The sequence below is a fragment of the Acinetobacter sp. YH12045 genome, from assembly GCF_013419925.1.
GTDB lineage: Bacteria > Pseudomonadota > Gammaproteobacteria > Pseudomonadales > Moraxellaceae > Acinetobacter > Acinetobacter amyesii.
In genome coordinates, this window is the sequence record NZ_VOZE01000002.1 from 1 (window position 1) to 57,671 (window position 57,671).

Consider the following 57,671-nt stretch of genomic DNA (forward strand, 5'->3'; position numbering starts at 1 on the left):
ACTGTGTTTCAGAAAGCTTCTTTGAATCGATATATTTCATCCGCAGATTATGCATGAATATTTAAAATTCTTCGGTACAAATAATCAGCAAGAGACTGTTCGTTTTTTGATTTATGAAAGAGGCTTATTAATTACTAGAATATTTTTTGCAGGCGTAATTTTAACCTCTACAACTGCTTTTGCGAATTCAACGCAGTGTAAAGATGATTATGAAAAAATCATTGCCAAAGAAATTAAAGATATCGGCACAGCCTTAAATAAGGGTAATTATGCATTAATCACCGAAAAAACAGATTCATCTATTATCAATTATGCAGGTGGTAAAGATAAATATAATGCCATATTAGAACTTGCTGCAAACTCCTTTAAACAAAATAAAATATATGTCTCTCAAGTTGACACTCATCCTCCAAAACAAAGTTATATCATTGGTAGAAATGAGTTTTGTGCCGTACCTAAACAAGTCACGATTTCTATGAATGGTCGAAAAATGACAGGTGATCTTTCATTCATGCTTGCCGTACGTCCAATTGAAAGTAAGGAGTGGAAATACATTGATGGTGCGGGTCTTCAAAAGAATCCTGATATGATTTACACGCTATTCCCTGATTTTCCTCGTGATAACAAGACTCCCTTCATTGAATAAAGATTTTAATATTTAACATTACTGCTTTTTAAAGCAAGTATTTTAAAAAGCTGTAATGTTAAATCTATAACAATTCGGTCAGTACTGGACAAAAATATAATTTAACTAAATAATTAAACAATACACTTTTATTTAACAATTTTTCTTACTATAAACAAAAGAAAATAAAACTGTATCATTCATATCATATGTAATTGACTCTACAGAATAATCCCAACCAAATGTTTCCAATAAAGATTTGCAAATAACATTCTTTACAGAATCTGATTTTGCATACTCTTCTAACAAATATATTTTATCTTTTGGAAATGTATAATTATCCATCTGATATATTAATTTAATAGTTGCACCATCTCTGTATATATCTTTCCAAACTGTATATGCATTATTTTTCTTTGGCAGCGTTTGTTTAACGTCGAGAATTGCATCATCTACAAGCAACAAATTTTCATCAGCACCGCTTTTTGCCGTACAACTAACCATTAACATAACAAATATAAATAAACTTAGTATTTTCATCTAATTCTCAAAATATTTTTCAGTGTGAAGATATGTACAATAGATTTATCTTACAAGATTCCTCCACGTTCTTCTTACTTCAATATTGAAACGCATCTCAAGGAAATTAAGAAAAAAATCAATCATAGCCACCGCTCCCTAAATTTTGTAGAATAGCGTTTTTACCCCATGGTGCTTTTCTATGACCGCTTGGACTGCTCATGTCACTGTTGCTACAGTCGTTGAAAAAGACGGAAAATTCCTATTTGTTGAAGAACATACAGAAGGTGTGACCCATACTGTATTTAATCAACCTGCAGGTCATGTTGAAGCTGGCGAAACCATTATTGAAGCCGCCATTCGAGAAACCATGGAAGAAACAGGTCATGATGTAGAAATCACGAACCTCCTAGGCATGTATACTTATACTCCTCCGATGTTCCCTGATCGTACTTATTTCCGTTTCTGTTTCTTAGCTAAGGACATTCAGTACCATTCCGATGCACAGTTAGACACAGGTATTGTCGGTGCAGTATGGATGACGCTTGATGAACTCATTGAGTCTGCCCGTGCGCGCAGTCCATTAGTCATCAAAGCTGTACAAGATGCTCTTTCAGGTCAAAAATTTCCTTTATCGCTCATTTACGAGCACCAAAATTCTCCCTTAATTTCAAATTTGGATGCTTAATCCTATGCAACAACGTGTCATCGTCGGTATGTCTGGTGGTGTAGATTCTTCTGTATCTGCAGCACTTTTACTTCAACAAGGTTATCAAGTTGAAGGTCTTTTCATGAAAAACTGGGAAGAAGATGACGGCACGGAATACTGTACGGCAATGGAAGATCTTGCCGATGCTCAAGCTGTTTGTGACAAAATTGGTATCAAACTTCATACCGCAAACTTTGCGATGGAATATTGGGACCGTGTCTTTGAGCATTTTTTAGAAGAATATGCCGCTGGTCGTACACCAAATCCAGATATTCTCTGCAATAAAGAAATTAAATTCCGTGCATTTCTTGACCATGCTGTGAACTTAGGTGCTGACTTTATTGCGACAGGCCATTATTGCCGTCGTGGTGAAACGCTAAAAAATTCACGTGGTGAAGAGTATGCACCTCTACTGCGTGGCCTAGACAACAATAAAGACCAAACCTATTTCCTACATGCAGTGCATGGTCGTGAAATTAACAAAACTTTGTTCCCTGTAGGTGAAATTGAAAAACCACAAGTGCGTAAAATCGCTGAAGAATTAGGTCTAATCACCGCGAAGAAAAAAGACTCTACTGGCATCTGCTTTATTGGCGAACGTCGATTTAATGACTTCTTAAAGCAATATTTACCTGCTCAACCCGGAAAAATCGTCTTAGACACGGGTAAAGAGGTTGGTGAACATCACGGCTTAATGTACTATACGCTCGGCCAACGTGGTGGCATCGGTCTTGGTGGTCTAAAAGGTGCTGAAGAAGGCGCTTGGTTTGTACTTCACAAAGACATTGAGGGTAACCGCCTAGTCGTTGGTCAAGGTCATGAACATCCACTCATGCAAAGCACCATTTTATGGTCTGAAGCGATTGATTGGGTGGCTGGTGAACAAGAGATTCCTGAATCAGGTTTCCGCTGCACAGCGAAAACTCGTTATCGTCAGCCTGACCAAGACTGTACATTATTTAAAGACTCTACAGCGCCAAATGGTGTGCGTGTCGAATTCGATGAGCCACAACGTGCTGTTACACCGGGTCAAAGTGTGGTGTTCTACACCGGTGAAGTTTGTTTAGGTGGCGGTGTGATTCATCATACCAATGCGCCTAAACCGGATTTTATTGTATAAGGATTGTTTCGGATGACAGAGTTACCGTTTCAACAGCCTCAGACTCTGAATACTCGCCAAAATCGTGCATTGGCGTTAGCTGCTGTTTTTCAAGCGACGCAGCTAACCCATATGACCGCATTGACGGGTACGCAAAGTATTGGTGAAAGCGGTAATTTTTATTTTGAACATCTCATCAAAGCCAGTTTAAATATCCGTCCCAAGTCGAATCAGTCTAGTCAGACGCTCGATTTTTTTAGTGGTTTGGCGGATATTTCACTGGGTTTAAAGACCTTAGAAAGTAGCATTACTCAACCCTTCAATACATCTCCCAAATCTAGACTTCCTAAACTTGCTAATACCAAGCTACCCATGACGTATGCGATGGCGTTATTACAGTTAGAAAAGAAAGTCTACAGCAATCCCAAATTTGTCGAAACCATTGAACAATCCCAACAAAAAATCCTAAGACAGCTTTCTTTTTTCGATAATAATTATTTACATCCAAGTATCATTGCCAATTTAGCGCAAACCTATATTGAAACTGCTGGCCAAATTAATCCACGTATTATGGTTCGTGGTAATGCCGAAGCATTTAAAGACACCTCTCATACCAATCGCATTCGCGCCACCTTATTTACCGGCTTACAAATGGCACATTTATGGCGTCAGCTCGGTGGTAGCTCATGGGGTATGATTTTCAGTAAGCGCAAGCTACTACAAGATATTCAAGATCTTGCCCGTTTACAGTATCAGGTGGTTTAACTGATGCAGTACGGGCTTTTTGTTTTACGTTTAATTCCAAAATTTAAGGAATCGCTATGAACGCTTTAACCGCACTTTCTCCATTAGATGGACGTTACGCAAGCAAATGTGATGCTCTACGTCCCTTCCTCTCTGAGTTTGGTTTAATCCATGCTCGTGTGACTGTTGAAGTGCGTTGGTTACAAGCGCTTGCAAACCGTCCTGAAATCACTGAAGTTCCAGCGTTCAGTGCTGAAACGAATGCTGCGCTTGATGCAATTGTTGCGAACTTCTCTGAAGACAATGCAAACCGCATTAAAGAAATTGAACGTACAACAAACCATGACGTAAAAGCAGTTGAGTACTTCTTAAAAGAGCAAATCGCACATATCGATGAGCTTAAAAATGCAGGCGAATTTATTCACTTTGCATGTACATCAGAAGACATCAACAACTTGTCACACGCTTTAATGCTTAAAAATGGCCGTGAAGTTTTAGTTGCAGCAATGCAGCAAATCATCGATTCAATCGTTGCTTTGGCTGAAAAACATGCTGAACAACCAATGTTGTCTCGTACACACGGTCAAACTGCTAGCCCAACAACTTTGGGTAAAGAAATGGCGAACGTAGCTTACCGCCTTGCACGTCAAATCAAACAATTCAAACAAGTTGAACTTCTAGGTAAAATTAACGGTGCTGTAGGTAACTACAACGCTCATTACTCTGCTTACCCTGAAATTAACTGGCCTGCTCATTCTCAAGCTTTTGTAGAGTCTTTAGGTTTAACCTTCAACCCGTACACGACTCAGATTGAACCGCATGACTACATGGCGGAACTTTTTGATGCGCTACGTCGTTTCAACACAATCTTAATCGACTTTAACCGTGACGTTTGGGGATACATCTCACTTGGTTTCTTCAAACAACGTTTGAAAGAAGGCGAAGTTGGTTCTTCAACAATGCCACATAAAGTTAATCCAATTGACTTCGAAAACTCTGAAGGTAACTTGGGTATTGCGAATGCGGTATTGGCTCACCTTGGTGAAAAACTTCCTGTATCTCGTTGGCAGCGTGACTTAACTGACTCAACTGTGCTTCGTAACATGGGTGTTGGTTTTGCACAAAGCTTGATTGCATTTGAAGCTTGCTCTAAAGGTATTGGCAAACTTGAGTTGAATGCTCAACGTATTCTAGAAGACCTAGACCATGCTCAAGAAGTTCTTGCTGAACCAATTCAAACTGTAATGCGTCGTTATGCAGTTGAAAAACCTTACGAAAAACTTAAAGCCCTAACTCGTGGTCAAGCAATGACTCGCGAAATGATGGTTGATTTCGTAAATGGTAACGAGTTAGAAGCTGTTCCAGCTGCTGACCGTGCACGTCTTGCTGAAATGACACCTGCAACATATACAGGTAATGCATCAACTCAAGCAAAACAAATTGCTGAATTAATTTCAAAGATCTGATTTCTAAAATCTAATTTTAAATAGATCAAAAAAACGAGGCTTCATGCCTCGTTTTTTATTTCCACCTATATACTCCTTCTCTCTTTGAGATGAGGAGCATGCTCCGCAAGAGGATGAGAATTTCCACCTCCAAACCCTCTTATACAAGGAGAGAGAAAATTTAGAAGTAATTTTATTCTGCAGGGCAATATTTCGCCCAATCATCTTTCATCCGTTGTAATTCACAGCCTGTTAAAACATCTGAATAATAAATATAATATGTGGCATTGGGATACTGAATTTCATGGCGAAACATCATGCCGCGCAAAGACACAGAGAGCTCTTCTGGAAAATCATCTGTTAAATTAAGTTCTTCAAACTCATAGTTAAAATAACAATTTTGAGTCGCAATAAATGCCTCAACAACGGCCATAGTTACTTCCAAATACATAAACTTCGATATACATCTGAGTTTAATACAATCTTTTTGAAAATACTTATCCCTAGTTGCTAGCTGATGACATTTGAAAAAATAATGCACAAATTCTAACGCCGTCGAACTAACACCTTTCATCGCATTATGGCTATACTTGCCGCGAATTATAAACATTGCACACCGATAAAAAATTTGAGCTTTGCCTTTTCATGATTGATTTCAAATTAAAACTTAAGCACATCTTAGCTTTTGCGTTATTAACGCTTGCCATTGTGATCGCCAGTATCCAACCTTTAGAAATGGAAGCATATATCCTCCATCAAATCGGCACAGCGTTTATGCTGATCGTGTTACTCGTTTTCCTCTATAAAATAGGGCTAACTTTCACAACAGTTTGCCTGTATCTTGGCTTTTTACTGATTCATGTCATTGGTGCCCATTATTTATATTCTTATGTGCCTTATTCTGAATGGACACAAGCTCTCCTCGGTTTCAATCTTGACCAAAGCATGGGATGGAGTCGGAATATGTATGATCGGCTTGTACATCTTGCCTATGGTTTGCTGCTCTACCCGTTCTTTTATCGCATATTTCAAATCTGGCTACCGCAGTTAAAAGCCGGAACACTCTTTTTATTGGTCGTACAATTCGTCATGGCGACCAGTTTATTTTATGAATGGATCGAATGGCTGATTGCCATTGGCTTATCACCAGAGGACGCTGAAAATTACAATGGGCAACAAGGTGATATTTGGGATGCGCATAAAGATATGCTGCTTGCAACATTTGGTGCGATGATCACTGGCGGCCTTTTATATTTCAATCTGAAAAAATCTTAAATAAAAAAAGCACTCATCAGAGTGCTTTTTTATCGCTATATTCATGAATGGATGTATTAATAATTAATAGAGTGGTAGCACATTTAAGGATTGATCTAACGGATCTAATGTGCCCCATGCTGTTTGGAACGCTGCATTCGAAACTGCTGTCCCACCCGATACAGGATTGATGGACGCATTTAAATAAGATGAATCATCTGATATTACATCAAGAGCATTGTTTGGCTCTTGATTGCTCAATAAGCTGTTCAAATCGATTTGATCATCAGAAATAAAAGAGCTTATTTCGTTTAAGCCAAAGCCCGACACACTGTGCTGCGCAAGTACATCAAATACATTATTATCATCTATTAACTGCGATGCTTGATCATGTAATTCATTCGAAGCCTGTTCTTCTGAGATCAAGAATAAACTCGCTTTAGCAACTGTCATCGCTTCAACTGTAAAATCAAATGCTGAGCTTTTGGCACTGGTATTTCCAGCTAGATCCGTTTGGGTAAAACTATAGCTATACTTACCTGCCGCTAAGTCAGATTCTGGTGTATACAACCATTTTCCACTGGTATCTGCTTTGACCGTTGCCACTGCGACGCCATTTTTATAAATGGTAATCGTGGCATTGGCCTCACCTTTACCTTCAAAACTTGGGGTGGAATCTTGCGTGCTCTCCCCCTGTTTAATGGTGAGCTTTGTAGTCTCGCGATCATCATACACAGTCGTTAATGTCGGCGCGGATGGTGCAATAGTGTCTTTTGTCCCAATCACTTGCGTGCTCTTTGAGCTATTGCCAGCGGCATCTGTCGCAGTCACTTGGACAACATTATTATCTGTTATTGCGCTGCTTAATTTCACCGTATAGCGACCATCATCACCTACAGTTGCGGTACCAAGCGTATTTCCTGCACTGTTTTTAATAGTAATTTTGGCACCAATTTCAGCGCTTCCCGACACTTCTGTACCATCTGTATTGAGTGTTGCTGTTGGTGCAACGGGTGCCGTATTATCCGTTCCAGCAGTGACATTTAACGGTATCGATTGATTGCCTGCCGCATCAACCACAATAATGGTTGTCTTATTACTATCCGACAGTGCTGGGGACAATGTCAGTTTAAATTGACCTTTGGTATCTACCGTAGTGGTGGCGATGACTTGTGAATTTGCATCTAATATTTGAATGGTGCTATTGGCTTCAGCCGTACCAACCAGTTCAGTTCCGGATTTATTCACTTCAATTTTAGGTTGATCGGGTCGAAGCGTATCTTTGCCCATCTCAACCGACTGCGCTTCAGATTTGTTGCCAGCTTTATCTTCTACAATGACTTTAGCCGTCTCACCTGCTTGTAAAGTATTACTTAATGCAATGGAGAAATTGCCATCACTTGCCGCAGTCACAGGCCCACCTAAAAGCGTTGTGCCATCTGCAGCATAAACATAAACTTTTGAACCCGCTTCGGCAAAACCAGAGACAAACTTACCGCTTTCATCCACTTGTGCATTTGCAGCGTCTGGGGCGATCGTATCTTTACTACCCGTTAAAATCGTCGATTGTGAACTATTTCCCGCCTTGTCTTTCGCATACAAAATCACGCGATTGCCGTCTGTAATCGCGTCATCTAAAGTAATTTTATAGTTGCCATCGGCATCTGCTTTAGATTGACCAATCGTATTGCCTTTCGCATCTACGATATAAACCGTTGCACCCACTTCCGCCTTACCGGACACGACTTTTCCGTCACTATCAAAACTTCCAGTTGGCGTACTTGGCGCTGTTTTGTCATTGCTAGAGGATTTATCATCTTCTTTGTCAAATGCCAGCAAATATACCGCTTCTGCACCTAAGATCGCCAATCCCGCCTTAAGTAGCGATGGTGAACCATCATCTTCACTTGCAACTTCTGTAGCTTGAGCTGGTGTTGTCGCCTGATTTAATTGAGTCGATGCAGCTAAAGGTTGCATAAATTCATTCACAGAACGATAGCTAATTGTTTTGCCATCGACATCCATTTCAACCAATTCAAATTGCTCTGGCCCACTATGCACGAGCAAAGAATTATCAGAGCCAAAGTCATCTGTATAAAAATCATCAATCACAATTTTTTGACCATTTTTCAGGGTAATCACACATTGATTACCTACCCTATGGATCGACTGAATATCGGCTGGCTTGAGTTCTAACTGAATAACGGACGGTTGAGATATTTGTATTTTTGTGGCCTGAGTTTCTTTTAAAATCGTTTGATCTTTCTTTGATATCACGACAATTTTTGTCATTTCGCCCTCAGTGTTATTATGTAATAAACATCTAATAAATAATTAGTTAAGTACCTTATCAAATTGGTGCTGAACAGACAAACCATTCTGGATGTAAATTCATCAGAATTATATTTATTTAATTTTTCACCTTAAATTCTACGCCAATAACAGCGGTTTCTATGGTTCTATCCATTTTAATATTTTAGATTCAGCCAAGTTTGGATAATCAAAATTATCAAAGTATTTATAAATGATTGCTGTTTATTAGCCGCGCTTGCTGCAATTTTCAAAGTAGCGTCATTTAGAATAAAAAAAGCTCACCGAAGTGAGCTTTAAAGACATCATAACAAAAACGATTTTAGAGTTTAGGATCACGCAACTGCACGAGACTCGAATTGGCTTTGCTCAATGACTCCATCACTTTAGACATGACTGCAGGAACCAATGAATCCGCAATTTGTGCTGCTTGTAAGCCCAACTTCTCACCAAGTGTTGGCTTTTTGCGGGTTTCAATCATATATACATCATGTTGTGGCATGAGACTTAATAGATATTCATCTGACGTTTGGAGCTTATCGACTAGATTAAGATCAAGAGCATCTTGCCCATACCAATGCTCACCTGTTGCGACTTTATCGACATTGAGCTGAGGACGGTATTTTTCAACAAAGTGTTTAAACAAGTTATGGGTTTGCTGCAACTCTTCTTCAAATTTGGCTTTACCTTCAGCAGTATTTTCACCAAACATCGTTACGGTACGTTTGAACTGACCCGCAGTATACAACTCAAAATCGATATGCTTTTCTTTCAATAAACGGTTAAAGTTCGGCACTTGTGCAACCACACCAATCGAACCTACTACGGCAAATGGTGCTGAAACAATTTCATTTGCAATGCAGGCCATCATATAGCCACCGCTTGCAGCAACTTTGTCCACACAAATGGTTAAGTTAAATCCAGCATCACGTAAACGTACCAATTGTGCTGCAGCCAGACCATAGCCATGCACCATCCCGCCTGGACTTTCTAAACGTAAAACTACGCGGTCGCGCCCAGCTTTTGCTGTCGCTAAGATTAGGGTAATTTCTTCACGAAGGCTTGTCACCGCCGATGCAGCGGTATCACCATTAAAATCGATCACATAAATTTTTTGGTTATTCTTTTTACGTGCGCGCGCTTCTTTTGATAATTGTTGGCTTAGTTGCAGCAGCTCAAGTTTAGATGCAGTGGTTTGCGCAATTTTTTTTCGTTGTTCATTAATACGTGCATTTAAGTGACTTACACGAATTTCCGCAGGCAACTTGGGATTATGAAATAGCATAAAATTGAAACTCATTTAATTCATATTTATGTTGTATAACATGTGGGTTGCATCACAAAAATTCAATCTATTTTTTGAAAATAATTCTCATTGAGCCAAATTGAGCATTTTATTTTTATCAAGACTTTTTGACCTAATTATTGACTTCATAAAAAAAGAGCCTTTCGGCTCTTTTTTAGACAGACTAGATTAGCCAAAACGCCCGGTAATATACGCTTCAGTCAATTGATGATCCGGTTGAGTAAAGACTTTTTCAGTGGAATTCACTTCAATCAAATCACCCAAATGGAAATATGCGGTACGGTCAGATACACGTGCTGCTTGTTGCATCGAGTGCGTCACAATCGCAATGGTATATTGCGCTGAAAGTTCAGTGATGAGTTCTTCTACTTTTGCAGTTGCAATCGGATCCAGTGCTGAACAGGGTTCATCCATCAAAATCACTTCAGGACTGACTGCAATGGTTCGCGCAATACAAAGACGTTGCTGCTGACCACCTGAAAGCCCCGTACCCGGTTGGCTCAAACGGTCTTTCACTTCATCCCAAAGACCTGCTTTACGCAGACTATTTTCAACAATTTCTTCCATGTCGTATTTGTCACGCGCCAATCCATGCAGTTTTGGACCATAAGCGACATTATCAAAGATTGACTTTGGAAATGGGTTCGGCTTTTGGAAAACCATACCTACTTGGGCACGCAGTAATACCACATCAAGATTTGGATCATAGATGTCTTGATTATCCATGAGCACTTGTCCTGTCACACGACAAGAATCAATCGTGTCATTCATACGGTTGAGCGTACGCAGGAAAGTTGACTTACCACAACCAGACGGTCCAATAAACGCGATCACTTCATTTTCATAAATGTTCAGATCAATGCCTTTGATCGCTTCAGATTCGCCATAGTACACATGCACATCATTGGTACTGATTTTCACATTGGTCGATTTCGCATCTTTTTTCGCACTAGATTGCGTATCGAACTGTGACACAAACGCAGTATTGGTTTGTTTTTGGCTGCCCTGAGCAGAGGTAAATTGTGTTTGTTCTGGATTCACGGACTTATCCTGATCTAAGGAATTCTTTTCTGTTGTAACGACGCTATTCATATAATGCCCTCAATTACCAGCGTACTTCAAATTTCTTACGTAACCAGATGGCTAAACTGTTTAAGCCGATCATGAGAGCAAGAAGTACAATGATTGCTGCTGCGGTACGCCCTTCAAAGAAGTTACGTAGCTCATTACCTTGCCAAAGGAAAATTTGTACAGGTAATGCAGTGGATTGATCTAAAGGAGTGGCTGGTACACTTGCCACAAAGGCACTCATACCAATCAATAATAATGGAGCAGTTTCTCCTAGGGCTTGCGCAACACCAATAATGGCACCGGTTAAGATACCTGGTAATGCCAGTGGCAAGACGTGGTGAAATACAGTTTGTAAACGTGATGCACCCAAACCTAAAGCGGCTTGACGGATCGATGGAGGAACAGCTTTTAGTGAAGCACGTGTGGTAATAATGACCGTTGGCAAAGTCATCAAACTTAAGACTAAACCACCAACCACAGGAGCCGAAAGCGGCATATGCATCCAACCAATAAAGATCGCTGCACCAAGCAAACCAAAGACAATCGAAGGAACCGCTGCTAGATTGTTAATATTGACTTCGACAACATCGGTAATCCAGTTTTTAGGTGCAAACTCTTCTAAGTAAATTGCAGATGCTACACCAATTGGAATCGAAATAATGATCACGATCAGCATCATAAATAACGACCCCATAAACGCCCCAGCTAAACCTGAAGTTGCAGGTGAGCTACGAGAGTCTGGATTCTTAAATATTTCAGTATTAAATGAGTTAGTAATAACACCATCAGCTTTAAGTTTATCTGCAAGTTGGCGTACTTCTAGGCTCAATTGTTGCTGTTCATCAGGCAAGCTGCGGTCAATATTACCAGCCAACCAGACATCGACATTAGCATCTGCAAGGATTTTAAAATCTTGTTTTTGACCAATCAATGACGGATCTGCCATTACCATGTCACGTAAGCGATAAGCTTCTGAACTTGTATATAAACTGTTGAGATCATCACGTTGTGAGGCAATCGCTGGATCTTTTGCTATGATGCCATTTACGATGAGCGCATCCCAATCCACCATGCCCATTTCAGTTTGCCAAGCAATGTAACGCTCTTGGAACTGTGCAGGTGATTCACCTTCTTTTTGAATTGGTTTCGCACCAACTTTGACAATGTTTGGATCAAAAAACACAGGTACCGTCATTGAGCTTTGCCAAAATGCAGGTAAACCTTTGGCTAAAATACTACCAAACAATAGCACGACGAAAAATAAACCAGTCACTACTGCACTAAAGCCCAAGACACGGAAGGTCTTTTCTTTACGATGTCTTTTCGCCAAAGAGTTTTCAATGATTTTCTTACGTTTTTCACGAAGCTCAGCGGCTGCATGTGAATCAAATTTTTGATCCATGTTTGATGTATTCGTCGTACTCATTCGTATTGCTCACGGTATTTACGCACAATGTACAGTGCAACAATATTCAGCCCTAAGGTAATCACAAACAGTGTTAAACCGAGTGCAAAAGCAACTAATGCTTGAGGACTCGCAAAATCTGTATCACCTGTTAATTGGTTTACGATGGTAATAGTGACGGTAGACACCGCTTCGAGTGGGTTGATATGCAGTAAAGGACTGTTCCCTGCTGCAAGCACCACAATCATGGTTTCACCAATCGCACGAGATGCTGCCAATAAGAATGCACCGATGATGCCCGGCAATGCAGCTGGAATCACTACTTGGCGAATGGTTTCTGATTTTGTAGCACCCAAACCGAGTGAACCGTCACGAAGCGCGCGAGGGACTTGGGTAATGATGTCATCAGATAATGATGAAACGAATGGGATAATCATAATCCCCATCACAAAGCCTGCTGTTAAAGCACTGGTTGCATTAATATCGAGTCCGATATATGCGCCAAGTTGTTTTGCAAAGGGTCCAATAATCATTAAGGCAAATACACCATAAACAATCGTTGGAATACCTGCGAGAACTTCAATGGCCGGTTTTGCCCAAGCACGGAAACTTGGCTTTGCATATTCAGCCAAGTAAATAGCAATCATCAAACCAACAGGAACAGCAACCAATAGCGCAATACCACTGACCATGAGTGTGCCCCAAAGAAGTGGCAGCAAACCATAACTACCTTCGGCATTCCCTGATGTACTAAAACCGGGGTTCCATTCAGTGCCTAAGAAGAAATCGAGTGGACTGACAAAACTAAAGAAACGCATGGCTTCACTAAACATCGACATCACAATGCCAACTGTTGTCAGGATTGCGACACCGGAACATAATGCCAATGCGATATTAATGACTTTTTCGACTTGGTTACGTGCACGATATTTTTCTGCGATGCGGCGTTTAGCCATGACTAAACCAATCAATGCCGCACAAATCACAACGGCCAATTTTGCATATGAGCCGATGCTTTCAATTTTCTTTAACTGTTCTGCTGCTGCAAGTTCATATGCAGCTGGCGTATCACTTACTCCAAAACCAGAAGCAATCGCTTGAACGCGGTCAACCATTACGCTCGTGCTTGCAGGATCTAAACTTAAACGAATATTTTCAGGGACATTATTTAAAATAACGTGTTGAAAAATACTCGGTTCAACCAAGTTCCAAACAATCAAGATTAGAAAAGCGGGAATCCCACACCATAAAGCGACCAAAACACCATAATAGCCCGGTCGTGAATGCAACATTGCTGAGTTATTGCCTTTACCTGCAAGTTTGCGACTTTTGGTCAGTCCAACTTGATAAGCGATTGCAATAATTGCGAGCAACACACCAATAAGTAGCAGATTCATGTAATCTCCACTGTTTTTTCAAAAGCCCTTCTTGAAAAAACTGTTTCTTTGCAAAAAGCCAATGGCAGGTCAATCCTGCCATTGGCTGTTTCAATCCAATTATTTAACTGCTTTACCAGCTTTAAAGTTTGCAAGAACTGCAGCGCGCTCTTTATCAGACATTGAAATTAAGCCTGCTTTTTCAAGCTTAGAACCTTTACCAGATACTTTTTTGCTTACAAAGAATTCTGTAAATTCTTTCAAGCCTTTGATTGATTTAAGATGCTCACCTTTCACGTAGAAGAACAATGGACGTGATACAGGGTAAGAACCATTCAGAATTGTTTTCTCAGATGGCGCAACATTGTTTACTGTCGCTACACGTAATTTGTCACGGTTTTGATCATAGAAACCTAAACCGAATACACCTACAGCGTTAGGTGAAGTTTTTAAGCGTGCCAATGTCTCTGTATAGTCACCAGCAATTTCAATTACACGGCCATCTTTACGGAATGTAGAACATGCCTTTTTCTTTACATCTTTATCTAGCTTCGCAAATGCTTGGTAAGTTTCACAGCCAGCATCTACCATTTTCTCTTGGAATACTTCACGAGTACCGTGATTTGATGCAGGAATAACTAAAGTGATTGCTTCGTTTGGTAAAGTTGGGTCGATTTGATTCCAACGTGTGTATGGGTTTGGAACCAATTTACCTTTTGAAGGTAATTCAGCAGCAAGTGCAGCAAATACGTGCTGTGGGCGAAGTTTGAATGCGGCTTTTTTAGCGTTTGATGCAAACACGATACCGTCATAACCTACTTTAATCTCAAGAACTTGGTTTACACCTGCTTTTTTACAAGCAGCAAGCTCAGTGTCTTTAATTTTACGAGATGCATTAGCAATATCGATAGTGTTATCACCAACGCCATTACAGAATTGTTTCAAACCACCAGAAGTACCACCAGAACCTACAACAGGTGCTTTAAATTGTGGGAATGTATTACCAAACTCTTCTGCAACAATACTTGCGTAAGGCAAAACTGTAGAAGAACCAGCAATTTGGATCGTGTCACGAGCTGCATTTGCAGTTGTTGCAACAGCTGCCCCTGAAAGTGCCAACGCAATTGCGATATGATTGAAGCGCATTCTCATCTCTCTTTATTGATGCATTTATTGGAGTACGCCACTTTCTAATAAAGTCTTGTACTTTTTCGATATACGCATTTTGATTTTAGAGTATGACAGTTAGGTTACATCTTTATGACGCTTTTATGATAATTGATGATTGCTCATTGATTTAAATATAATTCTTTATTTTTCAATACGTAATAAAATTTATCAAAGTATTGGTCTTATATATTTCTACTTTGATATCCGTAAGAATTCATATCACTGTCATATTTTGTCTTATTTTCTTTTTTCAAATTCTCCTCTTTTTCTGAATGATACACATTTGCATGTTCGATTTTTTATTCCATGTTATTCCAATAATTGAAATTTCATTACATTTTTAGTTAGCTCAATATGCAAGTTTACATAAAAACAGAGCCTAAAATAACCAGTAAAGCCATTGCGACATTTAATCCAGGCTTGCCTGTGCATATGACTTTTGAAGAACATGACTGGCACTTACTTGCGAAATATTGGTATCCGATTGCACTCGCTCGAGACATTACAAAACAGCCTTATGGCACCATGCTTTTAGATATGCCGCTCGTTATTTATAAAATGGGAGATGAACTGATTGTAGCTAAAAATGCCTGCCCATACCGCGACGTACCTCTAAGTTTAGGCAAGAATGATGGTCAAGGCGTGGTCTGCCGATATCGTGGCTTACGCTTTGATGAACATGGTCATTGCAACCGTATTCCTGCACATCCAGAATACAAAATTTCACCTCGCTTTAATTTACGCACCTATGCAGCGGTAGAGCGCTATGGTTTGATCTGGTGCAATCTGACGGCTCATTCTGAAGCTGAACCCAATATACCTAGCATGCCGAATTGGGAGAATACCGAATATCAACAATTGGTTTGTCCTACTATAGATTTTCAATGTTTTGCAGGCCGGCAGCTTGAAGGTTTTATTGATGTTGCGCATTTTGCATGGGTACATCCCGATACGTTTGGCGACCCTGCAAATGTAGAAGTACCTGACTACACGACCATCGAAACAGAAACTGGCTTTAATGCAGACTATTGGAGCAGTGTTGGGCGCTATCCAATTGGTTTAGAACAGCGCGGACAAGAGGGTTTCCAATGGCTGCGCCATTTTGAAATTCATCTGCCGTTTACTGCAACGCTGACGATTCATTTTCCAAATAACAGCAAGCAAGTGATTATGAATGCGGCTTCACCGATGACTGCTCGTTCTACCCGTCTATTTGCTCCCATTTGCCGCAATTATGACAAAGACTTACCTGTCGAAGATGCTTATGACTTTAACCTGAAAATATTTGAGGAGGACCGTTTGGTCTCTGAATCGCAAAAGCCTGAATATTTACCCTTAGATTTAAGCATCGAAGCGCATTTTCCATGCGGACCGCAGTTCCAGCATGTACCGCAAATTATTGCGTAAAAAAGGTTTTAGTCCATTATTTGCGGCATAACATCAATATCGTATTGCATTCACCTCACCCTAACCCTCTCCTACAAGGAGAGGGAAACTCCTTTACAAGCCTTATATTGGTTATAAATATTGTGGTATCTCATTCATCAAATGATAAACATCAATGAATATCGCGACTAGCGACAGGGATGTCACTATAAGGTAATGGTCACATGGATGTACCTTTTACCTGAGAAGGATTTTAGTTACTTTGATCCCTCAAAGTAACAATCTGCCTACGCAGTAAACTATCATTACTCAATGAAAAATTGCGGCCATGCAATAAATTAAGCGCCTTTTTATTTTTTAAAAAAAAGGAGCTCTTACGAGCCCCTTCTTCTACAATTACAAAATGACAATTAGTCAATTGCAGGTGTATATGTACCATCCGCGATTGGACCTTTAATACGATCAGCTTCTGCAAGTACAAGTGCAAGCAAGTTCTTCACGTTGTCTAAAGTTGCCACTGGGCTTAAAGTGGTCATTTTCAATGATTGAACTTGACCTACTTTAGTTACACCAATATTCGCTTCACCCCGAGCAAACAATTCGTCTGCCACGTTTTGGTTCAATGTATCTAACAATTCAGCTGGGTAACCTGCTGGTACTACACGGAACAATACCGATGCAAATTGAGGATCAACCAGCATTTCTAGACCGTCAGTGGCAGTAATATAGTCCGCAACATCACGTGTTAGACCTACACCATGATCAATCATCGAACCGTAAAGCTCTTCACCTAACGCTTCAACCGTCATCCACAATTTCAACGCGTCAAAACGGCGAGTTGTTTGTAGTGACTTAGATACTAAGTTAGGAACGCCATGCTCTTCATCATAAGCAGAGTTTAAATACTCAGCTTCATAATGCATGAAACGATAGTTCGCTTCATCTTTCAGCAAGAACGCACCACATGAAATCGTTTGGAAGTAATGCTTATGGAAATCAAGCGTTACCGAGTCAGACAGTTCAATACCGTCTAACATTGAACGATAGTCATTTGAAAGAATCAGTGCACCGCCCCAAGCCGCATCGATGTGCATCCACGCGCCATATTTATTGGTGATTGCACGTACTTCTTTCAATGGGTCAATTGCGCCTGCATCGGTTGTACCCGCAGTTGCAACTACACATGCGACGATTTTACCTTCAGCTTGAAGGTGAGCCATGGTTTTCTCAAGTGCGTCCATGTCCATGCGAGCATTCGCATCTACAGGAACAGTCACGACAGATTGGAAGCCCATGCCCATCATCGCCATGTTCTTTTGCACAGAGAAGTGCGCATTTTCAGAACAAATAACTTTGACGTTACGCATAGCATCAGATGGTACGCCATCACGCTGAACAGACCACGGATTGCCGTTTTCGTCTTTCCAGTTTTTCGCGATACACGCATCACGCGCAAGTAACACACCCATCAAGTTAGACTGTGTACCGCCAGAGGTGAATACACCTGCTTGACCTGCACCGTAGCCCACTTTTTGGCGAAGCCAATCAATCAATTGAACTTCCATCAATGAACCTGCAGGGCTTTGATCCCATGAGTCCATCGATTGGTTTGTTGCGTTAATCAGCACTTCCGCAATTTGGCTAGTGACCATTGTTGGGCAATGCAAATGCGCTAAAGAATGTGGGTGATGTACTTTTAAGCTTTTGTTTAAGAACAGCTCAACCATACGGTCTAGTGATTTTTGTACACCCATACCTTCTTTAGAAGGATTGAATGCAATTGCACTACGAAGCTCTTTAATACTACCGCCGGTGTACATTTTGTCATTTTGCAACCATGCAGAAACGGCTTTTACCGCTTCGCCCATTGCTGACTGGTAGTCAGCAATGGATTGTGCATCATTGCAGAATAACGCTTTACGATGTTCTGCAAAATCTACCATGTCTTACGCGCCTCGAGTTGCAACAAGTGCTTCAGCAAGTGCTTTCTTGAAGCGAACGATCACTTCTTCACATTCAGCTTGATTGATGATCAATGGGCAAAGTAAACGAATGACAGTACCGTTACGACCACCTTTTTCTAACAACAATTTGTTGTTGAAACATGCTGCTTGAATTGCTGCTGCCAATTGAGAATCACCTGGTAAAGAACCCATGTGATCTGCTTTTTGACGTTCATCAACAATTTCAACACCAATCATCAAACCACGGCCACGTACGTTGCCGATACATGGGAATTCTACCGCTAATTTTTTAATTTCAGCTTGTAAGAAGTCACCACGCTCTTGTGCATTTTGCGCAAGATTTTGCTCTTTGATGGTTTTGATTGTTGCAAGACCAGTACCCATAGCAAGTTGGTTACCACGGAATGTACCCGTGTGACCCGCTGGTTGCCATGCGTCAAACTTACGTTTAATACCTAATACTGCAAGTGGTAAGCTACCACCTACCGCTTTAGACATTACAATGACGTCTGGCTCAATACCTGCATGTTCAAAGGCAAACATTTTACCTGAACGTGCAAAGCCCGCTTGTACTTCATCAAGAATCAACACGATGTTGTGCTTTTCAGTCACTTCGCGGATTTTCTTTAACCATTTTACAGGTGCAGTCACTACACCGCCTTCGCCTTGGATTGCTTCCAAGATTACAGCTGCAGGTTTTGTTACACCGCTTTCTACGTCTTCAATGAAGTTTTCGAAATAATACGTTAATGCGTCTACACCCGCTTCACCACCTATGCCTAATGGGCAACGGTATTCATGCGGATACGGCATAAATTGTACGCCTGGCATTAAGCCATTTACCGCATTTTTCGCAGACAAGTTACCTGTCATTGCTAAAGAACCGTGAGTCATACCATGGTAGCCACCTGAGAAGCTGATTACTGAACTACGACCAGTGTAAGTTTTTGCTAATTTAATTGCTGCTTCTGTACCATCTGCACCAGACGGGCCACAGAACTGTAGACAATACTCTTCTTTACCACCAGGTAATTGCTCAAGTAGTGCTTCAGTAAAAGCATCTTTTAAAGGCGTTGTTAAATCCAAAGTATGCAATGGGAGGCCACTTGCAAGTGTGTCTTGGATACTTTGAATTACCGCAGGATGATTATGGCCTAATGCCAATGTTCCTGCCCCAGCTAAACAATCGAGGTACTCTGTACCTTCAACATCAGTAACCCAACAACCTAAAGCTTTTGCTATCGCAAGTGGAAGTTTACGCGGATAGCTACGAACATTGGATTCCATCTGGCTTTGGCGAGTCAAATAGTATTCGTTAGTAGAATTAGTGGCAGGGTTTACAGAAGAAACGCTCATATCGAATTACCATCTCTGATATGGGTTGAAAGAAATAAGTCGGGTGACTTGCGGTCCTTTGACTCGGTGCTTTATGAGTTTCTAGTTAGCTTTAAAAGCTCTTTGAGTATGGACTAACTAGGAGGCGGATGATACAGACTTTTTCAAGAAAATAAATCACTTTTATGATCAAATAAAAAGATAATTTAGAGAAAAAACAGATCTATTCCATGGATATCTTGAATTATCATCTTACAGTGTGACAAAACAAAGAAAACCTTTTTATTTTATGCTTTTTTACAACTTATGAATGATTATTGTAATCATCAATTATTTAAACAACTAAGTACTGATTATTTAAATAAATAATTCATCAAGCACTACATTTATTTTTCTTGAAAGATTTACAATCCCACCACAGATTTTCCTTTAATCCATCACAATCCCCTTTTAAGATAACAGCATAAGCTAAATTAATCATTCTGAAAGAAGAATAGGTCATAACAATGCGTAAAATTATCTTATCCACTGTTTTATTAGCATCCGGTCTAGGTTTGGCAGCAGCAACTCAAGCAGCTGACCCACTCAATTACAACATCGTGAATATTCAGGCGGATGCTACTCGCCAAGTGTCGAACGACCAAATGTATGCCGTTTTATATATTGAAAAATCAAATAAACAGCCGGCTGAACTTGCTACCCAAATCAACCAATTGATGACCCAAGCGGTGAACACAGCCCGTAAATACCCTGCGGTAAAAATCGAAACGGGATCTCAAAGCACCTACCCGATTTATGACAATGACAGTCGTAAATTGAAAGAATGGCGTGGTCGTGCCGAAGTACGTTTAGAAAGTACAGACTTTAAAGCAGCTAGCCAATTGGTGAGCGAGTTACAACAAAATTTCCAAACTCAATCCATCAGCTTTAGTGTGTCAGATGCACAGCGTAAAAAAGTTGAAAATGAACTGATGGTTGAAGCATCCAAAAACTTTCAACAACGTGCCCAAGCGCTCGCTCAGGCATGGAATAAATCAGGCTACAACTTAGTTAATATTAATTTAAATACCAGCAATTATGGTGGTCAGCCAGTTCCGCGTATGGCGATGATGAAAGCTGCAAGTGCCGATGCTATTCCTGAACAAGAAATGGCAGGTGGTGAATCTAAAATCACGGTCAGTGCAAATGGCTCTATCCAGTTCAAATAATTAAATTCATTTTAAAAAACCGTGCTTTAGCGCGGTTTTTTTGACTATAAATTACACCTATTCTTTATTTAAATTAAAAAGTCTATTAGCTTAATCATATTCATAGTCTTAAATGATAATCATCCTTATTTAAATTTATCGCACGCAAGATTATGATACACGCTCTCTCTCCATTGCTCACACTTTTATGTATAGTTCAAGCAAAAAATCTCTAAAGCTTCAAAATTTCCCGTTATTACCGCTGAGTATTGCTGTAGGTATAAGCATGGTTGCTACTATGGCTTCTGCTGCTGAAAATACAGAGACCGCGCAAGCAGATGTTTTACCGACCATCACCATTGAAACTCAAGGGAACTGGCTGGAAAATGCCAATGAAAAAAAGGTGCAAAAACATGCCGGTGCGCGGACCATTATTGACCGTAAACGCTTAAATGAAAGCGCAGCAACATCTCTAAAAGATGCATTACGCCAAGTTCCCGGTGTTCAGGTTCAAGAAAATAATGGTACTGGCGGTAGCGATGTTTCATTAAATATTGGCGTTCGTGGCTTAACCTCTCGTCTTTCTCCACGTTCAACTGTGTTGATCGATGGCATACCGATGTCTTTTGCACCGTATGGTCAACCACAGCTTTCGATGGCGCCTGTCTCTTTAGGAAATATAGAATCTGTTGATGTAGTCCGTGGTGCAGGTTCTGTTCGTTTTGGGCCGCAAAATGTCGGCGGTATTATCAACTTTGCCACACGTAGTATTCCTGAAGACTTTAAAGGTACAGTGGCATTAAACTCTGAATATGCAACTGGTACAGATCAGGTAAAATTAAGTCCTAGTCTGTTTGTTGGTGGAACATTAGATAATGGTTTAGGTCTTGCCTTGCTTTATTCAGGCACTAAAGGCAACGGTTATCGTGAAGCGAACAATAAAAATGACATTGATGATGTCATGTTAAAAACCGCTTATGACATAACAGATCAGGATAAAATTGCATTAAATTTCCATCACTACGATGGTACAGGTGAAATGCCTGAAGGTTTAAGCACTGCTGAATTCGAAGCAAATCCATATCAAACGTCGCATTATCGTGATTTTTTCACTGGCCGTCGTTCAGATGTATCCTTACGTTATACACATAAAGATGACACGAACAACTTTGAACTTTTAAGTTATTACATCGATTCATTCCGTACCAGCAATCTTGAATCCACCTTAACCAATGGCAATCATCGCTTAGATACTTCACCGCGTGATTATAAAGTCTTTGCCATTGAGCCACGTTATTCTCGTAGCTATAGCTTAGGTAGCACGCTGAATGAAGTGACTGTAGGCTACCGTTATATGGATGAAGAAAGCACCGAGTTCGCAGGCCGTACTGAATACGCTGCAGATGCTGAACCCGGTCAGTTTATAGCACGTACCCGCAGTGCGGGTGGCACCAAAGCACACGCAGCTTATATCGATAACCGTATAGAATTGGGTAAATGGAATATTACACCCGGCGTTCGTTTTGAATCGATTGATACGCAAAACAGTTTTAGTGCCTATAAAAATGGCGTATTACAAAATACTGTTCATCCCTCGATCCAATCAGACGAATTTTTACCAAGTTTAGCTGTCCTATATAAAGCAACAGACCATTGGAATTTCTTTGCCAATGCCGGTGTATCTTTTGGTCCACAGCAATATAACCAATTAGCAACAACGCAAGGTACTACAGCAGTCACAACCCTAGATGGCTTACATCCTGAAAAGTCTAATAACTATGAAATTGGTACCAAATATTTAGGCAATGGTTTGAGTGCTGAATTGACTGCGTTTTATCTTGATTTTGACAAAGAACTGATTTTAGAACGTGATGCTGCAAACAATGGCATTTGGACTGACCTCGGTGCTACAAGTCATAAAGGGATTGAAACCGGTTTTAGTTATGACTTTGGACATTTAGCTGACACCCTCGAAGGCTTAAAAGCCTATGGTAATTACACCTATACCAAAGCAGTTGCTGAAGCAGGTAACTTTAAGGGTAAAGATTTGCCCTTCTATTCACAAAATGTCGCAAACTTTGGCTTAGGCTATAAATACGATGCTTGGTCAATCAATGCCGACATGTATGCTCAATCTAAACAACGTGCCCCAGGTAACCAAGATTCAGGGATCTACCAAACTGAAGAAACGGCAAATGGTAAACTGGGCGATATTCCAGGCTATTCAACTTTTGCTGTGCGTACCGGCTATGACTTTGGCGGTTCGCTGCAAGGGGTTAAAGTTGCCGCTGGCATCAAGAATGTATTTGATAAACAGTATTTCACCCGTTCATCAGATGCAACAGGTGGTAAATATATAGGGCAACCACGTACCTTCTTCTTACAAACTTCATTCGACTTTTAAACTGGTCTAAATATAAAGATCCCACCAAGTGTGGGATTTTTATTGAATAATATATATGGACATCCATATATTCATATGTAAAGATATATGAAAATCCATATATACAGATAAACATGGAACAGACTGAATTTTTCAAATTACTTGCAGATGAGACTCGTCTGAACATCATCATGCTGTTGGCTTGTAAAGGTGAACTCTGCGTCTGCGAACTCACTGAGTCCCTTGAATTGAGCCAACCTAAAATTTCGCGTCATTTGGCATTACTGCGTTCATCAGGTGTGCTGAGTGATCAACGTAAAGGTCAATGGGTCTATTACTCCATTCACCCTGCACTGCCTACTTGGTGTACACAAATACTCGATGTCATGCGTCACCAAGAACGATTTAAAGACCTCGATTTAAACTCCCCGAAAGGCACTACCACATTGTGTGAAACGCTATGAATTTTTTATTTCTATGTACTGGCAATAGCTGCCGCAGCATTTTATCCGAAGTACTTTTTAACCAGCGTGCCCCTGAAGGTTTCCGTGCTTATAGCGCAGGCAGTAAACCTTCAGGACAAGTCCACCCATTTACCTTAAAAACCCTACATAACCTCAATCTACCGACTGAGGGCTTGTCGAGTAAAACCATCACAGCATGTGAACAATACCAACCCGATGTGGTAATTACTGTCTGTGGTTCTGCAGCTCAAGAAGCTTGCCCAATTTACTTAGGCTCTGCCATCAAAGCACACTGGGGTTTAGAAGACCCTTCCCATTTAGAGCTTGCAGATGACGTAAAACTTGCAGCTTTTCTTGATACCGTGGCGCATATTAACCGCCGTTTAGATGCTTTATTTGCACTCGATTTTAAGCAATTAAGTCGTGAAGAGCTTAACAAAGAAATCCAAAAAATTTCAGAGATTCAATAATGGCTGCTGCAAAACTGTCATTTCTAGACCGCAATCTAACGCTATGGATTTTTATCGCAATGGGGCTAGGCATTGCGATTGGCGTGTATATTCCAAGTGCTTCAAGGGCTTTAAATCAACTCAATATCGGTGATGTCAATATTGCGATTGCCATTGGTTTAATCCTGATGATGTATCCGCCTTTGGCTAAAGTGGATTACAAAGCCCTGCCTGAAGTGTTTAAAGATAAACGTACCTTATACCTTTCACTACTTCAAAACTGGTTAATCGCACCTTGCCTGATGTTTATTTTGGCGATCGTTTTTTTACAACACTACCCTGAATACATGACCGGTTTGATTCTGATTGGTTTAGCACGTTGTATTGCAATGGTTCTGGTTTGGAATGATCTCGCTTGTGGGGACAACCAATACGTTACGGCTTTAGTGGCATTTAACAGTATTTTCCAAATTGCATTTTTTAGTACCTACGCATGGTTCTTTTTGAGTTTTTTACCGCCATATTTTGGTATCGAAGCACAAGTGATCCAAGTCAGCTTTTGGACCATCACACATGCAGTATTGGTGTATCTAGGTATTCCCTTCCTGCTCGGTTTCCTGACGCGTGCCATATTGGTAAAACAAAAAGGTCTGGATTGGTATAAAAATCAATTCATACCCAAAATCAGCCCCATCAGTTTAATCGCATTACTCTTTACCATTGTGGTGATGTTTAGCCTCAAAGGTGCAGATGTCGTGAGCCTTCCGATGGATGTACTGCGTATTGCCATTCCCCTCACAATCTACTTTGTGGTGATGTTTTTCATTAGCTTTTTGATGAGCAAATGGATGGGCAATAACTACGCCAAAACCACTGCGATATCCTTTACCGCAGCAGGTAATAATTTTGAACTTGCCCTCGCTGTTGCCATCGCCACCTTTGGCATTGCATCTCCGATTGCATTTACCACGATTATTGGCCCATTGGTTGAAGTCCCTGTGCTGATTGCATTAGTGAGTGTATCGCTATGGTTAAAACGCAAATGGTATAAAGAGAACTAAAATGAAGCTCCCCAATATTCAACTAGATTTACTTGAAACACCGAGTTTTGAACATGTTCAAGCAAAAGCACTTGAACATCCGCCACGCATTCTGCTGCTATATGGCTCTAACCGTGAACGCTCATTTAGCCGTTTAACGGTATTGGAGGCGGGTCGAATCCTTGAACATTTTGGTGCAGAAGTCAAAATCTTTCATCCTAAAGGTCTTCCTCTGCCTGAAGATGCTGAAACATCCCATCCTAAAGTTCAGGAATTACATGAATTACTTGCATGGTCTGAAGGCATGGTTTGGTGTTCGCCAGAACGACATGGTGCGATGAGCTCTATATTGAAAGCACAAATTGATTGGATTCCTTTAGCTGCAGGTGCCATTCGTGCTACTCAAGGTAAAACGCTGGCGTTAATGCAAGTCAGTGGTGGTTCGCAATCTTTTAATGCTGTTAACCAAATGCGCATCCTTGGGCGTTGGATGCGGATGATCACGATTCCAAATCAATCTTCCGTTGCAAAAGCATTTTTAGAGTTTGATGAAAATGATCGCATGAAACCTTCCTCCTATTACACTCGCATTGTCGATGTGATGGAGGAATTATATAAATTTACCCTACTCACACGTGGTCAATCTGCCTACCTCACAGATCGCTATTCTGAACGAGTTGAAAGTGCGGAAGAACTCTCTAAACGAGTTAATCAAAAGAACCTTTAATGAAAAACTCCTGCATCTGTGCAGGAGTTTTGGTCTAAAATATCCATCCGTTTCCACTTAAACTAATAATTTATAAAATAATGTCGTTGAATCTATTGTACCTGTATGGCTCAATGCAAATTGCGGGATGATCCCAGCTTTTATAAAGTTAAATTTTTCATATAGCTTTTCAGAGACATCGCCTGTACGCGTATCAAGTACAAGTAATTTCAAGTTCAAGTGTTTTGCTTGATCTTCTGCAAGTGTGAATAGTTGACGAGCAATGCCTTGCTGACGTGCCTTTGGATGCACCATAAGTTTTTCAATCTCAGTACGATGCAGCGCATTGGCTTTGGTGGCACGAACCAATTGTACTGTGCCCACAACTTCACCGCTTTGCAGCGCCACCTACAAAAAGGTTTTATGCTTTTGAATATCCTTTGCCACAGCAGACCAATATTCATCATAGGGCAACTTAGATTCTTTAGTTAAAAAACCCAGTGATGCACCATCTTGCACACATTGGGCCAATAATTCACACAGTTGAGCCTGCTCATCTTTTAGATCTTGAAGGTTTAAATATTGAATTTCGCTCATCTTCTTTTCCTCTTATTTCTATTTTTATCGTTATATTCAAATGGCATGCCATAAAAAATCCCGCTCGGAAGCAGGATTTTGATTTTCAATTTAGTAAATCGCCATATGATTGCGATTAACTTGGAAAAACAAAGAATATAATTAACCAACATAAACCAATTAATCAATATAAAAATTAATAACTTATATCAAACAAAACTCGATTACACTATAATACACTAACCAAGTAAAACCCATTATCAAGTAGTTAAATAGGTAGTTAGATACTTAACTACCAATTATTAGGTGACGCTATGTCAAAAGAACTTACAGTCAAACAAATTAACTGCATCGAGCCAGTACCCAACAAAATCATTAAAACCTTTGATAGTGAGTTGCTCTATATTTTCACATCCCATACAGGTAGAAAAACTTGGAAAGTGATCTACACATTCAACGGCAACAAAAACACCACCACGCTAGGCGAATATCCAATTCTTCGCCCCAAAGAAGCTCGAACTAAACGTGATGAAATTAAACGCATGTTGATTGATGGTATTGACCCCAATAAAAAGAAGAAGAAAGACCAACTAGATAAAATGGCAACTATGTCATTCAGTGAGTTGCTAAAAAAATATATTGCGGAAGTAATTCCCACTCACAAAGGAGGTGTAAAAGAACAATCTAGGCTCGATAAACTTATCCGCGACTATCCTAAATTGATGCAAAAACCTGTTGATAAAATTGATCAATTAGACATGATTGAACTGCGTAATGATCGGCTAAAGTATGTTTCACCTTCCACAGTAGGACGTGATTTAGGTGTACTCGGTGGTGTATTTAAGTACGCTCGCCAAGAGTTGCGAATTATTGAAAATAGTCCCCTTTCCGACATTTCAAAACCACCTCAAGCTCCACATCGTGAGCGAAGAATCAGTGATGATGAAATTAAATTGATCATGAACGGCTTTAAATATGATGGAACATTTCAACCGATCAACAAGAAGCAACAAGTTGCTTGGGCATTTTTATTTGCCATAGAAACAGCGATGAGAGCGAGTGAAATCAACGGTATGTTATGGAGCAACGTATACGATAATTTTGTACTCCTGCCTGATACCAAAAATGGCACATCAAGAAAAGTTCCTCTTTCAAAACGCGCCACTGAATTACTCACACTAATGAAAGGACTTGATGCTGAACGTGTAATGACAACCTCGCAAATTTCAAACGTTATTGCTAGTGATTTTTGGAAGGTAGTTAGCAATAAATTAAATCTTGACGACTTAAACTTTCATGACACTCGCCATGAAGCAACGACTCGCCTCGCACAAAAACTTCCAATCCAAGACCTCGCCAAAGTTACGGGACATAAAGATTTAAAAATGCTCATGAGGTACTACAACCCGACAATAGATGAGCTTGCAAACAAAATTAACGCGCAAGATGAACCCAATGTCATTCCATTCAAAAAAGTAGCTGTGTAATTACACAGTTTACAGTGCCAAATAATGAATGGCTGTAATTTAGCCATTCATTACCTAAGTAATCCAAGAAACTACAACGCGGTCACTATACTAATGGCAAGTTTAATTCATTCTTGCAATTACCGAAGGTATAAGATGAACCTCCCCTTTTTTATACGCGCCAAAACGATTACTTCCGCACCTGCCACTCCTGAAAAAATTCATGTCTACAAGACTGGAAAAATGGCAGGTCAAATTCGAAGAACAAAAGAAAGACCTGCTCGAAGTGGCTTGTTACCAATCACAGAAAAGACACTGTGGTCTTGGGTTAAGCAAGGAAAATTCCCAACACCATACCGACTAAATGGTGCGACAGTTTGGAAAACTACTGAGGTTTTTGAGTGGCTTGAATCAAAACAATGATAAAACCATTCAAAAGTAGAAAGCCTGTAATTTAGCGGGCTTTGTTCTTTTTTAAAAATCCCAAAAGTGGTTTTTATTTCCTACTCACTACTATATAATAGCAAGCTGAAAGTAAAGCCACATCAAGGATTGAAAATGGCAAGACCAAAATTAATGACTCGTTCACAGGCGGCACAGCGTCTACATGAATTGGACGATTCAAAATCACCGATTCAATGGCGCACGTTCTTGAATGATAATGCCAAGCCGAACGTTAAACCTGAACGAAAAATTCCTTATGAGCTGACTTTGCACAACATTGCAATGTACAAATCTACCGATCTTGAGGCATTCATTGCTAAACGGGAAGCTAAGGCTCAAGAAAAGGCAGCTCAAGCCCAACAGTCACGGGCCGCAGAAATTACGGCGCATTTCGGCTTGGATAATCAGCAAAATCAGAATTCGTTTGGGCAAAACTTTGGTTACGTTTGGAAAGGCGCATCCGTGAACCTGATAGCCGACAATGCTGAACGCGGAAAGAAGAGCGCCGTTTCAATTCAATTGCAAATCAATCACCCATTGCGGGTATCGGCACTTACCACAGCAGACGCAGAAGCCTTTGCAAACGAGATACTCGAAGCTGTCTCGCATGCTAAACGCTTAGGGCTTTAAGGTAAATTACACATTGTTAAGAGGCTCAGTCGCCTCTTCACTCAATAATAGCAGACCGCCTCAATAGCGGTTATAGCAAGGATGCAACACAATGCAAATGTTCACGATGAACGAAGCAGCACAATTTTTGGCAAAGGAATTGCCAAATAAAACAAAACAGCAATGGTGGGGATACCTACATTGGAATCCGAAAAAATGGCGACAACAAGATGGTGTACGTGTTCATAGTCACCTAATTGACGGTGAATTAATGTATACCATTGGCGGATTGAAGGCATTTGCAAGCCTATTCAAACAACAAGGTTACTACCAAAACAAAGCTAAGGCGGTGGCATAAATGACTGAAGTGATAATGAAAGACGGCACTACGGTCAACGCCGTAGACGTGATGTCAGAGCTAATCAAATCAGCGGTACAGAACGCCATTGAAAACCCCGAAGATTTAGACCTGAACAGTAGCGACGGCATTGAGGATGTGGGGTGGAAGATCGTCGACTATCTTGAAGTTGTCACGAAGGAAAAAGTTGATGCACAGGCGGTCATAACTGAGTTGAAACAGCAACTGATCTAGGGCTTTTAGTAAGCCACAGACGCAAAAAGGGAGATGTTCAAGCATCTCCCTTTCCACATTACACAGTCGGCAAAACTGAGCAAGTGACCAACGAACTGACGGTTATTGTAGCAGTTTTTGCCAGCTAAAGCTGATAGATAAGAAATGGAAATTACACAATATTTAAGCCCACGCGAGCAACGTGAGACCGATGAGGCTACAGCGGATTTAGACAGCTTTGTTCTCGATTTTTTCAACGATGAATCCGAGTTTATGCCCTCAGTCACTTGGAGCGATATTGAACTTAAAGGCGAGAATGACAATAGCCAACCGAATAAGCTAAAGGTAACGCGAGTCAAAAAGCCAAAGGCTTTACCTCCAAAGCCAGTTAGGCCGACAACGGTCATGCTAAAAACACCCACGGCGGAAGTTCATGCGCTGTTAGACGCATTGCAAGCGCGTGTTGCTGACAACGTGAAAGATGCCGAACTTTATCGCCCGATCAATGTAGAGCCGTTTGCATCAGTGCAAAAGATCAAAGCCGTGATTGATTGGCTAGACTTGCGATTTACGGTAGACCCTATCGTATGTCAGTTCTACAAAGCACCTGATGCATGTAGCCGCATTAAAGAGTTCATCACTAAGCGCACAGGCACACGCCACTACATTGCGTCCGATGATAGTCACATCACCCAAGATGACGCGTCATTTACAATTCGATTGCATGACGTTGGAAACAAGAAAGACTTGAAGGTGATCACCGATTTACTATTCAAACAGTACGGCGCACAACGCGAAGAAATGACGATTGAAGCCATTGAACTTTCTCTCGACTTTTACGGTTGCAATGACGGTGCAGCAATGGTTATCAAGCTGCATAAAGCTATGCGATACCCCGCAGATGCGAGGCTGCTACGCATCTACAAAACAAAAGGAACGCGACAGGATATACCGACCTCACCACATGCTCTATATGAGCTTATTGAGGATGGGTATAACATCGGCATGGGCGATCATCGGAGTGATGCATTCTGTGTGAGGGTGTACTTCAAACGAACCGACAAGGGTGGTCAAGCTTTACCGAAAGACCAACACAGAGCGCGGATTGAAGTGACTTTGAGAAAGTCGGCTTTCAAGGATGAGGAGATCAGTCTTCAGCTAGACAACTTACCTAAGATCATCGCTTGTGGATTCAAGAAAATGCCGTTTACTCACTTGAGCAAACGAGCAACGCCTACCGAGAAAGACGAGTATTTTACCCAAGTAAAACCGTTTGGAAAAGAACAAGCAGCCACGCTGAGTATTAGTCGACACAAGAGAAGTTCGTCTGATGCAATCGAAACATTCGCTTGGCTGAATACAGTGAAACGGGATGCTGTAAAGACTTTGCGAAAAAGCTTTAATTCGCAAATTTAGGGGCAATTTTTTTTAGTCTCATTCCGCCCTAAACCATACAACAAGTGGCTTAGAGCGGTTTTTGGTACACAAGTCGGCCTAATAACAGTAATAACACATATACCTATTAATACATTGAGTAACGATTAATGAACGAGAGGAAGGAGCAAAGCGACTGACGAACGTAAAAGAAGAATTACAACAACAATAGACCTCCCACCGCTCAAATTGCCTCCGCTACCGCTCCGCCAATTTTCGTCCAAGTCCACATGCTCACAATCAAGATCGCACAGTATCTTTCGGTTTTGCAACGCTACCGCTATGCAAAACCTCAGCCATGCAGACAATCAGTAGATGAGTGAAGTCTTAGAAAATAAGCGAAATGCGGTATGCCTACTATTCATCAATCGGTAAACTTTTTGAAAAGTTCTTATATTTCATTCAAGTGAAAACTTAATATTTACTTCAACTTAACTTAACCTGATTTTGCACAATAAGCCTAACTACTTAAAATTATATGCCCTGTAACACGCTGAGAGCTGTTGTAAGCCCGATTATGTTTCAAGGTGGTACTTTTACTATCAGTAAATAAAACCAATTGAAAACGCGTATTCAAGCCCATCGGTGATGCCTGAATTAAAGTTTGGGGTTTATAGTTTTTTTGCCTAATATAGCGGGTAAATATCGGGGCAGTTTGGGCTTTGCAATGTCATCTTTTTTTGACCTAATAGACACATATAGAACAACAGCGAAAACGGAACGCGAAAAAGGCACTTATTTTGAGCTGCTATGTATTAAGTATTTTAAGAATGAGCCGTTTTATGCGGATTTATTTACGGAAGTTCAAACCTATACTGAGTGGGCTAAAGCTCAAGGATTATCGGGTAAGGACACAGGGATTGACCTTGTAGCGACCACCAAAGACGGTGAATTCCAGGCCATTCAATGCAAACTGTACGATGCAGACCGTAAGGTCACTAAAGCCGAAATTGACAGTTTCCTGTCAGCGGCATCAAAGACTTACTTTAAGCGCCGTATCATCGTCAGCACTACACACGAATGGTCGGACAATGCACTGGCAACGCTTGAAAACCAAGACCCGCCCGTTACTAAGATAGACCTTGATACTTTAGAACAAAGTGCAATTGATTGGTCACTGTTTGCGGAAAAGAAAGAAGTCATTTTTAAGAAGAAGAAAGAACTACGCGAGCACCAGCGTAATGCGCTTACCCAAGTTAAGATTGGCTTATACGAGCAAAAGCTTGAACGCGGTAAGCTCATCATGGCTTGCGGTACAGGCAAGACCTTTACAAGCCTTAAAATTGCAGAAGAATGCGCGGGTAAAGGCAAGCGTGTATTGTTCCTTGTTCCGAGCTTGTCATTGTTATCTCAAACGCTCACTGAGTGGACTCAAGAATCAACCACGCCTTTGCATAGCTATGCGGTATGTTCAGACAATGAGGTCGGCAAGAAGAAAAATGCCGCCGTGATTGATGCGGTAACTACCCTTGAACATGAACTGCAATATCCTGCGACGACAGATGCGAAAAAGTTAGCTGAAAACGTAGAAAAACACCACGACAAAGATCACATGACAGTCGTATTCTCGACTTACCATTCGATCAATACAGTCAGTGACGCTCAAAACGATCACCAAATGGCTGAGTTTGATTTGATCATCTGTGATGAAGCGCACCGTACAACTGGTTCAACACATGACAGTGAAGATGATTCAAACTTCGTCAAGATTCATGATGCTGGTTTTATTCTCGGTAAAAAACGCCTTTACATGACGGCGACTCCGCGTATTTTTTCGGATGATGTTAAGGATAAGGCGACAGACTTTACATTGTATTCAATGGACAATGTAAAGTTGTTCGGAGAAACGCTTTATACCATTAACTTTTCCGAAGCGGTGAAGCGCGGTTTATTGGTCGATTATAAGGTCATTGTACTTACTGTTGATTCCGATACGATCATTAACAAGATCGGCAGCACCATTACCGAGAACAGTGAAATCGTCGTCGACGATGCGGCGCGTATTGTCGGATGTTGGAAAGCGTTGTCTAAACAAGGCATTCATGCGGATGTCGAAGAAGACACCAACCCAATGCAACGTGCCTTAGCATTCTGTCAGGTGATTGATCAGTCCGAGAAGGCGCGTAAACACCAAGTCAGTTCGACGCGTATTGCGAATATTTTTCAAACGGTCGTAGAAGCCTATCAAGAAGCTGAAGCTAAAGAAGGCAATGAAATCTCACATCGCTTAATTTGCGAAGCACAGCATGTTGACGGCGGTATGGGCGCTGATAAAAAAGAACAAAAGCTAAATTGGTTAAAAGCTACGCCTGAACCGCAACAAGATGAAGGTGGTACAGAACGTCCGATTTGTCGTGTCTTGAGCAATGTACGCTGTTTATCGGAAGGTGTAGATGTGCCTGCGCTTGATGCGGTTTTATTCCTGACACCTCGTAATTCACAAGTAGACGTTGTGCAATCGGTTGGTCGCGTGATGCGTCTTGCTGAAGGTAAAAAGCGAGGCTATGTCATTTTACCTGTCGTGATTCCGCCTAACGTAGACGCGAACAAAGCCCTTGATGACAACATGACCTATAAAGTGGTCTGGCAAGTGCTGAATGCGCTACGTTCTCACGATGACCGCTTTGATGCCATGATCAACAAGATGGACTTAACAGGCATTGACCGTTCCAAGATGGAAGTTATCGCGATCACGGACAAAGTGGCGGCGAAAGCGAAAAAGAAAGCTGCAGGCAAAGGCGGTACAACCATCGGTACACCGACCAAGAAGAAAAAAGATGAAGCTGAAGATGTTCAACAGTCCTTCAGTTTTGAATCGGGTGAGATTGAGCGTGCGATTGTTGCTAAGGTGGTGCAGAAGGTCGGAAACCGCCACCATTGGGAAGATTGGGCAAATGACATTGCCAAGATTGCACAGACCCACATAAAGCTCATTACAGACATTCTTGCACGTCCTGAATGCGAAAAAGAGCGTGCGGTCTTTGAAGAGTTTGCACACGAGATTCGTGACGACTTAAATAATGCGGTATCGGATGCTGAAATCATTGAGATGTTGGCGCAGCATTTGATTACTAAGCCTGTCTTTGATGCCTTGTTTGATGAGTATAGCTTTGCCGCTAAAAACCCAATGGCTCAAGCCATGCAGAAGGTTTTAGATGTACTTAACCAACATCACCTAGACAGCGAAACCGAAGCCCTACAACGCTTCTATGACAGCGTGAAGCTACGTGCATCGGGTATTGATAGTGCGGAAGGTAAACAAAAGATCATTGTTGAGTTATACGACAAATTCTTCCGTAATGCTTTCCCTCGTATGACTGAACGCCTTGGTATTGTCTATACGCCTGTTGAGGTGGTGGACTTCATCTTGCACAGTGTGAATGATGTACTCAAGCAAGAGTTCGGGAAGAGCTTTGCGGATGAAGGTGTGCATGTGCTTGACCCATTTACGGGTACAGGGACGTTCATTTCTCGCCTATTACAAAGTGGTCTAATTCCATCGGACAAGTTGGTCTATAAGTACAAAAACGAGATTCATGCCAATGAGCTTGTATTACTCGCTTACTACATTGCAGCCATCAATATTGAAGCGGTTTACCATAGCCAAATCATTGATGAATACACGCCATTTGAAGGGATTTGTTTAACCGATACTTTCCAAATGTACGAGAAAGAGGACTTGGTAGATCAAGTTCTTGTAGATAATAGCGCACGCCGTAAACGTCAGAAGTCACTTGATATTCAAGTCATCATTGGTAACCCACCGTATTCGGTCGGACAGAATTCAGCAAATGATAATAATGGTAATGTCAGCTATCCTCTATTAGATCAACGCATTACGCAAACTTATGCGGCTTTATCGAAAGCTGTATTATCAAAAGGGCTTTACGATTCTTATATCCGTGCTATTCGATGGGCAAGCGATCGCATTTCCAAACAAGGCGTTATTGGTTTCGTTACAAATGCTGGGTTCATTGATACAAATACTGCTGATGGTTTGCGTAAAAGTTTAGTGAAAGAATTTAGTAATCTTTATATTTTCCACTTACGTGGTAATCAAAGAACCTCTGGTGAAAGATCACGCCAAGAAGGCGGGAAAATCTTTGGAAGTGGTAGTCGAGCGCCAATTGCAATTTCAATCTTAGTGAAGAATCCTAATGCCGAGCAACAGGGGCAAATCTATTTCCATGATATTGGCGATTACTTAAGTCGTGAAGCAAAGCTAGCAAAGATTGCCAACTTTAAAAGCTTGCAAGGTATCAGTGATACTAATGGTTGGTCAGTGATTACCCCTGATGAACATGGGGATTGGTTAAGACAGCGAGATAACAGTTTTAACGAATTTATAGCTTTAGGTGATAAGAAAAAAACCGATGAAAGTAAATTATTTAATAATTTCTCACTAGGGGTCGCTACAAATCGGGATGCGTGGGCTTACAACTCGAGTAAATCAAAATTAAGTAACAATATGAATGAGATGATAAGTTTCTATAACTCTGAATTAGATCGCTTCAACAAAGCCTATCCAACGCTTGATTCAAAATCTCGTCAAGAATTTGTTAATAATTTTGTTGATAATAATCCAAAGCATATAAGTTGGACTGTCAATTTAAAAAAAGAGCTTGCTAGAGAAAAATACCATCACTTCGATCTAAAAAGTTTAACTACAAGTCTATACAGACCATTCACTAAGCAGTGGTTGTACTTTAATCGTGTTTTTAATGAGCGTGTCTTGCAGATGCCTCGTATCTTTCCAAATATGGAAGAAGAGAATTTAGCAATCATGATTAAGCAAAGACCAGCGGATAATAGTCAGTTAGCTTTAATGATAAATTGCCTACCAGAATTACAGACAGATGGTGGTGCTCAAAGTTTCCCACTCTACCTCTACGAGGAAGTCACTCAAGAGAAAAATGTCGGCTCAGGTGACCTATTTGATGAATCACTTGATTTAACCGTGACGGAAACCAAGTACGAACGCAAAGATGGCATCAGTGACGAAGGCTTACAGCACTTCCAAACAGCGTATCCTAACGAGCAGATCACCAAGGAAGACATCTTCTACTATACCTACGGTTTGCTCCATAGCGAAGAATATCGTACACGCTATGCGGACAATCTCACCAAAGAATTACCACGTATTCCATGCGTAAAGAAAGCTGAAGACTTTTGGGCATTCTCTAAAGCGGGTCGTGATTTAGCACATTGGCATTTGAATTACGAAACCATTGAGCCGTACAAGGCAACATTGGACACAGGTAGCACGCCGTATAGCCAATTAACTGCTGAAGACTTCTATGTTGAAAAAATGAAGTTTGCAAAGAAAGGGGAAAAAGGCACGGTCATTTACAACAAGCGCCTTACGATCAAGGATATCCCCGTAGAGGCGTATGAATACGTGGTAAATGGTAAGCCTGCCCTTGAGTGGGTTATGGAGCGCCAAGGTGTTTCTACGCACAAGGACAGCGGTATCGTGAATGATGCAAACGATTGGGCAATTGAAACAATGAACAACCCAGCTTACCCGCTTGAATTGTTCTTGCGTGTTATTACGGTTAGCCTTGAAACGATGAAGATTGTGAAGGCTTTGCCGAAGTTGGATATTTAACTTTTACGAGTACAAGACACGGCGCAAAAAAAATGCGCCGTTTTTGTTGCTTAAAATCTGAGCTATTGATTTAAAAATCAATGTTGAGAGATTATATTTTAAGCGTAGTCACTGCGCGCTTATCTCGCTTTATGACATAAAGTAAGAGTCCCTTTTGAAACCCATACGGGACAACTATGCAAATCAAGTTTTTAAAAAATGAAGAAGTTGCGGACTTAATTGAACATGCTGAATGCTCGGGAAATATTGTGAAGCATGAACAAACGCTCAATGAAATCATTTATCATGTCAAAGAAGGTACAGGTGAGAGTTTACTCATTAATACGCCATGTAGTAGCTACCTGATTAGTCACGACGGTTGTGATGATCAACAAACCTCTCTCCTATCGTTTAATCATTTAAGACCAATCAAACGACAACAAAATTTACAATACTCTTAAAGTAAAAAGCCCACTTTCAAAAGTGGGCTTTTCAAATCACCAAGTAGTTAAACAGGTAGTTAAATATCCCTGATCTAAAATTTTAATATTTAAAATCAATAAATTAAAAACCTAATAAATCGCCATATGATTGCGATGGATCATTTCAAGTGATCGGGCTTCCCCTAAAACTTGATGAACTTTATCTGAGGCCAAACCTTTAACGATTTCTGCCGAGCGTGAACTGAAGTTTACACGACCTACGGCAACACGATGACCTTGTGTATCGACACATTCCACCACATCACCACGTTCGAAATGCCCTTCAACAGCTTTCACACCGACAGGTAATAAACTGCGGTGATTATCACGAATGGCTTTGACTGCGCCATCATCAATCACCAAACGTCCAGCTGTTTGTAAATGTGCAGCTAACCATTGTTGATGGGCTGTGACACGGTCATTGTCCGTAATGAATAAGGTACCGAGTAATTCACCTGCCATTACACGTGACAGCACATTATCACTATCACCGCTCGCAATCACGGTTGGACAACCGGACTTGGCTGCCAAACGTGCTGCACGAACTTTGGTTAACATGCCACCACGGCCAAATTTACCGCCGCCGCCAGCCATATCGAATAATGATTCATCCATTGCACGTACTGTATGGAACAGTTTTGCGTCTGGATTGGAACGAGGGTCAGAGTCGAACATACCTTCTTGGTCAGTTAAAATCACCAATAAGTCTGCATGTACCTGACCCGCCACCATAGCTGCCAAAGTATCGTTATCACCAAAGCGAATTTCATCTGTCGAAACAGTGTCATTCTCATTGATCACAGGAATGACACGCCAGTCGATCAAGTGTTGCAACGCATCACATGAGTTTAAATAGCGACGACGGTCTGCCAAGTCATCATGCGTTAACAACACTTGCGCTGTGCGTATCGAACGTTGTTCTAAAACGCTTGACCAAGTATGTATTAAACCCATTTGTCCAATGGCTGCACAAGCCTGTAGACTGGGTAGATCTGTGGGTCGGTTGTCCAAATTCATACGGACCATCCCTTCAGCCACAGCACCGGAAGACACAAGAATGATCTCGTGTCCTGCATTGTGTAGTTCTGCAATTTGTCCCGCCCAATGCGAGATTGCATCCAGATCTAACCCTTTTCCGTTTGCTGTGAGTAGTGATGATCCGATTTTAACAACGATACGTTTACAACCCTTGAGCTGACGTTGCCCATCTACCACTTCTATCATCTTGTCCTCAGACTTGTTTGCTTTGACACTTATTCAGCAATTAACGTACGTAGTACGATTCTGCCTCATCATCACCGTCTTCAAATTCATCATCAAAGTCTTCACCTTGACCTGCCAGACGTTGTTGACGACGCATTTCACGATATGCTTCTTTCGCAGCAAGCGTTTGCTCACGTGTTTCAGCTTCAAGCTGATCACGGAACGCTTTAACTTCTGCAGCATATTCAGGATCTTCAGTTTCGCGTTCGCGTTGTTCTTCAATTTGATCCATCAGGTAGTACACAACGTCTTTAGTACCTTCAAACGTTAAACCTGAAGTTTTGAATACAGGGCCTTTCCACTGCAACTCTTCGAGAATGTGATCACACCATTCATCACGCGTTTCAGCCGCCAATTGGTCTACTTTATTGAGTACCAATACAACAGGTAATTTTGAAAGTGTTGGGGAGAATTTTTTCAACTCTTCCAAAATTGCTTTTGCATTGTACGCAGGGTCAGAACCATCAATCGGTTGAACATCTACGATGTGCAATAAAATACGTGTACGCGCCAAGTGTTTCAGGAATCGAATACCTAGACCTGCACCTTCTGCAGCCCCTTCGATTAGACCCGGAATATCCGCCATTACAAATGAACGGTGACTATCGGCATCAACCACACCTAGGTTTGGCACCATTGTGGTAAATGGATAATCTGCAACTTTTGGTTTTGCTGCTGAAACTGCACGGATAAAGGTTGATTTACCCGCATTTGGCATACCCAACAAACCAACGTCTGCGAGTACTTTTAATTCAAGACGAATTTCACGATATTCGCCTTTTGAGCCGTGTGTACATTTACGTGGAGAACGGTTGGTTGAAGATTTGAAGTGAGTATTACCCAAACCACCTTCACCACCTGCTGCCACTAACACACGCTGACCGTCAGCCACTAAGTCGCCGATGATATCGCCAGATTCTGTATCTACAATTGTTGTGCCCACTGGAACGAGCAATACGGTATCTTCACCGCCACGGCCTGAGCAGTTCGCTCCACGACCATTTTTAGCACGTTCTGCACGGAATTTACGTGTATAACGATAATCTACTAGGGTACTTGTGTCGTTGTCGGCTTGAACGTATACGTTACCGCCACGACCACCATCACCACCATCTGGACCACCAAATGGTACGAATTTTTCACGGCGAAAACTGGCTACGCCATTGCCACCGTCGCCAGCCTCTACGGTAATGACTGCTTCATCAACAAAGCGCATGTTTGCCAATCCTCTAAAAACTTTAAAACCGCTTATTCTGCCATATTTTAAAGAATTTCTCGAACAATATTATTCAGCAATACTATAAATTTCATTCATCTTGGTGCTGATGCAAATTTTTAGGAAAATCCGCACCTCGCTCGAAAATCTTTAGCTCATCATCAAAATACCTTTGATAAATGGCAAACGAATTTCACTCCCCATTTCTGAAAGCTATTTACGTGCATTTTCCTTGGCTTCAATAATTTCAGGCAAGGTTCGTTCAACCCAACCAATCAGATGCATTAACTTTTCTGCAGCCTGTGAGCCCATTAAAGTCAGTTGATATTCAACTTTGGGTGGCACGACTGGATAGACTGTCCGTAAGATAAAACCATCTTGCTCGAGCATTTTCAGCGTTTGAGCCAGCATCTTTTCGCTCACCCCTTCGATCCGCTGCTTAAGTTCACTAAAACGGTGTACCCCTTCAGTCAAACAACGCAAAACTAATACTGACCATTTATTGGTGAGATGTTCCAATATTTCTCGAGATGGACAATCAGTGGATAAAACTTGACCTAATAATTTACTTGTAGCGTATGTGTTCATTAAATCTTTCCTCAAAGTCACTAACTTACTTTTTGGTATGTACTTACATTTAGTAAGTTAACAGATTAAGATTCAACCATCAAGATCATTTATTCAACAATCAGAGGGTTTAAATATGAAAATCGCAATTACAGGTGCAACAGGTCAACTAGGCCAATTGGTCCTTCAATTTTTATTGAAAGAAACCGCAGCCGAAAACATCATCGCTTTAGTTCGCTCAACAGAAAAAGCAGCATCCCTACAAGCTCAAAGCATCGAACTGCGTCATTTTGACTATGATCAACCAGATACACTGGTTCCTGCACTACAAGGTGTCGATAAATTATTACTTATTTCTGCCAATGAAATTGGTCGTCGTACTCCACAACACAAAGCCGTAATTGATGCTGCAGTAGAAGCGAAAGTTCCATATCTTGCTTATACCAGCCTGTTACGTGCAGATACGTCACCATTGGGTTTATCTCAAGAACATCGTGAAACAGAAAGCCTGATTCAAGCTAGTGGTTTAACCTATACCTTCTTACGAAATAACTGGTATGTCGAGAACTATCTTGCTGCTGCAGGGCATGTGGTTGAAACAGGTACCTTATTTGGTGCAGCAAAGGATGGGAAAATTAATGCAGCGACCCGTGCTGACTATGCTGAAGCAGCTGCAAAAGTACTTACAAGCTCTGGTCATGAGAATAAAACCTATGAACTTGCAAGCTCAGACAGTTTCACATTGGCACAGCTTGCTGAAACCCTACAGCAAGTTTCAGGTCAAAATGTTCACTATCAAAATTTAACTGCAGAAGACTACACACAAGGCCTATTACAAGCTGGCTTACCTGCTGGTCTTGTAGATGTGATCGTCGATGCTGATATCAACAGCATTGACGGTGCAATGCAAAGTGATCGTAAGGACTTGGAACAGTTACTCGGTCACCCAACCACTTCTCTACGTAGTGCTGTTGAAGCTGCTTTAAAATAAGATCAAACCAACAAAAAAGCCCGAATTGATTCGGGCTTTTTTTTGAGTTAAATCTAACTTATGGATGTACATTTTTTATCGGCAAATCCATATTCATATCTAAATTTGCCTTGGTATTACGCTCTGCGTTGTACATCGTGGCATTAAAGGTTGCGATTTTTCGCATGGTCATCGGGTCATTCAGTTTTAGCTGTGGTGCAAACTGATGTACTACATGCAAATCAACTTTTTCATTAAACTCAAAATACACAGGGCCATTAAAATTAATTCGAATAGGAATGTTATAGGTTCTTTTCAAATGAAAAGGCACATCTAACTTGACAGGAATGTCCATTTTTAACGGAAATTTCGGCACGAGTTTATTTTTAATCACCAAATCTGTGGTCGCCTCAAGCGGCATCGTCTGGTTAATTTGAATATTGGTGGAATAATCAATATCCACTGAGATCGGAACCTCTACACTAAACTGCAAATCTGCCAGATATTTTCCCTTTAAGGGTAATTGCAGCTTCCGATCTAAAGCAATCTGCGTATCCAGAGTCCCAATAGACTGCGTTTGCAAATAATTACCAACGGAAATTTTGGTGGGTAGTGAATGCGACAATTGAATATCAGCATTTTTTGCACGTACTTGCATCGACGCATAAATATTTAAATACAACCAAAATAGTACCGCAACCAATAACGCAACTGCGATAAAACTCAAAATGATGCGCTTCGCCGATTGAAATATCCACATGGCTTACTCCTGAGCTTTCGCTTCAGTTTTGGCATGCTCTCTGTTGAGTCGCATTGTTTTTAGTGGAATTACCAATTCACCCTTTTTAATTTGAACCGGCAACGTATTTTGCACATCCACTGTCGCTTTTAATGCCGTTTTAATTGGAACATTTAAATTACCTTCAATAGGAATGTTGGTTTTTAAATTTGCATTTAGTGGAATATGTAGGTTTTCTTTCAGCACGGTTTTGACTGGCGCATCAAATTTTAAATGTACTTTTTGCTCCAAAGGCACATTCATATTTACTGGAATATCCAATTGTATCGGGATATCACCTTTGAGCGGCAAAGTCACATCCTGCCCCATGACTTTAACTTTCACTTTGGTATTCACAGGAAGGTTTTGATTCACTTTCAAAGTTTCACGCACTGGAATCGTGGTCTTAATCGGGACTTGATTATCAAAATACACCCGTGGTGTCAGCGTTTGAGTTAAGGGAATATTTAAATTTTCATGTATCGGAATTTCAGCATTCACCCGCCCTGTCACGTCCACATCCAAGGCATCATGAATTTTGACTTCAGCTTGTAACGGCTCTTGCAGGTCAATATTGACGTTCTGATTTTCTAGCGGGATATAAATATTAAAGTGCTTAAACACCCAAATGGCGATAAGTACACCACAGAGCGCAGCAAACACAATAAATGCCAATCCACTGAGCATGTGCTTTGCTTGCAAACTAAATTCCTTTTGCTTTTTATTTTTTACAGTCTCATTTTGAACACATTATACAAACCAGTTTGCAATTTTTTGTATTTAATTCTTTAATAATTTCATCAACTTAAAACTTGAACATTTTAGTCAGCTTTTCATTATAAATGACTCACACTCATCTAACAGTGGCAGAAAAAACAAGAACTTTTGATGCTTTTGATCAATCCATTCGTCATCTATGCCTTAAGTTTTTAACCCATACTCTTTAGATAAAAAAAGAGCCTCAAATGAGGCCCTTTTTTTACAGCGTGAACTAATTAAGCATTAGTTTCAGCAGGAACTTTTGGATAGCTTACGCCGCCCATTTGCTCAGCAATACGCAATACTTGGCAGCTATAACCCACTTCGTTATCGTACCAAACATAAGCAGTTAAACGGTTACCAGAAGCGATTGTCGCTTGAGCGTCAAACACACCAGCAGTACGTGAACCGATAAAGTCAGACGATACAACTTCAGTTGAGTTTGTATAACCGATTTGACCTTGAAGGTTAGAGTTGATTGAAATTTGGCGAATGTATTCATTCACTTCTTCACGGTCAACATCTTGACCCAAAGTAAGGTTCAAAATTGCAAGAGATACGTTTGGAGTAGGTACACGTACTGAGTTACCAGTCAATTTACCTTGAAGAGCAGGAAGTGCTTTAGCAACAGCTTTAGCAGCACCTGTTTCAGTGATTACCATGTTTAAAGTAGCAGCACGACCACGACGGTCAGCTTTATGGTAGTTGTCGATCAAGTTTTGGTCGTTTGTGAACGAGTGAACTGTTTCAACGTGACCATTGATCACTGTGTACTTGTCGTTTAACACTTTAAGTGTTGGTGTGATCGCGTTTGTTGTACAGCTTGCAGCAGAGATGATTGTATCTTCATCAAGGATGTCAGCTTGGTTCACACCGTAAACAACGTTCTTCATATCACCTTTACCAGGTGCAGTTAGAATTACGCGTGCAGCACCTGGACATTTAAGGTGCTGTGCAAGACCTTCAGAATCACGCCATTTACCTGTATTATCGATTACAAGTGCATTGTTAATACCGTAAGCAGTGTAATCCACTTCAGATGGGTTAGACGCATAGATCACTTTGATGAAGTTACCGTTAGCAATGATTGCTTCGTTTTCTTCATCAACAGAAATCGTACCTGCGAATGGACCATGAATAGAGTCACGACGTAACAAAGACGCACGTTTTTCTAAGTCACCGTCAGATGATTTACGAACAACGATTGCTTTAAGGTTAAGGCCACGACCTAGACCAGATTGGCTGATCATCAAACGTGCAAGGATACGACCGATACGACCGAAACCGTAAAGTACAACATCACGGTTTTCAACGTTAGTTGCATTGCCTTCAAGTGATTTCACAGCGTCAGCAACGAATGCGTCAACATCACCGCCTTTTTCTTTGAACTCAACAGCAAGTTTGCCAAGATCAATTTCAGCAGTACCGATGTTTTCGATTTTCGCCAAAGCTTCAAGAATTGGGAAAGTGTTCACAACTGAAAGTTCAACGTCAAGTACGCGAGTACGACGATGCGCTTTAAGAATTTGGATAACCGAACGGTTAATTAAAGAACGACCGTATACTGTAGCTACGATGTTTTTTTCACGATATAACTGACCCACTAGGGCAATCATACGTTCCGCGATTTCTTCACGGTTTTTCCAGCGACCTTGGTGCTCTGCATGTAGGGCAACGATAGTGTCTTTGCTCACAGATACGTCCTCTAATTAATTGTAAATCTAAGCATAAATTTCAAAACCCCACAATTGTAATGGAAAACTGAAAATTAATGAATCTAAAAGCAGATTTCGACAAGGTTATTTTGTTATATATTCACTATCAATTTTCAAAATAATCATGATTAGTATTATGATTTTATAGCCGAAAGTTGAAAAACAGGCTTTTTCGCAGATTTTTGTCACAAAATTTCAAATGTAGTTTTATCAACCAGATCTCAGCAGATTTAGCTCAAAGATGAACGAATATTTATATTTTTCAAATTGTGCTGTTTTTTTATTTTGCTCAATTTATAGTATTTTTACTGATGCTAAGCTCGTAATAATAATTTCACATTTTTAAATGATTTTTAAGAATATTCGATGGAATCTTACACCTGAGTTTTGAATAAAGTGTTTAGCCTTCAGCTGGAGGTACTCTTACGAAACGTTGTTTCTCATTTGGCAAAATGAGAAGCGAAGCTTCGTAAGGAAACCATCTTGCGGAGCAATGCTCCTCACCGCAAAACTCGTTCACTACCGTCAATTTATTCAAAGTATCGCAAAAACATTTTTTATTAGAAGTAACCTTGTCTTAGACAATTGCGGATAACATTACCGCGTATCGTTCTTTTATTTGGATCAAATTACGCCTCTAATGTTACTGCCTAACATTAGTTTTAAAGTCAGATCAATATTTAAAATTCTGTTAATTTTTCAGATTCTCAGCAAACTTTTCCAAATTAAAATCAAAGAAATTTACACTCAGCTCTAATATTTTCGGTAGTGCATTTAAACCATTCTCTCCAGTACTAATCGCAAAATATCTCCGATCACTAAAAGACTGCACCTTTAAGGCATTTTCACATGGCTCAAAATCGAGATTGACGAGCTGTGACGCATGTTCCTTTAGCAACATTAAAACCTGCATATAAGTTTGGCGCTTTTTTTGCTGCTGCGCTTTTAAAGCATCGGCTTCAAGGCTTTCATAATCCCCTGTTTTCGTCATGCGTTTGGAAAATCCAACATGCGCGCCATGGGCACCCGTATTTTCTACGACGGCTTCAGCAGCAAAGATTTTCTGTTGATCCTCGTTCGGCTGCAAGAGCGCTTTCAACGCCGTATGAATTTGCTGTGACTGCTGATGATGTAACTCCCAATCATCTTCATTTTGAACATGAAAAATGTGCGTACGCCGTTTCAACAAAAGCACCTGCCAAGCCTGTAGTTGAAGTCGCAGTCGCTTTAACTCCAAACTTGCCTCAAACTTAGGGCAACTACTCAAGACGTTTAGACTCGTGATGAGCTTCTGAGATATTTGCATGCTATGGAAAAATACAAAGTCATGCTGTATCTGCTCACTCAGTTGATATTGAACAGTCTGATGTAAGGGCTTCAATATCAATGTATTGAACTGCTGCTCAAAAGCAGGTAAAACCGTCGCTAATTGAGTAGCATCCTCTACATGCAGTATTAAAAGTAGATGCTTATCTACCCGTGTATGTAGTTGCTGCATTAAATTTTGCAGATCTAAATGTATAAAACCTGCAATGGATGCCAACTTTGAGACTCGAAATTTTAATTGTTCGATCTGTTGATTTTCTAAAGCAGTATTTAAATCTATGGCCACCCCATCAAAAATTTCGTCTGCTAAGGCCTCATTATGCTTTGTTGATAAAAACCGAGTTGCTGAATACTGCGTCGTCCAATCTAAATCAGGCGACAAAATATAAATAAACTCAGATGTTTGTACAATTTGTAAATATCGCGTTTTTTGTTCACGCTTTAAATAATATTTAAAAATCGGATGTTGCCAAACCTCAGATGATTTTGGTATAGAAGCATCAAAAACTTGCCCTAACATATGTGACTTTAAGAAAATTTCGATCAAGAAAATTTTAACTTGCAGAGCAGTGAGTTGACGTGCATCACTCGGCGCATTCAAATCCATTTCACGAATGATTTGTGCGGCATTTAAAATGAAATGCTGATGTAATACATTTTTTTCATACTGTAATTCAAAATCTTCTTCTGCATCTATTTTATTGATATAGGATAGGTTTTTTTCTAATTTTTGCGCAACTTGAATACTCATTGTCAATGTTCGAAGTTCTTCAAGCTGTGTTGCCAAATACTGTGCATGCTCACGCATGACATCATATTTTAGTACTTTCATCAGCATGCCCAAATTCATCGGTACATCGCTTTGATACGACTGTGATGAAGACTCCCAACGAATACCTTTTTGCAATAACACCCGCTGTATCTGTGCTAAATTGGATTGATCAAGATCAGTGCACACTTCAGACACGATACTCTGCCAATGCTGATCCAGCACGGGTTGTAGCTGTAAAAGTTTTGCGCTTAGATGAAATGGGACAACCACTGACTGCTTCCTGTATCTTGGTTCTTTAATCGATCTTTTATCGATTTCAGTTTATTTTTATCTAAAATAAATATTTTTGTACACCATCATTCAATGCTGTTCTTCCTAAACAATAAATTGAATCATGGCTTGTTGTAGTTTTCTAAGTTTAAGATTTTACTAAAAAACAGCAAGCATTAATTGTAAACTGATCAATTTATCGTACCAGCATTTTCAGTTTAAGAATCGATTCGATCATTTAACGCTTTTACATTTTTTGCTAGCGCACGTTCATTTTGCTTTTGTTTAAACAGATGCAAAACACCTTCTATCACCAATAACAATACCGCACCCCAAATTGGAATATAGGTCAGCCATTCTTCGGCTTCTACTCGCTCCCCCAATGCGATGGATGCAAAAGCTAACAACACGGGTTCTAAATAACTCAACAAACCAAAAATCACAAATGGCAAATAACGACTCGCCAACATATAGCTACCTAAGCCAAGCGCACTCAGAAAACCCAGTCCTAAAACCGCCAAAATCAGATACGGGAATAACGACATCAGCGCTAAACTATCGCTATGAATAAATCCTAAATAAAAGGCTACAGGCAAAATTAAGCAAAGATCCCACCAAAAACCACCTAAATGATCGGTTTTAAAGGTACGACGTAAAAAGAAATAAATTGGATAAGCCACAGCGACATAAACTGTTTCCCACGCGATGCTGCCAATGCGCCAAATTTCGTGGCCGACCCCTAAAATTGCCAGTGCCACGGCAGCCATCTGCCATTTAGACAGCTTTTCTTTATACAGTACACATCCGACTAGAACCATCACTAAAGGCAGTAGAAAATAACCCAAAGAAACTTCTAGTCCACGGCCATTAATCGGCCCCCACAAAAACAACCAAAGCTGTGTAGTACATAAAAAAGAACTAATGATCAACCAAATCAGAAAGATCGGCTGCTTGACCACTCGCCAAAAAATTTCACTGACTTTGTTTAAATCTTTCATCCACCACATAAATAAGGTTAAAAATGGCAAGGTCGCCAACATGCGCCATGCAAAAGTTTGCTCGCTATCTAGAGGTTTTAAAAAGATGGTAAAGAAATACAAAATACCGAAAGTGACCGATGCCAATACAGACAATGCAACGCCTTTATACATCTTTCACTCCAGTCAAAATGACTACATAATCTTGATATTTTGCTTGATCAATCAAGCTTCTCACCTGGACATTCTAGCAAATAAAAAACCATGCACAGGCATGGTTTTTTAGCATTTTTTCAAATATTTAGGTTTTAGGTTTCACTGTCTGCTTGGTATGAATAATATCTGATAAATCATAACCAACAGATTGAGCATAATTTAGATATTCCTGAATCACTTCCTGATCTGGATGAGCCGAACGAGAAAGAACCCACATATATTTACGACGTGGCTCACCCACCAAAACTGTTTGATAGTCTTCATCGGCTTTGAGTACCCAATAATCACCACGCCCCACAGGCAACCAACGAATTGCTTCTGGTAAGAAACTAACTTTTAATTTCGAGTTAAACGGTGCATTTTGTACAAATGCCTCCCCTAGTGATTGCTTCTTGGTACCATCTTTAGATACACAGCGATTATTTACATTAATGTTGCCATTTTCATTTAGCGTGTAAACCGCAGTCACATCACGGTCACAGCTTTTTTGAAAAACCATAGGCTTACGAGCTACTTCATACCACATACCTAAATAACGATCGAGCTCGACTTTTTCCACAGTCTGTAACGGTTTCGTCTGTGCATAGGCCATTGTGGCTGCACCCAAACCAATTAACACTGCTGCACCAAGTGCAATTTTTGCGAGTTTAAAACCAGCTTTCGGAAGATTCGTTGTTGTCATTTTTATGCCTCATTTCGATGCAAAACATTCGATGAAAATTAAGTAATTCTTTCTCTCGTGATTTTACTCTAGCCGAAAAAATTGCCCTAAAAATCATTTTCTTGTCTGAATTATGTATGTAATTCAGACAATATTCCGCATCTTGTCTAACAAAATTATGAAATCATCTGTGCTTTTAAACGCAAGATTTCATCGCGTAATCGAGCGGCTTGTTCGAACTGTAAATCCTTAGACGCTTTTAGCATTTCTTTTTCCAGCTTGTTCATATGTTTTGCTAAAAGTTTTGGATCAGACATCAAATGACGTTCATCTGCAGTTAATGCCTTGGCCTGATCTGAAATTTTTGCATCGATTTCATCATCTGTGAGCACTTCACCAGTATCAATATCATTAACGTTTTGGCGTACAGCACTGCGTGGCGTAATGCCATGTTCAAGGTTAAAGGCGATTTGTAAATTACGACGCCGATCCGTTTCATCAATGGCTTTTTGCATTGAGTCAGTCATACGATCTGCATATAAAATCGCTTTACCGTTTAAGTTACGCGCTGCACGACCAATGGTTTGAATCAAAGAACGCTCAGAACGTAAGAACCCCTCTTTGTCAGCATCTAAGATGGCGACTAAAGACACCTCTGGCATATCTAAGCCTTCACGCAGCAAGTTAATCCCAACAATTGCATCGTATACACCTGAACGCAATTCATGAATAATTTTAGTTCGTTCAACAGTGTCAATATCAGAATGTAAATAAGCGACCTTAATACCATATTCTTTCAAATATGAAGTTAAATCTTCTGCCATACGTTTGGTTAATGTCGTAACCAATACACGCTCATTTAAGTTTTTACGATTATTAATTTCTGACAATACATCATCCACTTGCGTTAACACTGGACGAATTTCAATTTCAGGGTCGACCAAACCTGTGGGTCGAACCACTTGCTCAACGACTTGTTCAGACTTTTCCATTTCATAATGTGCAGGCGTTGCACTGACATAAATCGTCGAAGGAATAATCCGCTCCCATTCTTCAAATTTCATTGGGCGGTTATCAAGCGCACTTGGTAAACGAAAACCGTAATTGACCAAATTTTCTTTACGTGAACGGTCACCTTTATACATAGCCCCAATTTGCGGAACGGTAACGTGCGATTCATCAATGATTAATAAAGCATCATCAGGTACATAATCAAACAAAGTCGGAGGTGCTTCACCAGAAGGACGGCCAGACAAGTGGCGTGAATAGTTTTCAATACCGTTGGTATAGCCAAGCTGCTGCATCATCTCTAAATCATAACGTGTACGTTGTTCGATACGCTGTGCTTCGAGTAATTTATCATTTGCACGAAAGAATCCTAGTCGTTCTGCGAGTTCTTCACGAATCGTTCCAATTGCACGCTGTAAATTATCTTTAGGTGTTACATAATGGCTTTTTGGGTAAATCGTAATCCGTGGCACTTTACGGACCATTCTGCCCGTCAATGGATCAAACCATCGAACTGAATCAACTTCATCATCAAATAACTCTATTCGAATGGCATTTTGATCAGATTCAGCAGGAAAAATATCAATAATTTCACCACGAATACGGTATGTGCCCCGTAAAAATTCGAGTTCATTTCGGGTGTATTGCATTTCCACCAAACGACGGATGATATCATCACGGCTAATACGGTCTCCTTCCACGATATGCAGAAGCATACTCATATAAGCATTGGGATCACCCAGACCATAAATAGCTGAAACTGACGCTACAATGATCGCATCACGTCGCTCTAATAATGCCCGTGTTGCCGAAAGACGCATTTGGTCGATATGATCATTAATTGATGAATCTTTTTCAATAAAAGTATCTGAAGATGGAACATAGGCTTCGGGTTGATAATAGTCATAATAACTGACGAAGTATTCCACGGCATTATGCGGAAAGAAGGCTTTAAACTCGCCATAAAGCTGCGCAGCCAAAGTTTTATTATGCGCCATAATAATCGTTGGACGTTGCGTGCGTGCTATCACATTTGCCATGGTATAGGTTTTACCTGAACCTGTTACCCCTAAGAGCAACTGATCATGCATTCCTTTTTCAATCCCCTTCACCAATTTCTCAATCGCTTGAGGCTGATCACCTGCCGGCTGATATTGTGTTACCAGTTCAAAAGGCTGTTCCTGCATCACACTCTTCTTCAATTCAACAGTTTTATATGGCTTTATTATGAGGGCAAAGTTGCACAAAACAACGCTAAATTTATGTAAATACCAGAGGCGTGTACAGACTGAAAAATTATAATTCAACATACCCACACAGATTTTTCTCATGTTTGAAAAATAATTCGCCTGATTTCGCATGTTTTTCTTGAGGAAACTGTTGGCTCTATAAAAACTCAAGAATAAAGCGTTCATTTATCCCTTATTGATACTTGACCTATATAAATTTCACCTGCAACATGAACAAAAGGACGCCACAGATCAAACTTATGACTTACCAATATCATGACGAAAGTATTGTTAAAAACCTACCCGAAGATACTATTTTTGTTTTTGGCAGCAATATGGCAGGTCAACATACTGGCGGTGCAGCGCGTACTGCCCTAGAGCATTTTGGTGCAATGAATGGTATTGGTCGTGGATGGGCTGGTCAAAGTTTTGCTATTCCAACAATGAATGAGCATTTACAACAAATGCCATTGTCTCAGATTCAACATTATGTTGATGATTTTAAAATCTATACCAAGAATCATCCGAAGACCAAATATTTCATTACGTCGATTGGCTGTGGTGTCGCTGGCTATAAAGTTGAAGAAATTGCTCCCATGTTTAAGGGGATTTCTAGAAATGTTATTTTTCCAATTTCATTCCGTCCTTTCGTTGAAAAAGCTTTACCTAAACTTACTTCGAAACTTCTACATACAATTTTTCAAGACTCGGTAATTTTTGCACCTTCGGCAGATGAATTGGTTGATGTTCTAGCCTTAACAGATAATGAAAAAAGTCTTGCGAAAATTGTGCTGAATACCCAAATGTACCCGACAGATAGCAATGGTCGTGACCGTATTTTTGAAATTGAAGATATTTTGCATGCCCTGAATGGGAAAATATTTGAGTTTCAAAGCAACTCAGAAGGCCCAATGATGTTTGGCGGTGTCATTTTAGCCCTACTTGAACTGTACAATATTAATGAAAAAGATTTTATTGATGTTTGGAAAGCTGAACGTGAAATCGCTGCACCAAAGCCTGAAAATAAAGCTCGTAAAGCCAGCCGCTAAAGACTATTTTCACCTCATTTCCCCCCAAAAAAGCCAAAGTCTACATTGGCTTTTTATCTAAGGTGGATTAATGACTTTTAGCGACTTAAGTCACATTAAAAATAAAGTTTATTTTACATATCACATTATTTTAATATCATTTTTTTCGTCTTATACTACATGCTGTAATTATCATGAAGAATGACGAGCACATAAAATAGACATGCTAGATTCTCCTTTTTTTGAGCTATCCCCCATTGCCATGTGGCTTGAAGATTACAGTGAAGTCAAAAAACAATTTGATCTCTGGCGTCAGCAAGGTGTGCAGGATCTCTCCACTTTTCTTCAACAAGATGAATCACGTATTCTGCAATGTGCAAGAAAAATAAAAATCTTACAGGTCAACACAAAAACGTTAGAACTGTATCAAGCGCGTAATATTGAACATTTATGTCAAAACCTTGATCTCGTTTTTCAGGCGGAGATGTGTCAAACACATATTAGAGAATTGGTTGCATTATGGAATGGGGAAACACATTTTTCCCATTCTGCCGTAAACTATACACTCAGTGGGCAACGTTTAGACATTCAACTCAAAGGCATCGTCCTACCAAATCATGAGCAGGATTTATCAGCAGTCTTAATTACAACTGAAGATATCACGTCTTATACCGAAGCTTGCCGTTTACAAGAACAAAGTCGTCATTTAGCAGAAGCGCGTTTCCATTATTCGCCAACCTCTCTTTGGGTAGAAGATTTCAGCCGGATTAAAATAAAATTAGATCAGCTTCGCGCTTTAGGTATAGAAGATTTTGTGACATTTTTGGATGTTCACCCCGATTTTGTACAAGAGTGTATTAAGGAAATATTGATCGTTGACGTTAATCAGGCCACCCTTGATTTGTTTGGCGCTTCGGACAAAGAAATATTGCTCAAAAATGTACATAAAGTGTTTGCCAAAGAGATGCTGCAAACCTTTAAAGAACAGTTGATTGAACTTTGGAATGGTAATTTACATCATCAACGTGAAGCTATAAATTATGCACTTGATGGCAGTATTCGCCACGTCTTGCTGCAATTTACCGTATTTCCCGATTATCTCGACGACTGGAGCACCGTGCAGGTTGCATTAACCGATATTACCGCACGTAAAAAGGCTGAAAATTATCTCGAGTATTTAGGTAAGCACGACGTATTGACCAAACTCTATAATCGTTCATTTTATATAGCAGAACTCAAGCGTCTCGAACGCAATCAATTACGTCCTGTTTCTTGTATTTTTATGGATTTGAATGGACTAAAAGAACTCAATGACAGTATTGGGCACGATGCTGGTGACAGTATCCTCAGACGTCTGGGCAACATTTTAAACCAACTTATTCAGCATACGCCCTATTCTGCTTCGCGCATTGGCGGTGATGAATTTGTCATACTTTTACCGGGTGCTGATGATGCAGCATTGCAAAATTGTTTACAAAGTTTGAATGAGTTGTTATTGGTCGATAACCAATTTTATTCTAATCAACCGATGAGTATATCGATTGGTTCTGCCACCAATATCTTGAATGAGCGAATGGAAGATATGCTTAAACGTGCTGATCTTGACATGTATCGTCAGAAGAAAAAGTATTATCTAAATAATGACCGTAGAATTCAGTCTGAAATACGCAATTAACATCAATAATTTGCAATAAAAAAGCCATGGTTTTAATCATGGCTTTTTTATTTAAATCTCTTAACGCTTACCCATCGAACGACGTGTACCGCGTGGTGGCATCCAAGTACGATCAGCATAACGCTGAGGTTTTGGACGCATATCTTCAAAGATTTCATCCGAAGCATTATCTTCAGCTTTTTTAATCGGAAAAGGCAAATTAACTAAAGCCTTTTTCTTGGGAGGGTTTTGCGTACTCATACGAATAACTCAATTGAATCTGGTGCTATTGTACAAAAAAAATGGTTTTGGTGTAAAAGGCTTTAAGAGATTAACCACGATTAACATATAACGACTCAACAATGACCTATGACTTATATCTGTAGAGGAAAACAAAGCAAAAAACTGCTTTGAATATGGTCGTTTTAAACTATTTTATTGACCTAAACAAATCAATTCACTGTCATTTATGTCAATAAATATTTAATATTTACAAATAGATAGAAGCATTTCTAAATTTCAAAAAAGTTCGATTTTTTACACAAATACCCAATTAAAGCCTTCAAATAATACAAATCATCAAGAATGTTACAGGACTATTACGTTTATTCTTGTTTTCTATAACATTTTTTACGCACTAATTTTGAATAATGAGCACTTAGAAAAATTATTATCAATTTACGGACATGGAGTCCTTTCAAATGAAAAAAAGTGTATTGTGCATTGCTGCTTCAATGGCTGCCCTACCAATCATCAGTCATGCAGACTCACCATATTTTAGTTTAAAAGATGGCGATGGCTTCAAACGTTTTTCTGTCTCTGTTGGTGCTTTACATGTTATGCCACAAGGTAAAGCGCAGCCATTTCGTGTAAATACTGCCATCAATGAAGGCTATGAGGCAGAAGTTGGTGATGTTAAAACACAAACAGTAAAAGACAATATTCGAGAAGGATACAAAGTCCCTCCGCTGCTAGCAGGTGCGCTAAACCTTTTGGACACAGTTCCTGCTTCAATGAGTGGTAAAGCCACGATTTCAGGACTTGAACAATGGGACAATCCAGGGACAGGTATTGAAGCAGACGACGTCACCACGCTTGGGATCATGACCAACTATTTCTTCACTGACAATGTATCACTAGAAATGAAAGCGGGTATTCCGCCAAAAGTTGATTTACAAGGCTCAGGGAAAATTTACGCGCCATTTTCAGCCATTGCAAAACCACTAGGCGGTGCACTGGGAAATCTTGAACTTGAAAATGATATTTTCATTACCGACTTAGGCGCACATGGTGCAGCAGCTTCTGCACGTGCATGGACTCCGGCTGCTGAAATCCAATATCACTTCGGTAAAACTGGCGTCAATAAATTCCGTCCCTATGTGGGTCTAGGCGTGATGTATGCCTACTTCAATGAATTGGAAATGAATCCACAAATTGAGAAAGATTTGATTGCCGCAGGTCACATGATTGCCAACATTAAAGAAGGTAATGCAGGCGCCTCTTTAGAAGGAAAGCCAAGTAAGGCTAATCCAAAAGTTGATTTAGAGGCAACTGATGTATTTGCTCCGGTTGCGACGGTGGGCTTCACTTATGATTTCAATGATAAATGGTTTGCTGTTGGTTCTGTCAGCTATGCACACCTTCAAAATGAAACCACCATTACCGTTACAGATGCGACACACGGCGAACTGATCAAATCTAAAGCTGATATTGAAGTAAACCCGATCCTTGCATATGCAGGTATCGGTATGCGTTTCTAATTAATAACCTGAATATAAAAAAAGACGGCTACAGCCGTCTTTTTTATTAGGCTATATATGGTCTTTTATTTTGAATTATCTCTTCAATCTCTTTTAAACACTTTTGAATTTCGGCTGTGTCATTTTCCTTTATTCATCCATAGTTACCTATAAAAAAAATTTATTGTTTGGTGAATTAAATTTAATCGCAACTCTGCGTTTATTCGAATACCATTGGATTAAATTTAAAGAATGTAGCCTGCTGTATGTCTGATACTCGTTTCTCAAAGCCCCTGATTTACATGCTCATTGGCAGTGCTATTATTTTGGCATTGTCTTTAGGGGTGCGTCATGCATTTGGCCTCTATCTCGTGCCGATGAGTGATGAATTCGGTTGGGGACATAACGTATTTAGCCTTGCCATTGCCATGCAAAACTTAATTTGGGGTGCTGTACAGCCAATTACCGGGGCTTTTGCAGATAAATATGGCAGTAAGATCGTGGTCGCCGTCGGGGGTGCATTATATGCCCTAGGGCTATTACTCATGGCCATCAGCTCCACCGGTTTACTGCTTAATTTAAGCGCAGGTTTAATCCTAGGTTTGGCTCTCTCAGCCACATCATTTCCAGTATTACTTTCTGCCGTAGGACGTGCAGCGCATCCAGACAAACGTAGTTTAGCCATGGGTATTGCCAGTGCAGCAGGTTCTTTTGGTCAGTTCATTATGCTGCCCTCTACATTACTGCTATTGCAAAAATTGGGTTGGTCTTCGGCTTTGGTGGTCAGCGCCATTTTAATTGCGCTTATTATTCCTTTAGCTTGGATGCTAAAAGCACCAATGTATGTTGTACCAAATGCAACCAATACGCATGAAGCCTCTCTGACTTTTAAACAAATTTTGCAATTGGCTTGGGAGCATAAACCCTTTTGGTTTCTAGCACTCGGTTTCTTTGTCTGTGGCTTCCAAGTGGTGTTTATTGGCATCCATCTTCCGGGATATTTAATCGATCATGGCTTTAATGCCACTACGGGCACTATTTTCCTAGCGCTCGTTGGACTGTTTAATATTGTCGGCACCTACACAGCTGGTTGGCTCGGTGGCAAATATTCCAAACCAAAGCTGTTAATGGGACTTTATGGTTTACGTGGCATTGCCATTATTGCCTTTCTTTTGCTGCCTTTAAGTACATGGACAATCTATGCTTTTGGCGTCATTATGGGTTTATTATGGCTTTCTACCGTACCACTCACCAACGGTATTGTGGCCAATATGTTTGGCGTTAAATATCTCAGTATGCTCAGTGGCATCGTATTCTTTACACACCAAGTCGGTTCTTTTTTTGGTGGCTGGTTGGGTGGTGTGAACCACGATATGACCGGTAACTATAATGCCATTTGGATTTTTTCGATTGTCCTGAGTATTTTTGGGGTATTGGTACATTTCATGGTTAATGAGGAAAGTGTCATTCATGACTAATTCAACATTATGGTTCCGACTCAGTATTGCCATCAGTATTCTGGCCTTGTTGGCCTTATCCATCGGCTTATGGAGCCAAACGCCTGAATTATTCGAATACTTTAACCAAGCGTTTTGTGCACATTAAAGACGCATAGAAGCCTTAATTCCAATTCAAACTGCTGTTTTATCAACACTACAACAGCAGTTTTTTAGCTATTTTCTACACGATTCAATAAAAGCTGCATTTTCAGCATATTAGTATTAATAATACGTTTTTTCATAAACTTAGCTTATTTTTTAATTTTCCATCCTGTGCTTTCTTCCATAGATTAAGTCTCAATAAAGAACAAATTGAGAACTTATGAAATGACCGCATTAACTCAACTTTCGCAAGCCATCCATGATGCTCCACGTTGGCATCAAGCAGAACAATTTCAAGATGGCAATGAAATTCGTATTGAAGCGCAACATGACCAAGCTTTGGGGGCTGTGGTTTATGGTTTAGATGCGCGTAAAGCACAGTCTGGGGAAACCATCTATCGTTTAAAACAAGCGCTGGCAGAACACTTGATTTTAATTTTCAAACATCAAAGTCTAGATGATTTACAGTATCTCGCGTTTGCAAGTTATTTCGGTTCAATCTTCCGTCCCGGTGCAGATATTCCTGTGCTAGCGTCACAAGATGATACCGGTACACCACCAGACGTGGTACCCGTTTCAAATGCAGTCGGCAAAGGTGACTATACTGGACATGGTGAATTGGCTGCGCATGCAGACCATCAGTGGACTCCGCTGCCATCTTTTGGTTCATTACTCTATGCCATTGAACTACCACAAGACGGTGGACAAACCTCATGGTATAACACCATTAAAGCCTATGAAGCTTTAGATGAAGCGACACAAAAACATTTAGACCAACTTCAACTCATTACCTACAACCCATTTGT

The 57,671-nt window shown here is 40.3% G+C and carries 50 protein-coding genes and 1 pseudogene (1 of these 51 running past the window's edge); 28 read left to right on the forward strand and 23 right to left on the reverse strand.

What is annotated here, in order from left to right:
• The first annotated feature begins 49 nt into the window (after window positions 1-49).
• Window positions 50-646, forward strand: coding sequence for a hypothetical protein (locus FTU02_RS03690; RefSeq protein WP_257232754.1), 597 nt, complete (start codon window positions 50-52; stop codon window positions 644-646).
• Between the two features lie 132 nt (window positions 647-778).
• Here the strand turns inward: FTU02_RS03690 and FTU02_RS03695 are convergent, their stop codons facing one another.
• The gene (locus tag FTU02_RS03695) at window positions 779-1,165 is read right to left on the reverse strand and encodes a hypothetical protein (protein ID WP_078191841.1); all 387 of its coding nucleotides are present in this window, start codon (window positions 1,163-1,165) and stop codon (window positions 779-781) included.
• A 181-nt stretch (window positions 1,166-1,346) separates the two neighbouring features.
• Here FTU02_RS03695 and FTU02_RS03700 point away from each other — a divergent pair, with 181 nt between their 5' ends.
• Genes FTU02_RS03700 through purB form a run of 4 tightly spaced genes read left to right on the forward strand, consistent with a single transcriptional unit; the run spans window position 1,347 to window position 5,162 of the window.
• Entirely contained in the window at window positions 1,347-1,832 is a 486-nt protein-coding gene (locus FTU02_RS03700; protein ID WP_180010414.1) for an NUDIX hydrolase, read from the forward strand.
• Between the two features lie 4 nt (window positions 1,833-1,836).
• Window positions 1,837-2,973: a tRNA 2-thiouridine(34) synthase MnmA gene (gene mnmA, locus FTU02_RS03705; RefSeq protein ID WP_180155917.1), complete on the forward strand. Its 1,137-nt coding sequence runs from the start codon at window positions 1,837-1,839 to the stop codon at window positions 2,971-2,973.
• Between the two features lie 12 nt (window positions 2,974-2,985).
• Window positions 2,986-3,717 carry a high frequency lysogenization protein HflD gene (gene hflD, locus FTU02_RS03710; protein ID WP_218956158.1) on the forward strand — a complete coding sequence of 244 codons (732 nt, stop codon included), beginning with the start codon at window positions 2,986-2,988 and terminating at the stop codon, window positions 3,715-3,717.
• 56 nt (window positions 3,718-3,773) lie between these two features.
• Window positions 3,774-5,162, forward strand: coding sequence for an adenylosuccinate lyase (gene purB, locus FTU02_RS03715; RefSeq protein WP_180155921.1), 1,389 nt, complete (start codon window positions 3,774-3,776; stop codon window positions 5,160-5,162).
• Between the two features lie 172 nt (window positions 5,163-5,334).
• Here the strand turns inward: purB and FTU02_RS03720 are convergent, their stop codons facing one another.
• A complete protein-coding gene (locus tag FTU02_RS03720) occupies window positions 5,335-5,574 on the reverse strand; it encodes a hypothetical protein (protein ID WP_180004910.1) in 240 nt (79 codons plus the stop codon).
• Between the two features lie 212 nt (window positions 5,575-5,786).
• Here FTU02_RS03720 and FTU02_RS03725 point away from each other — a divergent pair, with 212 nt between their 5' ends.
• On the forward strand, window positions 5,787-6,416 hold the full coding sequence (locus FTU02_RS03725) for a DUF2238 domain-containing protein (RefSeq protein WP_180155923.1): 630 nt from the start codon (window positions 5,787-5,789) through the stop codon (window positions 6,414-6,416).
• A 63-nt stretch (window positions 6,417-6,479) separates the two neighbouring features.
• Here FTU02_RS03725 and FTU02_RS03730 read toward each other — a convergent pair whose 3' ends face one another.
• From FTU02_RS03730 to FTU02_RS03755, 6 genes are all read right to left on the reverse strand, one after another.
• Window positions 6,480-8,687, reverse strand: coding sequence for an Ig-like domain-containing protein (locus FTU02_RS03730; protein ID WP_180155926.1), 2,208 nt, complete (start codon window positions 8,685-8,687; stop codon window positions 6,480-6,482).
• A gap of 340 nt (window positions 8,688-9,027) precedes the next feature.
• Entirely contained in the window at window positions 9,028-9,990 is a 963-nt protein-coding gene (gene sohB / locus FTU02_RS03735) for a protease SohB (protein WP_078192382.1), read from the reverse strand.
• Between the two features lie 189 nt (window positions 9,991-10,179).
• Window positions 10,180-11,103 carry a phosphate ABC transporter ATP-binding protein PstB gene (gene pstB / locus FTU02_RS03740; protein WP_218949716.1) on the reverse strand — a complete coding sequence of 308 codons (924 nt, stop codon included), beginning with the start codon at window positions 11,101-11,103 and terminating at the stop codon, window positions 10,180-10,182.
• Window positions 11,104-11,116: 13 nt separating this feature from the next.
• On the reverse strand, window positions 11,117-12,508 hold the full coding sequence (gene pstA, locus FTU02_RS03745) for a phosphate ABC transporter permease PstA (protein ID WP_180155928.1): 1,392 nt from the start codon (window positions 12,506-12,508) through the stop codon (window positions 11,117-11,119).
• Window positions 12,505-13,884: a phosphate ABC transporter permease subunit PstC gene (gene pstC / locus FTU02_RS03750; protein ID WP_180023450.1), complete on the reverse strand. Its 1,380-nt coding sequence runs from the start codon at window positions 13,882-13,884 to the stop codon at window positions 12,505-12,507. Before pstC ends, pstA begins: the two co-directional genes overlap by 4 nt.
• A 99-nt stretch (window positions 13,885-13,983) precedes the next feature.
• The gene (locus FTU02_RS03755) at window positions 13,984-15,009 is read right to left on the reverse strand and encodes a substrate-binding domain-containing protein (protein WP_180155930.1); all 1,026 of its coding nucleotides are present in this window, start codon (window positions 15,007-15,009) and stop codon (window positions 13,984-13,986) included.
• Between the two features lie 408 nt (window positions 15,010-15,417).
• On the opposite strand from FTU02_RS03755, the pseudogene FTU02_RS03760 reads away from it, so the two are divergent.
• Window positions 15,418-16,471, forward strand: a pseudogene (locus FTU02_RS03760) (aromatic ring-hydroxylating dioxygenase subunit alpha).
• A gap of 358 nt (window positions 16,472-16,829) precedes the next feature.
• Here the strand turns inward: FTU02_RS03760 and FTU02_RS03765 are convergent.
• Window positions 16,830-18,362, reverse strand: coding sequence for an aspartate aminotransferase family protein (locus FTU02_RS03765; RefSeq protein ID WP_180076937.1), 1,533 nt, complete (start codon window positions 18,360-18,362; stop codon window positions 16,830-16,832).
• A 3-nt stretch (window positions 18,363-18,365) separates the two neighbouring features.
• On the reverse strand, window positions 18,366-19,739 hold the full coding sequence (locus tag FTU02_RS03770) for a diaminobutyrate--2-oxoglutarate transaminase (RefSeq protein ID WP_180035339.1): 1,374 nt from the start codon (window positions 19,737-19,739) through the stop codon (window positions 18,366-18,368).
• Between the two features lie 485 nt (window positions 19,740-20,224).
• Between FTU02_RS03770 and FTU02_RS03775 the strand changes: the two genes are divergently transcribed.
• From FTU02_RS03775 to arsH, 6 genes are all read left to right on the forward strand, one after another.
• Complete coding sequence (locus FTU02_RS03775) at window positions 20,225-20,926, forward strand: SIMPL domain-containing protein (protein WP_078191855.1); 702 nt, start codon at window positions 20,225-20,227, stop codon at window positions 20,924-20,926.
• A 187-nt stretch (window positions 20,927-21,113) separates the two neighbouring features.
• Entirely contained in the window at window positions 21,114-23,309 is a 2,196-nt protein-coding gene (locus tag FTU02_RS03780; RefSeq protein WP_180155932.1) for a TonB-dependent siderophore receptor, read from the forward strand.
• A 113-nt stretch (window positions 23,310-23,422) separates the two neighbouring features.
• Window positions 23,423-23,752 carry a metalloregulator ArsR/SmtB family transcription factor gene (locus FTU02_RS03785; RefSeq protein ID WP_078191857.1) on the forward strand — a complete coding sequence of 110 codons (330 nt, stop codon included), beginning with the start codon at window positions 23,423-23,425 and terminating at the stop codon, window positions 23,750-23,752.
• On the forward strand, window positions 23,749-24,222 hold the full coding sequence (locus FTU02_RS03790; protein WP_078191858.1) for an arsenate reductase ArsC: 474 nt from the start codon (window positions 23,749-23,751) through the stop codon (window positions 24,220-24,222). The genes FTU02_RS03785 and FTU02_RS03790 overlap by 4 nt, the downstream gene beginning before the upstream one ends.
• Window positions 24,222-25,262: an ACR3 family arsenite efflux transporter gene (arsB, locus tag FTU02_RS03795; protein WP_180055084.1), complete on the forward strand. Its 1,041-nt coding sequence runs from the start codon at window positions 24,222-24,224 to the stop codon at window positions 25,260-25,262. The genes FTU02_RS03790 and arsB overlap by 1 nt, the downstream gene beginning before the upstream one ends.
• Window position 25,263: 1 nt before the next feature.
• Window positions 25,264-25,968, forward strand: a complete 705-nt coding sequence (arsH, locus tag FTU02_RS03800; RefSeq protein WP_180155934.1) for an arsenical resistance protein ArsH — start codon at window positions 25,264-25,266, stop codon at window positions 25,966-25,968.
• A 57-nt stretch (window positions 25,969-26,025) separates the two neighbouring features.
• On the opposite strand, the gene FTU02_RS03805 is transcribed toward arsH, so the two are convergent.
• A complete protein-coding gene (locus tag FTU02_RS03805) occupies window positions 26,026-26,355 on the reverse strand; it encodes a GNAT family N-acetyltransferase (protein WP_373684201.1) in 330 nt (109 codons plus the stop codon).
• Window positions 26,356-26,544, reverse strand: a complete 189-nt coding sequence (locus tag FTU02_RS03810; protein ID WP_180155938.1) for a hypothetical protein — start codon at window positions 26,542-26,544, stop codon at window positions 26,356-26,358. It lies immediately after the preceding gene.
• A gap of 293 nt (window positions 26,545-26,837) precedes the next feature.
• Here FTU02_RS03810 and FTU02_RS03815 point away from each other — a divergent pair, with 293 nt between their 5' ends.
• The 8 genes from FTU02_RS03815 (at window position 26,838) to FTU02_RS03850 (ending at window position 37,095) form a co-directional block, all read left to right on the forward strand.
• The gene (locus tag FTU02_RS03815; RefSeq protein WP_180155940.1) at window positions 26,838-28,010 is read left to right on the forward strand and encodes a site-specific integrase; all 1,173 of its coding nucleotides are present in this window, start codon (window positions 26,838-26,840) and stop codon (window positions 28,008-28,010) included.
• Between the two features lie 135 nt (window positions 28,011-28,145).
• Entirely contained in the window at window positions 28,146-28,412 is a 267-nt protein-coding gene (locus FTU02_RS03820) for an AlpA family transcriptional regulator (RefSeq protein ID WP_005406766.1), read from the forward strand.
• Window positions 28,413-28,547: 135 nt separating this feature from the next.
• Window positions 28,548-29,063, forward strand: coding sequence for a hypothetical protein (locus FTU02_RS03825; protein ID WP_180155942.1), 516 nt, complete (start codon window positions 28,548-28,550; stop codon window positions 29,061-29,063).
• Between the two features lie 91 nt (window positions 29,064-29,154).
• Window positions 29,155-29,400 (forward strand): hypothetical protein, encoded by a 246-nt coding sequence (locus FTU02_RS03830; protein WP_180155944.1) that lies wholly within the window; start codon window positions 29,155-29,157, stop codon window positions 29,398-29,400.
• Window positions 29,401-29,634, forward strand: coding sequence for a hypothetical protein (locus tag FTU02_RS03835; RefSeq protein WP_180155946.1), 234 nt, complete (start codon window positions 29,401-29,403; stop codon window positions 29,632-29,634). It abuts the gene before it with no gap.
• Between the two features lie 144 nt (window positions 29,635-29,778).
• Window positions 29,779-31,029, forward strand: coding sequence for a hypothetical protein (locus tag FTU02_RS03840; protein WP_180155948.1), 1,251 nt, complete (start codon window positions 29,779-29,781; stop codon window positions 31,027-31,029).
• A gap of 685 nt (window positions 31,030-31,714) precedes the next feature.
• Window positions 31,715-36,655, forward strand: coding sequence for a type ISP restriction/modification enzyme (locus tag FTU02_RS03845; RefSeq protein ID WP_180155950.1), 4,941 nt, complete (start codon window positions 31,715-31,717; stop codon window positions 36,653-36,655).
• A gap of 176 nt (window positions 36,656-36,831) precedes the next feature.
• Window positions 36,832-37,095 carry a hypothetical protein gene (locus tag FTU02_RS03850; protein WP_180155952.1) on the forward strand — a complete coding sequence of 88 codons (264 nt, stop codon included), beginning with the start codon at window positions 36,832-36,834 and terminating at the stop codon, window positions 37,093-37,095.
• 111 nt (window positions 37,096-37,206) lie between these two features.
• On the opposite strand, the gene proB is transcribed toward FTU02_RS03850, so the two are convergent.
• The 3 genes from proB to FTU02_RS03865 all read right to left on the reverse strand — a co-directional run bounded on the left by proB (window position 37,207) and on the right by FTU02_RS03865 (window position 40,183).
• On the reverse strand, window positions 37,207-38,340 hold the full coding sequence (gene proB, locus FTU02_RS03855) for a glutamate 5-kinase (protein WP_078191872.1): 1,134 nt from the start codon (window positions 38,338-38,340) through the stop codon (window positions 37,207-37,209).
• Window positions 38,341-38,380: 40 nt separating this feature from the next.
• Window positions 38,381-39,595, reverse strand: coding sequence for an Obg family GTPase CgtA (gene cgtA / locus FTU02_RS03860; RefSeq protein WP_078190204.1), 1,215 nt, complete (start codon window positions 39,593-39,595; stop codon window positions 38,381-38,383).
• A gap of 213 nt (window positions 39,596-39,808) precedes the next feature.
• Complete coding sequence (locus tag FTU02_RS03865) at window positions 39,809-40,183, reverse strand: helix-turn-helix domain-containing protein (protein ID WP_078191873.1); 375 nt, start codon at window positions 40,181-40,183, stop codon at window positions 39,809-39,811.
• A gap of 115 nt (window positions 40,184-40,298) precedes the next feature.
• Here FTU02_RS03865 and FTU02_RS03870 point away from each other — a divergent pair, with 115 nt between their 5' ends.
• Window positions 40,299-41,153: an SDR family oxidoreductase gene (locus tag FTU02_RS03870; RefSeq protein WP_180155953.1), complete on the forward strand. Its 855-nt coding sequence runs from the start codon at window positions 40,299-40,301 to the stop codon at window positions 41,151-41,153.
• 58 nt (window positions 41,154-41,211) lie between these two features.
• Here FTU02_RS03870 and FTU02_RS03875 read toward each other — a convergent pair whose 3' ends face one another.
• The 7 genes from FTU02_RS03875 to uvrB all read right to left on the reverse strand — a co-directional run bounded on the left by FTU02_RS03875 (window position 41,212) and on the right by uvrB (window position 50,804).
• Window positions 41,212-41,892, reverse strand: a complete 681-nt coding sequence (locus tag FTU02_RS03875; RefSeq protein ID WP_078190209.1) for a hypothetical protein — start codon at window positions 41,890-41,892, stop codon at window positions 41,212-41,214.
• 3 nt (window positions 41,893-41,895) lie between these two features.
• Window positions 41,896-42,597 (reverse strand): MFS transporter, encoded by a 702-nt coding sequence (locus FTU02_RS03880; RefSeq protein ID WP_143221649.1) that lies wholly within the window; start codon window positions 42,595-42,597, stop codon window positions 41,896-41,898.
• A gap of 308 nt (window positions 42,598-42,905) precedes the next feature.
• Window positions 42,906-44,363: a glyceraldehyde-3-phosphate dehydrogenase gene (locus FTU02_RS03885; RefSeq protein WP_078191876.1), complete on the reverse strand. Its 1,458-nt coding sequence runs from the start codon at window positions 44,361-44,363 to the stop codon at window positions 42,906-42,908.
• Window positions 44,364-45,075: 712 nt separating this feature from the next.
• Window positions 45,076-46,752, reverse strand: coding sequence for a hypothetical protein (locus FTU02_RS03890; protein ID WP_180155955.1), 1,677 nt, complete (start codon window positions 46,750-46,752; stop codon window positions 45,076-45,078).
• A 218-nt stretch (window positions 46,753-46,970) separates the two neighbouring features.
• Complete coding sequence (gene rarD, locus FTU02_RS03895; protein ID WP_078191878.1) at window positions 46,971-47,903, reverse strand: EamA family transporter RarD; 933 nt, start codon at window positions 47,901-47,903, stop codon at window positions 46,971-46,973.
• 127 nt (window positions 47,904-48,030) lie between these two features.
• Complete coding sequence (locus FTU02_RS03900; protein WP_180101905.1) at window positions 48,031-48,627, reverse strand: lipocalin family protein; 597 nt, start codon at window positions 48,625-48,627, stop codon at window positions 48,031-48,033.
• A 155-nt stretch (window positions 48,628-48,782) separates the two neighbouring features.
• A complete protein-coding gene (gene uvrB, locus FTU02_RS03905; RefSeq protein ID WP_180040495.1) occupies window positions 48,783-50,804 on the reverse strand; it encodes an excinuclease ABC subunit UvrB in 2,022 nt (673 codons plus the stop codon).
• Window positions 50,805-51,103: 299 nt separating this feature from the next.
• Between uvrB and FTU02_RS03910 the strand changes: the two genes are divergently transcribed.
• Together FTU02_RS03910 and FTU02_RS03915 are read left to right on the forward strand one after the other, a co-directional pair.
• Window positions 51,104-51,892, forward strand: a complete 789-nt coding sequence (locus FTU02_RS03910; RefSeq protein ID WP_180023438.1) for a hypothetical protein — start codon at window positions 51,104-51,106, stop codon at window positions 51,890-51,892.
• 196 nt (window positions 51,893-52,088) lie between these two features.
• A complete protein-coding gene (locus tag FTU02_RS03915) occupies window positions 52,089-53,546 on the forward strand; it encodes a sensor domain-containing diguanylate cyclase (protein ID WP_180156140.1) in 1,458 nt (485 codons plus the stop codon).
• 60 nt (window positions 53,547-53,606) lie between these two features.
• Here the strand turns inward: FTU02_RS03915 and FTU02_RS03920 are convergent, their stop codons facing one another.
• On the reverse strand, window positions 53,607-53,786 hold the full coding sequence (locus FTU02_RS03920; protein ID WP_078190224.1) for a hypothetical protein: 180 nt from the start codon (window positions 53,784-53,786) through the stop codon (window positions 53,607-53,609).
• Between the two features lie 440 nt (window positions 53,787-54,226).
• Between FTU02_RS03920 and FTU02_RS03925 the strand changes: the two genes are divergently transcribed.
• From FTU02_RS03925 to FTU02_RS03935, 4 genes are all read left to right on the forward strand, one after another.
• On the forward strand, window positions 54,227-55,285 hold the full coding sequence (locus FTU02_RS03925) for an OmpW family protein (protein WP_180155957.1): 1,059 nt from the start codon (window positions 54,227-54,229) through the stop codon (window positions 55,283-55,285).
• Window positions 55,286-55,530: 245 nt separating this feature from the next.
• Window positions 55,531-56,742 (forward strand): MFS transporter, encoded by a 1,212-nt coding sequence (locus tag FTU02_RS03930; protein WP_180155958.1) that lies wholly within the window; start codon window positions 55,531-55,533, stop codon window positions 56,740-56,742.
• Complete coding sequence (locus FTU02_RS16300; RefSeq protein WP_257221407.1) at window positions 56,735-56,869, forward strand: hypothetical protein; 135 nt, start codon at window positions 56,735-56,737, stop codon at window positions 56,867-56,869. The genes FTU02_RS03930 and FTU02_RS16300 overlap by 8 nt, the downstream gene beginning before the upstream one ends.
• A gap of 221 nt (window positions 56,870-57,090) precedes the next feature.
• Window positions 57,091-57,671, forward strand: the 5' portion of a protein-coding gene (locus tag FTU02_RS03935) for a TauD/TfdA family dioxygenase (RefSeq protein ID WP_180155960.1). It continues 376 nt past the right edge of the window; only the first 581 of its 957 coding nucleotides appear in the window; its start codon is at window positions 57,091-57,093; its stop codon lies beyond the right edge, outside the window.

Excerpts from the sequence above, each read along its gene's own strand:
- FTU02_RS03690 (WP_257232754.1), top strand. The coding sequence starts at position 50 with ATGCATGAATATTTAAAATTCTTCGGTACAAATAATCAGCAAGAGACT.
- FTU02_RS03695 (WP_078191841.1), bottom strand. The coding sequence starts at position 1,165 with ATGAAAATACTAAGTTTATTTATATTTGTTATGTTAATGGTTAGTTGT.
- FTU02_RS03700 (WP_180010414.1), top strand. The coding sequence starts at position 1,347 with ATGACCGCTTGGACTGCTCATGTCACTGTTGCTACAGTCGTTGAAAAA.
- mnmA (WP_180155917.1), top strand. The coding sequence starts at position 1,837 with ATGCAACAACGTGTCATCGTCGGTATGTCTGGTGGTGTAGATTCTTCT.
- hflD (WP_218956158.1), top strand. The coding sequence starts at position 2,986 with ATGACAGAGTTACCGTTTCAACAGCCTCAGACTCTGAATACTCGCCAA.
- purB (WP_180155921.1), top strand. The coding sequence starts at position 3,774 with ATGAACGCTTTAACCGCACTTTCTCCATTAGATGGACGTTACGCAAGC.
- FTU02_RS03720 (WP_180004910.1), bottom strand. The coding sequence starts at position 5,574 with ATGGCCGTTGTTGAGGCATTTATTGCGACTCAAAATTGTTATTTTAAC.
- FTU02_RS03725 (WP_180155923.1), top strand. The coding sequence starts at position 5,787 with ATGATTGATTTCAAATTAAAACTTAAGCACATCTTAGCTTTTGCGTTA.
- FTU02_RS03730 (WP_180155926.1), bottom strand. The coding sequence starts at position 8,687 with ATGACAAAAATTGTCGTGATATCAAAGAAAGATCAAACGATTTTAAAA.
- sohB (WP_078192382.1), bottom strand. The coding sequence starts at position 9,990 with ATGCTATTTCATAATCCCAAGTTGCCTGCGGAAATTCGTGTAAGTCAC.
- pstB (WP_218949716.1), bottom strand. The coding sequence starts at position 11,103 with ATGAATAGCGTCGTTACAACAGAAAAGAATTCCTTAGATCAGGATAAG.
- pstA (WP_180155928.1), bottom strand. The coding sequence starts at position 12,508 with ATGAGTACGACGAATACATCAAACATGGATCAAAAATTTGATTCACAT.
- pstC (WP_180023450.1), bottom strand. The coding sequence starts at position 13,884 with ATGAATCTGCTACTTATTGGTGTGTTGCTCGCAATTATTGCAATCGCT.
- FTU02_RS03755 (WP_180155930.1), bottom strand. The coding sequence starts at position 15,009 with ATGCGCTTCAATCATATCGCAATTGCGTTGGCACTTTCAGGGGCAGCT.
- FTU02_RS03765 (WP_180076937.1), bottom strand. The coding sequence starts at position 18,362 with ATGGTAGATTTTGCAGAACATCGTAAAGCGTTATTCTGCAATGATGCA.
- FTU02_RS03770 (WP_180035339.1), bottom strand. The coding sequence starts at position 19,739 with ATGAGCGTTTCTTCTGTAAACCCTGCCACTAATTCTACTAACGAATAC.
- FTU02_RS03775 (WP_078191855.1), top strand. The coding sequence starts at position 20,225 with ATGCGTAAAATTATCTTATCCACTGTTTTATTAGCATCCGGTCTAGGT.
- FTU02_RS03780 (WP_180155932.1), top strand. The coding sequence starts at position 21,114 with ATGTATAGTTCAAGCAAAAAATCTCTAAAGCTTCAAAATTTCCCGTTA.
- FTU02_RS03785 (WP_078191857.1), top strand. The coding sequence starts at position 23,423 with ATGGAACAGACTGAATTTTTCAAATTACTTGCAGATGAGACTCGTCTG.
- FTU02_RS03790 (WP_078191858.1), top strand. The coding sequence starts at position 23,749 with ATGAATTTTTTATTTCTATGTACTGGCAATAGCTGCCGCAGCATTTTA.
- arsB (WP_180055084.1), top strand. The coding sequence starts at position 24,222 with ATGGCTGCTGCAAAACTGTCATTTCTAGACCGCAATCTAACGCTATGG.
- arsH (WP_180155934.1), top strand. The coding sequence starts at position 25,264 with ATGAAGCTCCCCAATATTCAACTAGATTTACTTGAAACACCGAGTTTT.
- FTU02_RS03810 (WP_180155938.1), bottom strand. The coding sequence starts at position 26,544 with ATGAGCGAAATTCAATATTTAAACCTTCAAGATCTAAAAGATGAGCAG.
- FTU02_RS03815 (WP_180155940.1), top strand. The coding sequence starts at position 26,838 with ATGTCAAAAGAACTTACAGTCAAACAAATTAACTGCATCGAGCCAGTA.
- FTU02_RS03820 (WP_005406766.1), top strand. The coding sequence starts at position 28,146 with ATGAACCTCCCCTTTTTTATACGCGCCAAAACGATTACTTCCGCACCT.
- FTU02_RS03825 (WP_180155942.1), top strand. The coding sequence starts at position 28,548 with ATGGCAAGACCAAAATTAATGACTCGTTCACAGGCGGCACAGCGTCTA.
- FTU02_RS03830 (WP_180155944.1), top strand. The coding sequence starts at position 29,155 with ATGCAAATGTTCACGATGAACGAAGCAGCACAATTTTTGGCAAAGGAA.
- FTU02_RS03835 (WP_180155946.1), top strand. The coding sequence starts at position 29,401 with ATGACTGAAGTGATAATGAAAGACGGCACTACGGTCAACGCCGTAGAC.
- FTU02_RS03840 (WP_180155948.1), top strand. The coding sequence starts at position 29,779 with ATGGAAATTACACAATATTTAAGCCCACGCGAGCAACGTGAGACCGAT.
- FTU02_RS03845 (WP_180155950.1), top strand. The coding sequence starts at position 31,715 with ATGTCATCTTTTTTTGACCTAATAGACACATATAGAACAACAGCGAAA.
- FTU02_RS03850 (WP_180155952.1), top strand. The coding sequence starts at position 36,832 with ATGCAAATCAAGTTTTTAAAAAATGAAGAAGTTGCGGACTTAATTGAA.
- proB (WP_078191872.1), bottom strand. The coding sequence starts at position 38,340 with ATGATAGAAGTGGTAGATGGGCAACGTCAGCTCAAGGGTTGTAAACGT.
- cgtA (WP_078190204.1), bottom strand. The coding sequence starts at position 39,595 with ATGCGCTTTGTTGATGAAGCAGTCATTACCGTAGAGGCTGGCGACGGT.
- FTU02_RS03865 (WP_078191873.1), bottom strand. The coding sequence starts at position 40,183 with ATGAACACATACGCTACAAGTAAATTATTAGGTCAAGTTTTATCCACT.
- FTU02_RS03870 (WP_180155953.1), top strand. The coding sequence starts at position 40,299 with ATGAAAATCGCAATTACAGGTGCAACAGGTCAACTAGGCCAATTGGTC.
- FTU02_RS03875 (WP_078190209.1), bottom strand. The coding sequence starts at position 41,892 with ATGTGGATATTTCAATCGGCGAAGCGCATCATTTTGAGTTTTATCGCA.
- FTU02_RS03880 (WP_143221649.1), bottom strand. The coding sequence starts at position 42,597 with ATGCTCAGTGGATTGGCATTTATTGTGTTTGCTGCGCTCTGTGGTGTA.
- rarD (WP_078191878.1), bottom strand. The coding sequence starts at position 47,903 with ATGTATAAAGGCGTTGCATTGTCTGTATTGGCATCGGTCACTTTCGGT.
- FTU02_RS03900 (WP_180101905.1), bottom strand. The coding sequence starts at position 48,627 with ATGACAACAACGAATCTTCCGAAAGCTGGTTTTAAACTCGCAAAAATT.
- FTU02_RS03910 (WP_180023438.1), top strand. The coding sequence starts at position 51,104 with ATGACTTACCAATATCATGACGAAAGTATTGTTAAAAACCTACCCGAA.
- FTU02_RS03920 (WP_078190224.1), bottom strand. The coding sequence starts at position 53,786 with ATGAGTACGCAAAACCCTCCCAAGAAAAAGGCTTTAGTTAATTTGCCT.
- FTU02_RS03925 (WP_180155957.1), top strand. The coding sequence starts at position 54,227 with ATGAAAAAAAGTGTATTGTGCATTGCTGCTTCAATGGCTGCCCTACCA.
- FTU02_RS03930 (WP_180155958.1), top strand. The coding sequence starts at position 55,531 with ATGTCTGATACTCGTTTCTCAAAGCCCCTGATTTACATGCTCATTGGC.
- FTU02_RS16300 (WP_257221407.1), top strand. The coding sequence starts at position 56,735 with ATGACTAATTCAACATTATGGTTCCGACTCAGTATTGCCATCAGTATT.